Source organism: Streptosporangium canum, from assembly GCF_900113865.1.
Classification (GTDB): domain Bacteria; phylum Actinomycetota; class Actinomycetes; order Streptosporangiales; family Streptosporangiaceae; genus Streptosporangium; species Streptosporangium canum.
In genome coordinates, this window is the sequence record NZ_FOQY01000009.1 from 223721 (window position 1) to 280606 (window position 56886).

Below are 56886 nucleotides of genomic sequence, written 5' to 3' on the forward strand. Positions count from 1 at the left end.
GCACACCGTCGAGGTGTGCGCCGAGGGCCTCGATGGCGGCGCGGGAGCGTACGTTCCGTACGTCAGCCTTGAGTGTGATGCGGTGGACCTGCCAGGTCTCGAAGGCGAGGGAGAGCATCAGATACTTGCTCTCCCGGTTGACACCCGTGCCCTGGGCCGAAGCGCCCAGCCAGGTGTAACCGATGTCCGCCACGGACGGGACCTCGCCCACCGCACCATGTGCACCCGGCGGCCAGGGCATGGGCCCCTGCCAGTACTCCAGGTTCATGAGACGGGTGGCACCGACGACGCGGTCGGTGTGCAGCCACCGGATGGCGAAGGGCATCGTGCGGCCCTCCGCCTGCTCAGCCAGAGTGGCCTCCACGTAGGAGACCATCTCGCCCCGGCTACGGGGAACGCGAGTGAAGGCGTAAGTAGAACGGTCTTCACTCGCCGCGGCGACGAGGTCGTCGACGGCCGCGAGGCTGAGCGGTTCCAGGCGCACGGAGCGCCCGGACAGGGTGACAAAAGCGGGCATGAGCACATGATGAGGGCTCCCCGAGATGCCCAGTGCCAAATGACACGGGACATCTTGGTGAGCATCCAGGAAAATGCCTGTCTCCCTGGTGCGTGGAGCACAAAACCCCAGGTCAGCCACGCCGACGTTGTCTCAGGCGCTCCCGGCGCCCGAGTAAAGTTTCCCCCAAGGGCGGCCCTTTGCGATCACCCCGCCGCCGGGGTCGGGACCAGGGCTGCGCGCACGAGCCGGCCGGATGCCCGCCGGGCCGTGTTCAGGCCGGTCAGAGCCTCGCTCAGGTGGTCCAGCGAGGCCGAGATCCAGGGCAGTCCGAGAGGGTCGGCGGCGCCCAGCGCGGCCAGCCGCCGCTCGGTCGTCTCGCCGTACAGAAGGCTGGTCGCCACCCGCACCCGCAGGGCCCGGGGATCGTCGCCGAAGGCGTGTCCGGGGAGCACCCCGACGCCGTGCCTGTCGAGCAGGTCCGCGGTCAGCTCGGCGGAGGTCGCGTAGGCGAGTCCGGTGAAGTCGGGGTAGAGGTAGAAGCCGCCCTGCGGCGCGTCCACCCGCACGCCCGCCCGGACGAACCTGTCGTACACCGCCCGCGCCACCGTGCCGTGCAGCCGCCGGCTCTCGTCGATCCGCTCGACGAGCTCGGCGGGCTCGGTGTAGGCGTAGGCCGCCGCCTGCTGGACCGGGGCCGCCGGGCTGGACCAGATCTCGCTGGCCACGGCGAGCAGCCGGTCGCGCAGCTCCGCCGACGGGAGCCGGGCGACGCCGATCCGCCAGCCGCCGAGGGCGAGGCTCTTGCTGAGCCCGCTGGTGATCACGGTCCGCTCGGGAGCCAGCTCGGCCGGGCTGAGGAAGCCCGCGGCGGTGTCGTGGACGAGATCGCGGTAGATCTCGTCGGAGATGATCGTGAGGTCGAGGTCGCGGGCGACCTCGGTGATCCGCCTGATCGTGCGGGCGGCGGCCAGCGTGCCGCTGGGGTTGTCGGGCAGCGTGACCAGCAGCGAGCGCACGTCGCGCCCCTGGGACCGCGCGTGCAGGACCGCGGAGACGACACGCTCGGGGTCCGGCACCCCTCCCTCGCCGGGGGGTGCTGGGACGAGCAGGGGCCGCGCCCCGACCAGATCCGCCTGGGCGGCGTAGCTGACCCAGCTCGGCATCGGCAGCACGATGTCGCCGCCGATCGCGAGCAGCAGGCCGTAGAGCAGGGACTTGCTTCCGGGGCCGCAGACCACCAGCTCGGGGTCGGTGGGCAGGCCCCGCCGGTGCCAGTATCCGGCTGCCGCCTCACGCAGCGCGGCCGCTCCGGCGACCGGCCCGTATCCGTTGTGCTCGGACGCGGCGATCAGCCGTTCGCGCAGCGCCGGATGAACGGGCAGACCGGCCTCGCCGAAGGCCAGGTGCAGCACGCGCTCACCGGCGCGCCGTCTTCGTTCGATCTCCTCGTTGGCCGCCAGCGTGGCGGAGAGCGTCACGTTCATGGGGAGTCCTCTCGCTCATTGCGGAACGTTCCCAAGCGTGGTGGGCTACAGGCATCAGGACAAGCTTTGGTTGTTGTGGGTAGGCATAAGGAAGTCTGATGCTTGATTTGCGGCGTTTGGCGTTGATCTGCGAGTTCGCCCGCCGGGGAAGTATCGCGGCCACCGCCGCCGTCCTCGGCTACAGTCCCTCGGCGGTCTCCCAGCAACTGGCGGCGCTGGAGCGGGAGGCCGGGGCGGTGCTGCTCGACCGGACCGCCCGCAGCGCCGAGCTGACCGACGCCGGGCGCCGCCTGGTCGCGCACGCCGAACGCATCCTGTCGATGGTCGAGACCGCCGAGTCCGACCTGTCGGCCCAGGCGGCGACCCCCTCGGGCCGGGTCACCGTCACCGCCTTCCCCACCGCCGCGGTCGCCTTCGCGCCCGCCCTGGCCCGGTCGCTGCGCCGCCACACCGCGCTGACCCTGCGGATGGGCCAGGGGCGCTCCGGGCGCGGGATGCGCGAGGTCCAGTCGGGCGAGGTGGACATCGCCCTGGTGGACGACTGGTACGGCCGGGTGCGTGAGTCCGACACGTTGCGGGTCTTCCCGCTGCTGCACGATCCGCTGGTGCTCGTGGTGCCGCGCAAGCACCGCCTGGCCTCCCTGGACGAGCCCGTGGACCTGCGTGAGCTCCGTGACGAGCCGTGGATGGCCACCCCGGACGGCGAGCCCTCCCGGCTGGCCGTGGACAGCCTGCTGGCCGACGTCGGCGGCGCCCAGCCGGTGCCGTGGGAGTTCGAGGGCCTGGGCACCATCCTCGGCCTGGTCGCCAAGGGCATCGGCATCGCGGCCGTCCCCGCCCTGGCGCTGGCCTCCGGAGTCCGCGGCATCGTCGTGCGCGAGTTCCCCGGCGCCCCGGTCGGCCGCGACGTCCACGCCGTCGCCCGCGCCTCCGGCGTCCACCGCCCCGCCGTCTCCGTCACCCTGCGCGCCGTCCACGTCGCCGCCCGCCTCCTCGCCGCCGATCTCGCGGCGGTGGAGCTCGCGGCCCGGTAACGTCGGGGCGTGCCTCCCTCCTACGCGCTTGAGCGATTGCTGTCGGCCGGCGGGACGAAGCTGGTGGCCGGGGTCGACGAGGTCGGGCGAGGCGCCTGGGCCGGACCGGTGGCGGTCTGCGCGGTCGTCACGGACCTGTCGGAGCCGCCCGCGGGGCTGACCGACTCCAAGATGCTCAGCCCGGCCCGCCGTACCTCCATGGTCGCCGAGATCACCGGCTGGGCGGCCGGGATCGGCTACGGCGAGGCGTCACACGAGGAGATCGACGCGCTCGGCATGACCGAGGCCCTGCGCCGGGCGGCCAGGCGGGCGCTGGCCGAGCTCCCGGTCCGGCCCGACGCGGTCATCCTCGACGGCAAGCACGACTACCTGGGCGCGCCGTGGCCGGTCCGCTGCGAGATCAAGGGTGACCTGTCCTGCGTCTCCGTGGCCGCCGCCTCGGTGATCGCCAAGGTCCGCCGGGACGCCTACATGGCCTCCCTCGGCTTCGAGGAGTACGGCTTCGCCGACAACGCCGGCTACCCGTCGCCGGTCCACCAGGCCGCGCTGGCCTCGCTCGGGCCGACCGCGCACCACCGCCTGTCCTGGTCCTATCTGGACGACCTGCCTGGCTGGCGCCATCTCAAGAAGCACCGCAACCCGCTCGCCGGAGAGGGACAGCTCGGCCTCTTCGGGTAAGGGCCCCGGCGTCCGGCCGGAACGGTGATCTGACCTTTCCTGTCCCCCCGCGCCGTTCGAAAGTACTTACTATGCGCATCGGTGTCTTTCTGGTCGCGGCGGGATTCCCGGGACGGCGGCCGGGGGAGGTGTTGCGGGACACGGTGGAGGCGGTCGCCGCCGCCGAGGACGCCGGATTCGACGACGCGTGGATCGCCGAGCACCACTTCATGTCGTACGGCGTGTGCCCGTCGGCGGTGACGCTGGCCGGTGTGGCGCTGGGCCGCACCTCCAGGATCCGGGTCGGCACGGCGGTGAGCGTGCTGTCGACGCGGCATCCGGTCGACCTGGCCGAGCAGGCGGCCGTCCTCGACCAGGTCTCGGGAGGACGGTTCACGCTCGGCGTCGGCAGGGGCGGGCCCTGGGTGGACCTGGAGGTGTTCGGGACGGGGCCGGCGCGCTTCGAACGTGGTTTCGCCGAGTCGCTGGATCTGCTCTGCGCGGCCCTGAGCCAGGAGACGGTCGCGGCGGACGGGGAGTTCTTCCGGTTCAGGGAGGTGCCCATGGTGCCCGCCGTCCGGCTCCGGCCGGTCGTCGCCTGCACCTCGCCGGAGACCGTGACGCTCGCCGCCGAGCGCGGCCTGCCGATGCTGCTCGGCATGCACATCGGCGACGAGGAGAAGGCCGCCATGCTCCGGAACTACCGGCGGACGGCCGTACGGCCGCCGGCCGCCGGCGGGCCGGGCGGCCGGGAGTTCGGCGGGCGGGAGAGCCGGGGGGCCGGCGGGAGCATGGCCGGACCGGCGGGCCCGCCCCCTCCCGGGCACGTGGCGGCGGTCGTGGGACACGTGGGCGACTCGACGGCGCAGGTCGTCGAGGAGCTGCGGGAGGCCATGCCGCGCTGGCTGGAGCCGGGACTCGCGGGGTACGTGCCGGTGGACGGCCGGGCACGGCCGAGGCGCGATATCCCGGCATATGTGGATTTCCTCTGCGACACGCACCCGGTCGGCTCACCCGGCCACTGCGTCGAGAGGATCACGCGGACAGCGGAGGTCACCGGATTGGGGCACCTGATGCTCATGGTCGAGGGTGCGGGCGAGCAGGCCCGCACCCTCGAGAACATCCGGCGGCTCGGGGCCGAGGTGCTGCCCCGGGTCCGCGGTCGCCTCCCTAGCAGTCGACGAGCTCCGGCGTCTGGTTGAGGATCTGGGACCTGGCGGTGACGAACTCCGCGTGGGCCCTGGTGGCCGACGGGTCGAAGACCGCGACCCGGTGGCAGTTCTGGAAGGCCAGCCGCACCCCGAAGTGACGCTCCAGGGCGCCGCGCATGGCGTCGCTGGCGAGACAGCGCAGGAGCTGGCCCCGGGCGGCCTCGTCCGGCGGGGGAACGGTGTTGTCGGTGAACTCCGCGCCGCTGTGATCGCGCTGCCGGACCAGCTCGCTGATCACCGACCAGGCGTAGGGCAGGGAGTCGCGGACGCAGGCGACGAACGCCGCGTCGTCCACCTCACCGGCTTTCGCCAGGTCGAGAAGATCCTTCGAAACGGTCAGCGACATGCTGCGTTCTCCTCTCAGAAGGGGATCGTTCAGACATTAGGGCGGGCCCGGCGGCCGCTCCATCTAGCGTGGGAGCGACACTCGCGTGGGCCCGAAGACGAAGTCCGGGTCGATCTGGGCGGCGAGATCCTCGCCGGTGGCCCTGTTCGCCCAGGCCTCGGCGTTCTTGAGGTGGAACTGCACGGCCTGGCGGCCGAACCGGGCCCAGTCCTTCTCCTGGGCGTCCAGATGCGTCAGGAGCCCGCCCAGGGCCTCGGCGTTGGCCGGCTCCAGATCCTCCAGGCGGAAGGGGCGGCCCTGCTCCATCGCCCGCACCGCCGCCGAGTGCTCCACGCACACCAGCAGGTCCTGGCCCACATGCTCGCGCAGGAACTCCACATCCCGCGGGCCGTGCACCTTGTTGCCGACCACCGCCACCGGCACGCCGAAGTCGGCCGCGTAGTCGCGGTACTGGCGGTAGACCCCCACCCCCTGCCGGGTCGGCTCGGCCACCAGGAACGTCAGGTCGAAACGGGTGAACAACCCCGAGGCGAAGGAGTCGGCCCCCGCGGTCATGTCCACCACCACATACTCCCCCGCCCCGTCGACGAGGTGGTTGAGATACAGCTCCACCGCGCCGACCTTGGAGTGGTAGCAGGCCACCCCCAGATCGTCTTCGGCGAACGGGCCGGTGACCATCAGCCGCGGCCCGTCCGGCGTGCCCACCGCGTAGCGGGCGTGGACGGGATCGGCGGGCTCCTTCAGGTCCAGCAGCCGCGAGCCGCGCCCCGGCGGCGTGGTCTTGACCATCGCCGCCGCCGAGGAGACACGCGGGTTGTCGCCCCGCAGGTATTCCTTGATCTCGGTCAGGTGCGCGCCCATCGGGCGGGGCAGCGCGCCCTCCTCCACCCCCAGCGCCATGCCCAGGTGCTGGTTGATGTCGGCGTCGATCGCGACGACCGGCCCGCCCCGCACCGCGGTATATCTCGCGAACAGCGCCGACAGAGTCGTCTTGCCGCTGCCGCCCTTGCCGACGAATGCCACCCTCACGACGACGATCCAATCTGATTATGAAAACCATTGCAAGTTCTGAGGGTGATTATCATGCCACGGTCGGTGAGCGCGCGTGGCGGGTATGACGGGCAAGAGGGCGGGGGCGGCCGATGGCATGGCTGATATCGGTGATATCGGGGGCGATGGAGACGGCTTGGGCGATCGCTCTGCGGAAAACCGAAGGATTCTCCAGGCCGATGCCCACCGCGATCTTCGTGACGACGCTGATTCTGAGCATGGCCGGGCTCGGATACGCCCTGAAGTTCATCCTCGTCGGCACCGCCTACGCGGTGTGGGTCGGGATCGGCGCGGCCGGCACGCCGGCCGGCGGCGAGAGGGTATGAGCGGGCAGGGTCTCGTCGACCACGCCGTCCACGACCGCGCCCGGCGGGCCGGCCCGCGATCAAGGGTGTGCGGCCGCTTTGCGGTGGTGAGAGGCGCGGGCTTTGGCGCGGTTCCCGCAGAGGTCCATTGAGCACCAGGTCCGGCGCCGGTTGCGGGAGTGGTCATAGTAGGCCCACCGGCAGCTCGGCTCCCGGCAGGCCTTGAGCCGCGTCCATGTGCCGGCCGCCACGGCATCGGCGACGACGGCGAGCAGCCCGGCCAGTGCCGCGTCGACCGGCACTCGGGTGCGGGCCACCAGCCGGGGTGGAACGGCGGTCACGTCGAGCATCAGCGGGAAGTCGCGAGCGAGTTCGGTGAGTTCGGCGCGGGCGGTGGGGTCGAGGCCGTCCGGGCGCGGGCTGGAGACCGGCTCGGCGTTGTTCTCGGCGATCAGCGCGCGCAGTCCCTCGCGTATCCATTCGGCGCGGTCGCGCTGCTCAGCGCTCACCGCCGCGTCGCCAGGCATCAGGTCGCGGGCGTGCAGCCACTCCGCCAGCTGTCGCGGAGTCTCGATGTCGTCGCCGTCCCGACGGCGGGTGTTGACGAACTCCTCGATCACGCGCAGCGGCATCGGCGCCGTTCCGGCGGCGAGATCGTCCGGCGCGGGCCCGGCGGCGCGCTCGTTCACCATGTCTCACAGTCTAACCATCCATTGGGCATGGTAGGTTACCTAACCGTCATAGCCAGTACGTCAGTTAGATCAGAAGGGCTCACCGTTGAGCGTCAGCATCGGCAACATCTGCATCGACACGAATGACCTGGCAGGCGGCACCGCCTTCTGGCAGGCGGTCACCGGGTACCAGGTGGCTTCCTCGGACGAGGGGACCACCTATCTGGAGGACTCGGGCAAGCGCGGTGTGGGCCTGTCCCTACAGGCCGTGCCTGAAGGCCGGGAGGGCAAGAACCGGCTGCACCTGGACCTGTTCACTGATGACCTGGCGGGCGAGGTCGACCGGATTCGGGCGCTCGGCGCGACCGAAGTGCAACGGTTCGACGCCGACGGCTGGGTCGTGCTGGCCGACCCCGACGGCAACCGGTTCTGCGTCGTCGCCGCGTAGACACGCCCGGAACTCGCGACATCGGTTTCCAACCACTACAGGAGTGACGGCTGTGGCCTCCGTGCAGAAAGAGATCATCATCGATCGAGCCCGGGGGTTTCCATGTCGTCACCGTCGTGAAGCATCACCGCCGGACCGGGCCGGCCCGCTTCACCGCGATCCGCCCCTTTCATCACCTGGTCGTACTGAGCACGGCCGGGGCGGGCGTCGGGAAGCGCGTCCTCGGTGATGTGGGCGAGGGTGATCTCGGTGAGCAGCGTCTCCTCGTGCTCGCGCAGCAGGCTCCACACGTCGGCCAAGGGGCCCGCCACCCCCGGGTAACCGCCGTGCCGGGAATGTTCGGGACTGCCCTCGACCACCATGATCACATCGGCCAGGGTGATCTCCTCGGCGGGCCGGGCCAGCCAGTAGCCCCCGTCGGGGCCGCGCTGGCTGTGGATGAGCCCGGCCCGCCGTAACTGCAACAGGATGTTGTCCAGGAACCTCCGGGGGATGTTCTGCGACACCGCGATCTTCTCGGCGGGCACGGGGCCTGGCGGCGCGGCGGCCAGTTCGGTGGCGGCTCGCAGCGCGTACTGGGTTCTGGCGGAGATCCGCATATCGTCAGTTGCGCACCTGCTGGAGACCCCAGCGGCGGCGCAGCGAGTTGTCGGCCGTCTCGAACAGCAGGTCCACCCCGATGCCGATGACCAGGATCACGATCATGGTGGCGAGCAGGCCGGCCGAGTCGGCGAGCTCGCGGTCGTAGTAGAGCCGCTCGCCCAGCGAGGACTGGTGGGCGATGATGACCACCAGCTCACCGGCCATCAGCGAACGCCAGGCGAAGGCCCAGCCCTGCTTGAGCCCGGCGAGGAACGACGGCAGCGACGCCGGCAGGATCACGTGGCGGTAGAGCTGGAGGCGGCGGAAGCCGAGCACGTGCCCGGCGCGCAGCAGGATCGGCGGCGTGTAGTCCACCCCGCCGATCAGACCGTTCGCGATGGACGGCGCGGCGCCGAGGATGACGACGAAGGTGATCGCGCTCTCGGTCAGCCCGAACAGCAGGATGGCCAGCGGGAACCAGGCGATCGACGGCATGGTCTGCAGGCCGGTGATCAGTGAGCCGAAGGCGGCCCGGAGCACCCGGATCCGGGACACCAGGGCGCCCAGGACCAGCCCGACCAGCACCGACACGGCGAAGCCGGTCACCGCGCGGCGCATCGTCACACCGATGGCCTCCCAGTATTCGCCGCTGGTCAGGCGGTCTCCGAGGACCGGGACCACCTCGGCGGGCCCGGCGAAGACGTAGTCCGGCCAGAAGCCGGCCCACACCACGGCCTGCCAGATCGCCACCACCATGCCGACCGCCAGGACCATCGGCCAGACGCGGCCCCAGATCCGGGGGGCGAGCCCGCCGCGCGTGCCGCCGCCCAGTTCCAGCGCGTCGAGCCCGGCGAGCTGCCGGGCATGGGTGTCGGGGGTTGCCTGGTCAACTGCCATGGCGCATGACCTCCTCGCGCAGGCGGCCGGTTATGGCTCCGGCGATCTCGGCCACCTCGGCCGAGTCGGTGTGGCGGGGACGGTCGAGCGTGACCGGGAAGTCCTCCACGACCCGGCCGGGGCGGCTGCTGAGCAGGACCACCCGGTCGCCGAGCCGTACGGCCTCGCGGACGTTGTGGGTGACGAACAGCACGCTGAGCCCGCGCTCCCGCCAGATCCGCTCCAGCTCGTCGTGGAGCAGGTCGCGGGTCATCGCGTCCAGCGCGCCGAACGGCTCGTCCATCAGCAGCACGTCCGCGTCCTGGGCGAGCGCGCGGGCCAGGGACACCCGCTGGCGCATGCCGCCCGACAGCTCGTGCGGGCGCTTGTCGCCGAAGCCGCCCAGGTGGACGATCTCCAGGAACTCCGCGGCCCTGGACCGGCGCTCGCGCTTGGCCACGCCCTGGACCCGCATCGCCATCTCGACGTTCGCCGAGACGGTGAGCCAGGGGAACAGCGCTGGCTCCTGGAACATCATGGCGATCCTGCGGCCCTCGGTGCCGATCCGGCCGGCCGTGGGGCTGTCGAGTCCGGCGACCAGGGAGAGCAGGGTGCTCTTGCCGCAGCCGGAGGCGCCGAGCATGCAGACGAACTCGCCCTGCCCGACGGAGAGGGAGACGTTGTCGAGGGCCAGGAGGCCGTTCCTGCCCTGGCCGTAGATCTTGGAGACGCCGTCCAGCCGGACCGCGGGCTTGCCACCCTGGGTCCGGCTGTCCGTCCGCTCCCGGAGCGGAGCTGTCACTTGCCCTCCTACTGGATACGGATCGGGCGGTTACCTGTCGGCGACCGCGGTCTCGCCCTTGGCCTTGAGGATCTCGTTGAGGGCGTTCAGGTCGTAGATGCCGTTCAGGTCGACCGGCTGGAGCAGCCCGATCTTGACCGCGTGATCCGCGCTGCCCACCAGCGAGGAGGCGATCGGGTCGTTGGTGAAGGTGATGTTCTTGAACACGCTGTCCAGGACCTCCTGCTTGAGCGGCTTGCCGCTCAGCTTCTCCAGCGCGCTGTTGACGGTCGCGGCGGCGCCGGCCGGGTCGGCGTTGATCGCGGCGTTGGCCTCGACGTGCCCCTCAAGGAGCTGCTTGACCGTCTCGGGGTGTTGGGCGGCGAACTCCTGGCGGACGATCAGGTGGGTGATGACGAACTGCTTGTCCGGCCAGAGGTCGCGCTCGTCGACGAGGATCTTGCCCTTGCTCTCCTGAACCAGGCGGCTGGCGAACGGCTCGGGCACCCAGGCGCCGTCGATGTCGCCGGTGGCGAAGGTCTGCAGGGTCTGGGAGTTCTCCTGCGGGAGGATGCTGACGTCACCGCCGCCCTTGGTGTCGGTCTTCAGCCCCTTCTCCTGCAGCCAGTAGCGCAGCGCCACGTCCTGGGTGTTGCCGAGCTGCGGCGTGGCGATCTTCTTGCCCTTGAGGTCCTCGACCCCGTTGATCTCGGGCTTGACGACGAGGTAGACACCGCCGGAGGCCGAACCGGCGATGATCTTGATCGCCTTGCCCTTGGACTTGGCCCAGGCGTTGATGGCCGGGTTGGGGCCGATGTAGGTGGCGTCGATCGCGCCCGAGAAGACCGCCTCGATCGCGGCCGGACCGGCGTTGAAGGTGCTGGTCTTGAGCTTGGTGGCGCCTAGGTGCTTGGCGAACAGGCCCTTGTCGATGCCGACCAGCGCCGTGGAGTGGGTGATGTTGGGGAAGTATCCGAGCCGGACCTCCGCGAGCTTGTCCCCGCCGCCGGCGGAGGCCGCGGTGCCCGTCGTCTCCGTGCCCCCGCAGGCGGTCGCCAAGGTCGTGAGCGCCAGTGCGGCCAGGGCGGCCACCACCCCGCGAACCCTGCGAGCGTTCATGGCTACTCCCTAATTCCTACTTAATAAGTCGGTTAGGTGTATATAAGAACCTAGCATGCCTACCAGTCAAGTAGGAATCATGGGGAACGGTCCATTGTTACCGCTCCGTGCTCTTTTGGGTGGAGTCCGTGACCCCGCCGACGGCTCATGCGGAAAGCCGGCCGGCCCCCGAGGGGACCGACCGGCTTTCCAGCGCCGTCAGTTGCAGGCGAGGTCGAGGGTGACGGCCTCCTGAGCCGGGTTCTTGCGGGCGTTCTTGGCGCGGCCGGACGGGGCGGAGGACTCGTCGGCCGACTTCGCCAGGATGGTGCTGACCTTGTGCTTGATCAGGCGGTAGTCGGGGTCACCGGTGTTGATCAGCGGAGGGACGAACTGGAAGCTCTTGATCTTGGATTTCTTCACCTTGTCCGACAGGTCGATCAGGTTCGGCAGCAGCCCCTGCGGGATGTCGGTGGAGACGGCGTGCAGCGCGACGTCGGCCAGCTTCTCGAAGCTCCGCAGCACCGTCACCGGATCGGCCTGCTTGGCGACGGCGTTCATCAGGCACTTCTGCCTGCCCATCCGGACGTAGTCGTCGCTGTAGGTGCGGGCCCGGCCGAACCAGAGCGCCTCCTCACCCGACAGCTTGCGGGTGCCCGCCCGGATCAGGCCCTCGTTCTGCCTGCCGTACACGATGGGCTCCTTGACGGTGACCCGCACCCCGCCCATCGCGTCGATGATCTGGGCGAAGCCGCTCATGTCGACCATCGCGTAGTGGGTGATGTCGAGCCCGGTGATGTCGCTGATCGTCCGCTTGAGCAGCGTCGGGCCGCGCTGGCCCTTGGGGGCGCCTGGGACCATGTCGGGGTAGTCCTCGGCGTACTGGAAGACCTCGTTGAGCAGGCCCGGGGTGTAGGGCGGTTCGCCTCCGAAGCCGTAGGGGAAGCGGTCGCGGGCCGGGCCGGCCGGCATCGGGACGTGCTCCAGGTTCCTCGGCAGGCCGAACAGCACGGTGTCGCCGGTCCTGGTGTCGACGCTGGCGACGGTCATGCTGTCGGTGCGCACGCCGGGCCTGCTGGGCGCCGCGTCGGCGCCGATCAGCAGGATGTTGACCCGGTCGTGGCCCCGCCACGGATCCACCGGGATCGGGACGGTGTTCGCGATGAACACCGAGGTGACCACGTGCTGGGAGACGAAGGCCAGGCGGGCCGCGTAGACCATGGGGGCGATCACCAGCGCGCACAGCAGGCCGACCGCGAGAGCCGAGAGGTAGCGTGCGGGGCCGGACAGCGACTCCGGGCGGACCAGTTGGTAGGACCGGATGACCACCGCCACGGTGACGGCGGCGAAGAGCAGGGCGCCCAGCGCGAAGGTCCACAGCCAGCTCGGCTGCACGGCGAGGGAGAGCAGTTCCGGCTTGGTCTTGAACAGGGTGGCCACGATCGCCGCGATGAGGGTCACATAGATCCCCATCAGGAGGGCGCCCGTCACGCGCCGGCCCACCCACAGGTGGGCCAGGCCCCAGAGAACGGCCGAGCCCAGTGTCAGCGCCAGGCTCGATCTGACGCTCAGGCCACCCCGTTTACCTGCCATCTTTCTAACATCTCCCGTTCATCGAATTCACGTGTCACAGGTTAGTAACGGTTTTCGGATGAATGGGCTATGTGGCCGCGCGACGCGCTGAGAAGTCCAGGTCAAGCTTCGGTGAGTGAAGCCTGTCGTTTCGGGCGATCACTGATCGCCAAATCGCGGTCAAAAAGGATATCTGGCGGGTTTTACCAGGTGGAGGTGGGGATTCCCAGATAAGGCCGAGGATTCCCAGAAGGCCGGGGAGGGGGATCCTGTGCGGGCTGCGTTCAGTGCGATCCTGGTCGTGCTCGGCTGCGTCTTCGCCCCGCCCGCCCTCGTCGGATTCTGGGCGGCGGCCGGCATCGCCGACACCGGCCGCTACGTCGAGGCCGTCGCCCCGCTGGCGTACGACCCGGACGTCCAGGACGCCATCGTGGACCGCGTCACCGGCGTGATCACCAGGCCGCTGCGGAAACGGGCGCTGTCGCCGGCCGAAGACCTGGTCCACACGCTGGTGCAGGCGGTCGTCAGAGGCAAGGAGTTCCCCGCCGTCTGGGAGGACATCAACAGGGTGACGCACCGGCGGCTCATCGCGATCCTGTCGGGCGAGGACGGCCGCGTGCCGCCGGTGCGGGACGACACTGTCAGCCTCGACCTCAGCCCGGTGTACCACCCGGTCAAGGATCAGGTGAACAGCCTGCTCCAGCGGGAGTTGGGCGGCCCCCTCCCCGACCTGCACCCCGCTTTCGAACTGTTCTCCTCAGCCGACCTGGTCAAGGCGCAGACCGCCTACACCTGGCTGATCAGGCTGAAATGGGTGCTGCCGATCCTGTCCCTCGCCCTCCTCACGGCGGGGGTGCTGCTGGCCCGCGACCGGCAGCGGGCGTTGCTGGGCGCCGGACTCGGGCTGGCCGCGAGCATGTTCCTGCTGGCCGCCGCCCTGGCGGTGATCCGCGACGTCTATCTGCCCGACTACGTCGAGAACGCGATGCCGGAGGCCGCCGCGACCGCCGTCTTCGACGCGCTGACCGGGTTCCTGAGGGCCGGCCTGCGCGTGATCTTCGCGGCCGGCCTGGTCGTGGCCGGGGCGGCCTTCCTCGCGTGCCGCCGGAAGCGGGCCTCCCGCGATCACCAGCCGGCCGCGCCCGTGAACGACGTCCCCGCGGGCTGAAAGCCCAGCCGGTCGCGGGCGGCGGTGATGTCGAGGGTCCGCTCCACCGCCAGGTGGCCCACGGCGTAGCGGGTGAGCCGGGGCGGGCGCGCGCGCCGGAGCAGCCGGAACGCGGTCTCGGCGGCGACGGCGAGGGGTTCGGCCAGCCCGAGGGGCAGATAGTACGGCTCGGCGTCGATGCCCCGTTCCTCCAGGATCGAGCGGAGGGCGTCGTCGAGGACGACCGGCTCGGCGTCGGTCACGTTGAAGACGCCGTGCCCGACGGGACCGGCGGCGGCGAGCAGGCAGGCCTGGACCAGGTTGTCCACCGAGGTCAGGCTGACCCGCTGGCGGCCGTCGCCCACCGCGAGGAGCCTCCCTCCCCGGACCGCCCCCAGGACCCGGGGGAGCAGGGTCGTGTCCCCCCTGCCGTAGACGGCGTGCGGCCGCAGCACGACCGCCCCCCTCAGGACCCGCTCCGCGGCGGCCTTCGCGGCGCCGTAGGCGTTGACGTACCGGCTCACCGGGGCCATGTCCTCGGTGGCCATCACGGTCGGCCGGAACGGGTCGTAGACGCTGGCCGTACTCACATGCACGAACCTGGCCCCCGGGAAGGCCGCGGCCGCGTTGCGGGTGCCGTCCACGTTGGCCGCCCAGACGTCCTCCGCCGGCCCCCAGTCCGTGACGCTCCCGGCGCAGTGGATCACCACGTCCACCTCGGGCAGCTCCGGCCTGTCCCCCAGGAGATCCCACGGCGTGTACGGCGCGCCGCCCACATGCCCGTCCGCCACCGAGGGCCGCCTGCCGAAGGCGGAGACCCGCCACCCCTCGCGCACGGCCGCGCGGCAGACCGCCCCGCCCACGAACCCCGAAGCCCCGGTCACCCCGACTCTCAGCACGGCCCGTCCCCGTTTCCACGGAGGCTCCCGGGTCCGGGCCGTCCGGGAGGGCGGCCGGATCCCGTCGCTCCCGGCGCGCCGCCGCCCGGCCCTGGCGCGCCTGCCGGGTCGCCCGCCCCGCCTCCGCCCGGCACCGGCCCCGGCGCGCCTGCCGGGTCGCCCGCCCTGCCTCCGCCCGGCACCGGCCCCGGCGCGCCGGCCGGATCTCGCGGCTGCTCAGGCACGGCGGGTGACCAGGTCACGGAGGGCGGCACGGTCGAGTTTGTCGGCGCGGCCGGAACGGGGGAAGGCGTCGAGGGGTTCGATGCGGTCGGGGAGGGCCGCGGCGTCGATGATCGCCGGAAGGGCCTTCCGCAGCAGGCCCTCGTCGTAGCCGCCGGCGGGGACGACGGCCAGCACGACCTCCTCGTCCCCGGTCTCGGGGTCGGTGAGTCCGACGATCGCCGCCTCGGCCACTCCGGGCAGGGCGGCCACCGCCGGTTCGTAGAGACCGGGGTAGATGTTCACCCCGTCGCGGAGGATCATGTCCTTCTTCCGGCCGAGCAGGACGAGCCGGCCCTCCTCGATCCGGACCAGGTCCCCCGTCGCGATCTCCTCCAGCGGGTCCTCGCCCAGATATCGCCGGGCGAGATGGGGCCCGGAGACGAACAGCTCGCCGTCGTCGGCGATCCGGACACCGACCCCCGGCAGGGGCGCGCCGAGCAGGTCCCCCTCTGCCTGGGCCAGCTTCTCCCGCGCCGAGGCGATCGCGATCGGCAGCGCCTCGGTCATCGCGTAGACCGACAGCACCTCGGGCCCGGCCTCGATCGCCCGGCGGAGCACGGCCGGGGGCGCGGGGGCCGCCCCGAGCAGCAGGTAGCGCAGGGTCTCGGGGAGCCTGGGCGTCCGGCGGAGCAACCTGTCCAGGTGCACCGGGACGGCGAAGGTGTGGGTGGCCCCCCTGGCGGCCATCTCCTCGGCGGGGTCCCCGTCTCCGGGCAGCGACCAGGTGGCCCCGGCCAGGAGCGCCGGCAGCCCCAGCATGAGCTGGTCGGTGTGCACGACGTCGCCGGGGCCCAGCGGGAACGCGCTCCGGAAAAGCGCCAGCCCCGCAGCCAGGGACCCCCGGGTGTGCACCACGCCTCGCGGTCGCGCGGTGGTCCCCGAAGTGAAGATCACCGCCGCTGGCTGATCTGCGGCGATGGGGTCCGGGGTGTCCGGGGAGGAGGCGGGGCCCTCCGGGGTGCTGTCACCGGGCGACCGGAGGATCCGTGACAGCCGCAGGGCCGCCCGGGGGACGCCGGGCAGCCAGGGCCCCGTGTAGAGGTGGCGGACCGGCCGGCCGGGAAGGGGGTCGCGGAGGTTCGGCAGGAGCAGGCCGCGGCGGCGGGCCAGGCCCTTGAGCGGGCCGCTCAGGGTGTAGAGCAGGGACTCGGCGACCACCCATCTGGGGCGGGTGGCGGTCATGCGGGCGCCGAGCACCTCGGGGGCCAGCCCGGGGTCGGCGAGCACGAGCGTCCCGCCGGCGGCCACCGCCCCCAGCGCGAGCACCACCGCGTCCACCCCCGGCCGCACCGCGAACAGCACCCCGTCCCCGGGCCGCAGCCCGCCGTCCGTGCCGTCCCGGTCCGCCGTGCCGTCCCGGTCCGCCGTGCCGTCCCGGTCCGCCGTGCCGGTCTGGCCGTCGACGGGGCCCCGGTCCTTCTCGCGGGATCGGGAATCCTCATCCGGAACGGGGCCGTACCGGGGGGCGGGGCCGGAGCGTGGCCGTCCGGACATGGCGGTGCGGACCGCCTCCACCCGGCGGGCCAGCTCGCCGTAGGAGATCTCGCGGCCACGGCCGTCGATGATGGCGGTCCGCCCGGGCTCCCGGCCCGCGGTGGCCATGATGCCGCCGATGATGTCGTCGCTCATGCCGCGGTGATCCACAGGTGTTCGTAGGTGGGGATGAGGACTCCTCTTGCCGCGCGCCGCCGTACGACGCGCACGTGATGGGAGAGCAGGACCGAGGCGACCGCCCGGATCTCGGCCAGGGCCAGCGGGTAGCCGATGCAGAAGTGCGGGCCGGCGCCGAACCAGAGCCGGCGCAGCTCGGGCGGGTGCCGGCGGGAAGGGTCGAACGGGCCGTATGCCCGGGCGCAGTTGTGGGTCACGATCAGCACCCTGTCGCCGGGCCGCACCGCCACCCGGCCGATCCGCGCGGCGGAGCCCACCGAGCGCAGCATCATCGGCGTCGGCGTGGTGATCCGCATGGCCTCCTCGATCACCTGGTCCAGATCGCCGACCCGCGTCCGGTGGTCGTGCAGGAGGGCGATCAGCCGGGGCACGAAGGTGGCGACGGTCTCGGTGCCGGTCAGGAAGAACGCGCCGGCCGCGCCCCTGGCCTCGGCCGCCGACAGCCCCTGCGCCCGCATCCGGCCCATCACGGTGGACTCGTCTCCGGCCTCGTAGGCGGCCTGGGCGATGTCCCCGATCTTGTCCAGCACCTGCCGGGCGATCACCACCTGCCGGTCCCGCAGCCGCCGGGACCTCAGCGAGACCATCGAGACGACCCGCTCCCCGTCCGCGAACAGCTCGCGGGCACGGGCCTCGGAGACCTCGCCCAGCCCGATCACCCGGCAGATCACCGCGCCGGCCATCACCCGCATGGCGTCGACCAGGTCGACCGTCTCGCCGCGCCCCAGCCGTGCGGAGAGGTCGGCCAGCGGCTCCCGCAGCACGTCGGCGACCAGCGCCGAGACATACGCGGAGGTGAACAGCGGCATCAGCTTCCGGCGCAGCGCGAGGTGGCCGGGGCCCTCCATGTTGAGCAGCACCGACGGGCCGAGCACCGGGGTCCACAGGTCACCGGGCGATCCGGGACCGTCCTTGCGGAAGCGCTCGTCGGTCAGTACGGCGCGCGCGGTGACGGCGTCGTTGACCACGACCCCCAGCCCGGGGACGCGGACCACCGGGCCGAGGCGGGCCAGCAGCCGCATGAGCGGGTAGACGAAGGGGTGCGCGGCCAGGTAGAGCCGTGCCTCGTGGTTCACCGGATATCGATCACTTCGGGCTGGTAGCGATGGTCGGCGTACCAGGCCAGGGTGCCCGCCAGGCCGTACGCCCGCAGACGCCGGACCGAGCCGAAGACGACCACGTCGCGGCGCGAGCCGTAGGCGGAGGTGAGCTTGCGGACCCGGTTGACCAGGGCACGGTCCTCGTGGACCTCCTCGATCGCGGTCCTCGGGAAACCCCCCGCCCGCTCGTAGAGCGCGGCGGTGATGGCCAGGGTCGCGCCGGGCATCATCACGTACGGCCCGAGATACTCCGGCGACCGGTTGCCCGGCCGGTAGCGGCCGAACGTCGCGGCCACGTCCACCACGAACGGGATGAACCGCCGCTCCCAGAACTTCAGCGGGAACTCGTCGGTCCGGGGCACGAGCCGGCCGCCGACCATCTCCAGCCCGTCGCCGAACGCGCGCCGGATGTTGCGCACCCAGTCGGGGCGGGGCAGGCAGTCGGCGTCGGTCCTGGCCAGATGGGTCGCGCCGTGCGCGATGGCGTGGCGCATCCCGGTGTCGGAGGCGGCGCCGGTGCCCTTCCGGGTCTCGGTGATCACCGTGACGCCGTGCCGCCGGACGATCTCGGCGGTGTCGTCGGTGCTCGCGTTGTCCACCACGACCAGCGTGAAGTCACGGTCGTCCTGCCCGGCCAGCGCCCGGAGCGTCGCCTCGATGCCCGCGGCCTCGTTGTAGGCCGGAACGATCACCCAGAGGTCCATCACATCTCCGCCAGCATCACGCCCGTGCTGATCCCGCCGCCCAGGCCGAGCAGCGCGACCCGGTCGCCCGGCTCCCACCCGCCCAGCGCGAGCTGGAGCGGCAGCGTGGTCGAGGCGCAGTTGCCGTGCTCGGGCAGGCTGACCACGAGTTTCTCCTCGGGGATGTCCAGCACCCGCGCGAGGAAGCGCAGGTACGGCAGCGCCACCTGGTGCACCGCCACGACGGCGAAGTCGTCCCAGCTCAGGCCGGTGCGCTTGAGCGCGTTGAGGAAGATGTCCGGGCCGATCCGCTCGAACGCCTCCTTCAGCCGCCGCCCGTCGCCCCGGAAGTAGGAGTACTCGGGATCGCGCGGATGCGCCGAGCCGCCTCCCGGCAGGGTGCCGATCGCCCACGCGGTGGAGTCGGCCGAGAAGTCGCGGTAGAAAATGCCACGTTCCAAATCCGCGGTGACCAGCACCGCGGCCCCGGTGTCCGACAGCGTGTATCCGGCGAAGGAGTCCACGAACTGCGCCCGGTCCCTGACCCGCCACCGGATCGCCCGCGAGGGGACCTCACCCGAGCAGACCAGCACCTCGCGGTGCGCGCCGGACAGGATCAGCGCCTCGGCGATCTGGATCCCGTTGAGCATGCTGTTGCAGGCGTTCTTGACGTCGAACACCGGGCAGGACAGGCCGAGCTTGGCCGCCACGATGTGCGCGGTCGCGGGCTCGACCAGGTCCTGCGAGGCGGAGGCGAAGATCAGCAGATCGGCGTCGGCGTGATCGAGTTTGCGTGCGGCCTCCGCCGCCAGGTCGGATGCCTGCTGATCGTCGCGGGCGACGTGCCGTGACCGGATTCCCGTCAGCCGCTCGACGACACCTCGGTAGGGCACGTATCCCTCGATCCGCCGCTCCACCTCCGCGCTGGTCAGCGTCCGTTCCGGCAGATACGTCGCGACGCCCGTGATACGGGCTCTCATCGCTCCCCCTATATATGGTCAATTCTCCCCATGTCCGCGCAATGTATCGAAAAGACCGGAAATTGTCCCGGTCATGACAGCGGGATGAGGCCGATGCGCATCAGGGTGTCGATGTAACGGCGTAGTTCGACGGGATCGTCCAGATCGGCCGTCAGGCTGGGAGTGGTGATGAGGGAGAGGATGAGCCGTACCCCCCACTCGATCACCACGTCGATCCTGATCTCGGCGGCCCCCGCGCGGGCGAAGGCCCGCCGCAGCGCGGGCGCCGTCGCGTCGACGGCCAGGCGCATCAGCGGCCCGGCGTCGACCGTGAACCGGGGGAGCACCACCTCCGGCTGCTCCAGGAGCATCTTGCGCAGCAGGGGATGGCGCCGGGCGTAGGTGACGCTGAACGCCACGATCTCGGCGAGCTGCTCCCTGACCGGGCCGGGCCGTTCGAGCAGGGGGCGCGCGATGTCGAGGAAGCGGCCGACCTCCCGGTGCAGGAGCGCGTCGAGGATGGCCTGCTGGTCCCCGACGTGCTTGTAGACCGTGGGGCGCGAGACCGCGGCCCGTTCGGCGATGAGCCGGTGGATCCGGGCGCTCAACCCGATCTCGAGGAAGCACTCCTCGGCGGCGTCGAGGATCCGTCCCCGGATGTCCTCTTCACTCATCGGGTCCGGCTCCTGTCGCGGTCATGAGGGGTTGGGGGTGATCGTACCCGTGGGTCTGCCTGCGCGATCGGACACTCCTTACGGATGCCGGTGAAATGTAAACGGAAGGTGTTGACCGGCGACCGCCGGAGATTTACGTTTCAGATGGAAATGTAAATAGGCGGTTGGGAGAATCCTCGTGACGATCGCGCCCCCGGACCGTGAGCGGACCGCCGAGCGGCTGCTGCGCACCTCGGCCAAGCACTCCTACGACCCGCTGACCGAGATCGACTGGGAGGCCCCGCTCGTCGAGGGACGCCCCTTCTCCCCACCGCACCGCTCCTCCCTGTACGGCACGGCGCTGTGGGAGGAGCTCGGCGAGGAGCGGCGGATCGAGCTGACCAGGCACGAGACGGCCAGCGTCGCGAGCGTCGGCGTCTGGTTCGAGTGCCTGCTGATCCGGGTGCTCATGCGGCACATCTACGACCAGGACCCCACGACCAAGCACGTCCAGTACGCGCTGACCGAGATCGGCGACGAGACCCGGCACTCCGTGATGTTCGCCCGGATGATCGACAAGTTCGGGTGCCCCGCCTACGGCCCCGACCGCGTCGCCCGCCTGCTCGGACGGTCGGTGGTGCTGGTGCTCCGGCAGATCTCCGGGTTCGCCGGGGCGCTCTTCGTGGAGGAGATCCTCGACGCGCTGCAGCGCGAGGCCATGGCGGACGAGACGTTGCAGCCGCTGTCCCGCCAGGTCGCCCGGATCCACGTGGTCGAGGAGGCCCGGCACATCCGCTACGCCAAGCAGGAGCTCGCCCGCCAGTGGACGGCGGCCGGGCCGTTCGCCCGCGCCTACCACCGGCTGGTCCTCGGCGGCGCCGTCTACCTCGCGACGACCCGCCTGGTCCACCCCGGCGTCTACGCCGCTGTCGGGCTCGACCCGCGGCGGGCCCGCAGGGTGGCCGCCCGCAACCCGCACTACCGGCAGACCCTCGCGTGGGCGGCGGGCAAGGTGGTGGCCGAACTGGGCGGGCTGGGGATGATCAAGGGGCCGGGCAGGCGCCTGTGGCGCCGGGCAGGACTCCTGCCACAGGCCGACCTGCGGGGGCGCGATCCCCTGGCATGAACTGGCGCGGCGCCGCCGGCGGCGCGCTGCTGACAGTCCCGCTGCTGAACGACTTCGCGGCGAACGTGGGCCGGCGCATCGCGTTCGGCCTGGGCGTGGTCCTGGGCCTGGGCATCCTCATCGTCCGGCGGCACGTGCCCGAGAGCCCGCGCCGGCTGTTCATCCACGGCCGGGACCGGGAGGCCGAGGAACTGGTCGACGGCATCGAGGAGGAGGTCGAGCGGGAGAAGGGCGTCCGGCTGGAGGAGCCCCCGCAGTCTGAGGGCTCCGGGAGGGTGCTCGCCCCGGGCGCCGGCCTCACCGCGCTCATGCCGTACGCCGGAGCCCGCCCGCGGTCGATCGCCGTCGCGATGGCGCGTTTCGTGAGATCCGCCACCAGAACAGGTAGCTTGATACGATAGTCATTATCATTTGAGCACCTGTTCAGGAGTTTGTCCCATGGATGTCCTCACCGGGCTGGACGCATGCACGACCATGGAGCCGGATGAGGGAAGGGTGGCGGCGGCGCGGGACCGGCTCGTCACCCCGGAGGAGGCGACCCAGCTCGCCGAGCTGTTCCGCCTGCTGGGAGACCCGACCAGGGCGCAGCTTCTGTATGCCCTGCTCGAAGCCGGTGAGCTGTGTGTCTGCGACCTCACCGAGACGGTGGAGGTCAGCGACACCGCCGTGTCGCACGCGCTCAGGCTGCTGCGGACGGCGGGCATCGTGGCCAGCCGCCGGGCCGGACGGATGATCTACTACCGTCTCGCCGACGTCCACGTGCGGATGCTTCTCGACCTCAGCCGCGAGCACCTCCGTCACGGCTGACCTGTCATGGCCGGCCCGTCATTGCTGATCTGTCACGGCTGATCTGTCACGGTCCGTCGCGGTCGGCCCAGCTCGCCGGGGCGCGCGGACCGGGCTCCGGGCCAGGAGCGGAGGCTCAGGCATCGGAGGCAGCGGCGCGGGCCTCGACCAGGGGCGGGAGCTCAGGCATTGGGCGGGGGCTCAGGCCTCGACCAGGGTCAGATCGGGCTCCGCCGACCGGAACGTGCGACGGTAGGCCATCGGTGAGACGCCGATGGCCGCCTGCATGTGCTGCCGGAGGGAGGCGGCGGTGCCGAAACCGGCCCGCTCGGCGACGCCGTCCACCGGCAGGTCGCTGGCCTCCAACAGGCGGCGGGCCAGCTCCATCCGCTGCAGGGTGAGCCACTGGCCCGGACTGACCCCCATCTCGTCGCGGAAGCGCCGGGTGAAGGTGCGCCGGCTCATTCGGGCGTGGTCGGCCAGCTCGGTGAGGGGGAGCGGCAGGTGCAGGCGCTCCAGCGCCCAGGCCCTGGTCGCCGAGGTGGTGGCGGTGGATCGCTCGGGGATCGGACGCTCGATGAACTGGGCCTGGCCGCCGTCGCGCCACGGCGGGACGACACACCGCCGGGCCACGCGGTTGGCGGCCTCGCTGCCGTGGTCCCGGCGGACGATGTGCAGGCACAGGTCGACCCCGGCGGCCACGCCGGCCGAGGTCAGCACATCCCCGTCGTCCACGAACAGCACGTTGGGGTTGACGTTGACCTGGGGGAACCGCTTCTGGAAGTGCTCGGCGCTGCTCCAGTGGGTGGTCGCCGGGCGGCCGTCGAGCAGCCCGGCCGCCGCGAGGACGTAGGCGGCGGTGCAGATCGAGACCAGGCGGGTGCCCGGCCGGATGCGGGCGATCGCCCGGGCCAGCGGCTCGGGGAGCCGTCCCTCCGTGGAGATCTGGCCGAGCGCGTGGGTGGCCGGGATCACCACGGTGTCCGCGGTGGCCAGCGCCTCGGCTCCGTGCTCCACCACGATCGAGAAGTCGGCGTCGGTGCGGACGGGGCGGCCGTCGACGGTGCAGGTGATCACCTCGTAGAGCGGTTCGCGGTCCGGGCCCCTCGCCACTCCGAAGACCCGCGCCGGGATGCCCAGCTCGAAGGGGATGACACCGTCCAGGGCGAGTACGACGATCCTGTGCATGGCTGGATCCTTCCACACAATGGATTCAGGCCACTTTCACCAGGGGTTAATGTCGGGATTGATTCTTTACGATGTCCGACATGGCTTTCCTGGGGTGCCGGGGTATTCATCGCCATGTGATCAAATATCTGGCGGGAACGGTGGTTGTGGCCGTAGGCCTGCTGGGGCTCCCGGCCCCGGCGTCGGCCAAGGGACGTACCCTGCATCCCGGTGACTACGCGAAGATCGTGGAGCGGTTGCAACGACGGCTGCAGGAACTGAACTTCTCCCCAGGACTGGTGAACGGCTACTACGGCGCGGAGACCCAGGTCGCGGTCTGGGCCTTTCAGAAGTCGCAGGGGCTGATGGCCAAGGACGAGGTCGGACCGGAGACCTGGCGGGCGCTCGCCCATCCGCACTGGGCGCCGCCGCTCGTACCGGCGGGAGGGCCGCGGCGGGTCGAGATCGACCTGCGCCGCCAGCTTCTCACCGTCTACCGCCACAACCGCCCGATGCTCATCTCCCACGTCTCCACCGGCAGCGGGACGTATTTCTGCCAGTACGGCAACAGCTCCAGCACGCTCACCCCGGCGGGTGACTTCCACATCGTCCAGCGTGAGCGGCACCGGGCGGAGGATCCGCTGGCGACGATGTACGAGACGCTCTCCTTCGTGAGGGACCCCGCCGGCTTCACCAGCGCCGTCAGGAGTGGTCTCACCAGTGGCTTCACGGGCGGGCTCAAGCACGGCCCCGGCGGCGGGGTGGTGGGGGCGGGAGCCCGGCGGGGCGGGGATCGGGCGCTCCCGGACCGTCCGGCCGTGAACCCGGTCCGTGCGCCCGGGGCGGAGCGTCCTGACCGGCCGGTGCTCTCGATGAAGTCGGCCCGCCCGGTCCGGTTCGCCCGGCAGGACCACCCGGACCGCCCGCTCCAGCCGGATCATCCTCTCCACCCGCTCTACCGGAGCGCCCCGTTCGATCAGGTCCGGCCGGTCTCCCCGACCTCGCCGGTCCTCCCGACGCCGCTCCCTCCGGCGCCGTCCGTGTCCCCGACGCCGCCGCCGCGCCCCGTCTCCGGGTGCGCCCGGATCCCGGAGCACATCGCCGAGCGGCTCTTCCACATGGTCGGCGTGGGCGACACGGTCCACGTCCGGCGTAAGGGCTAGGACGGCGTGAACCAGAAGCCGGACCGGTGTGAAAGCTAAGTGGGGCCGGTGGCGGACAGCGGCAGCCTGAGGACCAGCCGGGCGCCGCGGCCGCTGGTGTTGTCGGCCGCGTACAGTCTGCCCCGGTGCGCCGCCGCGATGTCCCTGGCGATGGGCAGCCCCAGCCCCGTCCCCCCGGCGTCACGGCCGCGGGCGGAGTCCAGGCGGGTGAACCTCTCGAAGACCCGATCGCGCTGGTCTGGGGGGATGCCGAGCCCGTCGTCGGTGACCTCCAGCACGGCCTCGCCTCCCTCGCTGCCGACGTAGACCTCGACCTCGTCGGCCGCGTGCCGGTCGGCGTTCGCGAGCAGGTTGGTCAGCAGCCGGCCGAGTTGGAGCCTGTTGCCCTGGACCACCACGTCAGGCTTGAGACGCATGAGGATCTCGTGCCGGGTCGGTCGCTGTTTCACCTCGGTGGTGACGAGGTCGGCGAGGTTGATCCGTTCGGGTGAGTCCTGCACCCCGGCGTCGAGGCGGGCGAGCATGAGCAGGTCGTCCACGATGGCCTGGAGCCTCTCGGTGTCGGCCAGCGCGGACCGCATCGTCCGCGACGGATCGTCGCCCTCGGGGTCGGCGAGCGCGAGTTCGAGCTTGGTGCGCAGGCCGGTCAGCGGGGTGCGCAGTTCGTGGGAGGCGTCCGAGGCGAAGCGGCGCTGGTTCTCCAGGGCCTGCTCCAGCCGGTCGAGGGTCGCGTTGACGGTCTGGGTGAGCCCCGTCATCTCATCCTCCCCGTCGGGCACGGTCATCCGGCGGCTGAGATTGGAGGTGCCGGTGATCTCGGCCATCTCGGCGCGGATCCGCTGCACCGGGGCCAGGGTCCGGCCGACGATCCGCCAGGTGCCCCAGCCGAGCAGGGTGAGCAGCGCGAGGCAGAAGAAGGCCAGCGCGATCTCCAGGACGTGGCTGCCGAGCAGCGGGGGCTGCGGCTCCGCCGCGTAGACCATGACGTTGCCGTAGGGGGATCGGCTGTCCTGGAAACCCACGACGATGAAGCACGTCTGCCCGCCCTTGGTGGATGTCGTGCAGGATGTCCCGTCCACCCGGCTGTCGCCGTCGACGGGCCACAGATCGCTGATCGCGGGCTGTCCCTTCGCCTCCGGGCTGGCGGCGACGACGCGGCCTTCGGGGGTGACGACCTGGAGGTAACCGACCCGTTTCGTCGGGAGCGTGCTGGTCGGCGGCCCCTCGTTGACGATCTCGTACGCCTGCCGGGCCGCCACGGCCGCGGTGAGCATGGTCTCGTTCAGCACCTTGGTACGCACACCCAGTGATGTAGCGAGCGCCCCGGCCCCCAGAACCACCGCGAAGATCAGAAGTGCGGTGCACGTCGCCCGTCCCCGGATCGAGCGTGGGCGTCGCGATGAAGTCACATTCCCCCCTAGAAATCCCCTTTCATCCACTTATAAGCGGAGAGTATCTATAGGGAAGCAAAGGGCTTCTATGCTCTTATGTCCGTTTAGTCGGAAAGGGGGAGCGTGCCGAGTTCGCCGCGGGAGGCGACGCCGAGTTTGGGGTAGGCCTTGTAGAGGTGGTGGCCGACCGTGCGCGGGCTCAGGAAGAGCTGGGCCGCGATGTCCCGGTTCGACAGGCCCTGCGCCGCCAGCCGTACGATCTGCAGTTCCTGCGGCGTGAGCCGGGCCAGCGGTCCGGGCGCGGGGGCGGCGGGCGCGGCGGACCCGGTGGCGCTCAGCTCCACGCGTGCCCTGTCCGCCCACGGCGCGGCCTCCAGGCGCTCGAAGGTCTCCAGCGCGGCGCGCAGATGGGCGCGCGCGTCGGCCTTCCTCCGGGTACGGCGGAGCCACTCGCCGTAGAGCAGCTCGGTCCTGGCCCGCTCGAAGGGCCTTCCGTCGATCTTCAAAGCCGCGGCGAAGTGCTCCTCCGAGTCTTCGAGCAGGGCCCGGCAGCGCAGCACCAGGGCCTCGGCCCACGGCTGCCGCGTGTACCCGGCCCACTCCCGGTAGCGCGCGAAGGCCCCGGCCGCGCGCTCCGGGACGCCGAGCCGTACGGCCGCCTCCACCAGATCGGGCACGCACCGTGTCTCGGACACGTGGTGCCCGCCGGCCACGGGTTCGAGCCGGGAGAGCGCGGCCTCGACCCGGCCGTGGCCGAGGTCGAGCAGGCCCAGCGCCCAGACCGCCCACCGGGTCCCCGCCGCGCCGTCCGCGAGGGACTCGTCCACCAGCAGGTGACAGCGCCCGTCGTCGCCCTCGACCGCGGCGAGGTAGGCCAGCAGGCTGTTCATCTGGCCGGCCCACTGCCGCTGCCCGGTGTCGCGCGCGATGCGCAGACTTTCGGTGGCGGCGGCCAGCGCGTCCCGGTGCCGTCCCTGGAAGAGTTCGGATTCGGCGAGGAAGAACAGCAGCGTCGGCAGCGCCCCGATGTTGCCCAGTGACCGGGCCTCGGCGACCAGCGACGCGGCGGTCTCGCGGACCTCTCCGTCCTGCCCGGCCGCCAGCCCGATCCCGCAGGCCTGGACCAGGTCACGGGGGCCGTCCGCTCCCGCACGCCGGGCCTCGGCGACCATCGCCGCCAACGACGGCGGAGTCCCCCGCCGGGACAGGACCGCCGTGACGAACCCGATGACCGGCGCGAGCGGGTCGTCGCCGGGGAGATCCAGGGCGCCCAGCCTGGCCCCGGTGCGGTCGAGCTCGGGCGCGCCGATGTACCAGGCGGCGTGCAGCGCCTGCATCAGCATCCGCGCCGCCCTGGCACCGTCGACCATCGCGGCGCCGTCGAGCAGCGCCTCGTGCGCGGCGTGCAGCGACCCGCGCAGGAAGTCGGCGGTCGCCCGCACGTGCGTGAGCCGTGCCCGGAGCGCCGCTTCCCCGGCCTCGCCGCCCTCCTCCCCGGTCAGCGCGGCGAGCCGGCGGCCGCCCTGGTCGGCGAGCGTCCCGGCCCGGTCCAGCTCGCCGGCCCAGGCCGCCGTCTCCGCGGCCATCGTCAGCCGCCGTGCCTGGGATCCGGGCCGCGTGCTGAGCCGGGCCGCCCGCTCATAGGCGCTGGCCGCGGCGGCGTAACCGCTGCGACCGCTCGCCCGCGTGGCGGTCCGTTCCAGCTCGGCGGCCACCTCCTCGTCCGGGCCGGTCGCGGCCATGGCCAGGTGCCAGGCTCGCCGGTCGGCGTCGTCGGGGCCGTCGAGCGCGGCGGCCAGCGCCTTGTGCACGGCCAGGCGCAGGCTGGGCGGGATCCCCTGGTAGACGGCGGCCCGGACCAGTGGGTGCCGGAACGTCATGGTCCCCTCACCGACCCTGACCAGGCCGGCGCTCTCCGCCGGATGGAGGTCCTCAAGGAAGTCGCCGAACCCGGCCGCGGCCCGCAGCACGACGCCCAGGTCGCCGGTGTCCTCGGCCGCGGCCACCGCCAGCAGGCCCTGTGTCGCCTCGGGCAGCTGCCTGACCTGTCCCAGGAAGGCGTCCTGCACCCGGCTGGTGAGCGGCAGCGCCGTACCGTCGGCGGGCGCCGCGGCGGGCAGCTCGATCAGCGCGAGCGGGTTGCCCTGCGCCTCGGCCAGCACGCGGTAGCGCACGACCGGGCTGATGCCGCCGCCCAGCAACGCCGCGGCGGCCGTGGCGTCGAGTCCCCGCACCGGCAGCTCCGCCATCCCCGGCGCGGTGAAGGGCTCCCGTGCGGCGAGGATCAGCGCGACCCCCTCGGCGTCCAGCCGCCGCGCGGCGAACAGCAGCGCGTCGGTCGAGGCCCGGTCCAGCCACTGCGCGTCGTCCACCAGCACCAGCAGCGGGCCGTCCTCGGCCAGCTCCGACAGCAGGGAGAGCACGGCCAGGCCGACCAGCAACCGGTCCCCGGACGCCACGGAGGCCAGCCCGAAGGCGGCCCGCAGCGCCCGCTCCTGCTGCTCGGGCAGCGCCCCGACCCGGTCGAACACCGGCCGCAGCAGCAGGTGCAGCCCGGCGAACGGCAGCTCGGCCTCCGACTCCACCCCGGTGCCGCGGATCACCCGCAGGTCCTCGGCGGCGGCGGCCGCGTAGTCCAGCAGGGCGGTCTTGCCGATCCCCGGCTCGCCCCGGACGAGCAGGGCGCCGCTCCGGCCCGCACGGGAGTCCGCCAGCAGCCGGTCGATGACGGCCTGCTCGGCGGCCCTTCCATGCAACATGCCTCGAACCCTACTTAAAAGGGTGGATCAGACGCCTGCGCAGGAGTCGTGGGTGGCGTCGAAACCGTTGAGGTCGTCGGCGTCGTCCTGGCGGGGCGGCTTGAGACCCTTCCAGTCGTCGCCGATGGTCAGGACGAGCCGCGCCGTGGTCGCCCGGGGGACGGGCCTGCCGCTGGAGGCGAGCAGGTCGCGGGTGAGGGTCGGCGCCCCGGCCGCGCCGTTGGGCGAGTAGGCGATCGTGGTCTTCGGGTACGGCTTGCGCGGCGCGTCGCCGATCTTGGCGATGTGGTAGCCCCGCTCCTCAAGCCGGACGGCCACCAGGGAGGCCAGGCCGGAACGGCTGGTCCCGTTGCGCACCTCGACCTGGATCTTCGACCGGGGCACCTTGGACTGACCGCCCTTGACCCCGGAGCCGGCGACCGCCCTGTCCCGGGCGACGATCTGGAACAGCTTCCTGCTCTGCGGCTCGACCCACTCCACCCGGCCGGGGTGGGTGACCGAGTAGCGCCAGGGGGTGGTGATGAAGTGGATCTGTCCGGCGGCCAGGCCCTGGGCGCTGGTCGCCAGGTCCTTCATGACGAGCGGGGTGAGCCCGGGGTCGGTCGTGACCGACTTGGTGGCCGCGTCGAGGAAGCCGAACAGCTTCCCGGGGTCGGTGAGCGTCTCGCCGCTCATCACCTTCTTGACCATGGACGCGATGAACATCTGCTGCCGCTGGATGCGCCCGATGTCGGAGCCGTCGCCCAGACTGTAGCGGGCCCGGACGTAGCCCAGGGCCTGCTCGCCCTTGAGCGTCTGCCGGCCCGCGGGGAGGGTCAGCAGGGCCTTCTTGTCGTCGACCGGCTCGGGCAGGCAGACCTCGACGCCGCCGACCGCGTCGACCATGCCCTTGAAACCGGTGAAGTCGACCTTCACGAAGTGGTCGATGTGGATGCCGGTGAGCGACTCGACGGTCTTCCAGGTGCAGGTGATCCCGCCGGAGTTGAACGACTCGTTGATCATGCCCAGGTGCGGCCGCTGGCCGGGGAGCCCCTGCTTGGCCCGGCACTCGGGGAGCTGGACCATCGAGTCCCGGGGGAAGCTGACGACCATCGCGTTGTCCCGCTTCGGCGAGATGTGCGCCAGCATGATCGTGTCGGTCCGCTCGCCGGGGAACCTGCCGTACTTGGCGTTCTTGCCGCTGCGCTGGTCCGATCCGACGACCAGGACGTTCAGCGCCTTGGTGGCGACCTTGGCCGGACGGGGGCCCAGATCCTCCGGCGTGACGTCGACGTGCTTGACGTTGCCGGTCAGCTTGACGTAGACCCCGCCCACCGTCGCCGCCACCGCGACCACGACGACGGTGACGACGGCCACCAGCCACCACAGCCACCTGCGGCGCCGCCAGGGAGAACGCTGCTCCACGGGCCTGGAGGGTGCGTCGGTCAACCCGCTGCTCACGTGACTCCCGGGGGATGGGCCAGGGCATGCGCCCATGGTTGAGGAGCCGGATTCCGGCCGTCGCCGAGTGTACTAATCCTCCATAAAGGGCGGATAAGAACCCGCAAAGGGTGGATAGGAACCCTCGGCACGCTCCCGCTCATCGGACCGTCCCGGAGAGGACGGCCGGCGCGGTCCTCGCCGCCGTGCGCCTGTCCGTTTCCGGGCCCCTGTTACGATCCGCCGATGATTATCAGAGATGGCGGCATCGACGATGCTCCGGCGGTTCTGGGGATGTTCGACAGCGCGGTGGCCTGGCTGTCCGCGCAGGGCCGTACCGGTCAGTGGGGCAGCGAGCCGTTCTCCGCCATTCCCGCCCGCGTCGAGCGGGTGACCTCCTGGGCGACCGCCGGCGGGATGCGCATCGCCGAGATCGACGGTGAGCCCGCCGGATGCCTGGTCCTCGGGCCCGCGATGGAGTACGTCACCCCGGCCCCCGAGCCGGAGCTGTACGTCCGGGTGCTGGTCATCGACCAGCGGTTCCACGGCCGCGGCGTCGGCTCCGCGCTCCTGGAGCGCGCCCGCGCCGAGGCGGTGGAGCAGGGGGTCTCGCTGCTCAGGGTCGACTGCTACGCCGGCGACGACGGCCGGTTGGTGAAGTACTACGAGAGCCAGGGCTTCACCAGGACCGAGACCTTCAAAGTCGAGGAGTGGCCCGGCCAGATCCTGGAGATGCGCCTGCCCGCCGGAGCCGCCTGACCCCGGGCACGCCGCGCCGGGACCGGTTGACCTCAAGCGCGCTGGAGGTTGCACGGTGGTCATCGTGGGTCGTCGATCCGACCGGTCCGCCGAAGGGTGATCGGTCGTGGATCGGTCCGTCGTGGATCGGCCCGCCTGGGACCGATCCGTCAGGGAGGCCGTCGTGCTCGACATCGCAGTGATCATCGCAAGCATCCGGGAGGAGGGGCTCGGGGCGACGGTGGGGCGATGGTTCCTGGAACAGACCGCGCGACGGGCCGACCTGACCGTGGACGTGATCGCCCTGGGCCGGACGGCGTTGCCGCCGCTCCAGCCCGCGCGCTCCGGCGACACCGGGGACGAGGCCCGCGAGCTCGCCGCGAGGATCGGTGCCGCCGACGGCTTCGTCGTGATCACGCCGGAGTACAATCACGCCTACCCCGCCGCGCTGAAGCTGGCCATCGACGCGGTCCGTCACGAGTGGGCGGCCAAGCCGGTCGGTTTCGTCTCCTACGGCGGGCGCTCCGGGGGCCTGCGGGCGGTGGAGCAGCTCCGCCTGGTCTTCGCCGAGCTGCACGTGGTCTCCCTGCGCGACACCGTGAGCTTCCACCAGGCGGACGGGCACTTCGACGCGGCGGGCCGGCCGGTCGAGCCGGACGGCGTCAACGGCGCGGCCAAGGTCATGCTCGACCAGCTCACCTGGTGGGCGACCACCCTGCGGGAGGGGCGGGCGGCCCGGCCGTACGTCCGCTGAGTGCCTTGTGCTGCGTGCCTTGCGTGGGGGCCGTCACGCGGATGAAATCGCGAAAGGAGAAGATTAGATAGTTATTTATCGTGATTTGGGGGATCTGTGGTCGGCGCTCTCGATCATCGCTACCGGGGCGAGCACCCCATCCGTACACTCGCCTACCTCTTCCGGGAAGACCACCTCAAGCTGCTCGCCGGGGTCTTCGCCTTCCTGGTCAAGCACAGTCCCACCTGGCTGCTGCCGCTGATCACCGCCAACGTCGTCGACATCGTGGTCGGCCACCGCCCGATCACCGAGCTGTGGATCAACACGGCCGTACTGCTCGCCCTGCTCCTCCTCAACTACCCCTTCCACCTGCTCTACGTCCGCTGCCTGCACGGCGCCGTCCGGCGGATGGGCATGGGCCTGCGCTCCGCGCTCTGCCGCCGGATGCAGCAGCTCTCCATCGGCTACCACTCCCGGGTCAGCGCCGCCGTACTCCAGACCAAGGTCATCCGGGACGTCGAGAGCGTGGAGCAGACCACCCAGCAGGCCGGCGACATGGGCCTGTCGGCACTCACCATGCTGGCCGGCGGCCTGGTGGTGATCGCCCTGCGGGTGCCCGCCGCGATCCCGGTCTTCCTGGTGGTCGTGCCCGCCGCGGCGTTCCTGGTGATGCGGATGCGGACCCGGCTTCGGGAGGACAACGAGAGCTTCCGCCGAGAGGTCGAGAAGCTCTCCACCCGCGTCAGCGAGATGACCACCCTCATCCCGATCACCCGCGCGCACGGCCTGGAACAGGACGCGCTGCACCGCGTCGACGGCACCCTGACCAGGGTGCTGCGCAAGGGGCTCCGGCTCGACCTGCTCAACGGCAGTTTCGGCGCGCTGGCCTGGATCCTGCTCAACGCGCTCGGCGTCGCCTTCCTGGCCGGCTCCGCGCTCGTCGCCTACTACCAGGTCATCCCCATCACCGCCGGTGACGTGGTCATGCTGACCACCTTCTTCGCCACCCTCACCTCCGCGGTCACCTCCCTGCTCAGCCTGACCCCGGTGATCAGCAGGGGACTGGCGTCGGTACGGTCGATCGGCGAGGTGCTCCAGGCCCCCGACCTGGAGCACAACAGCGGCAAGGACGAGGTCGTGTCCGTCCGCGGCGAGGTGGAGTTCCGCGACGTCGAGTTCGCCTACGGCGAGCACGGTGCGGACGACGCCCCCGCGGTCACCGGCTTCAGCCTCACGGCGGTTCCCGGCGAGACGATCGCCCTGGTCGGCCCCTCGGGCGCGGGCAAGTCGACCGTGCTCAACCTCGTCATCGGCTTCCTGCGGCCCACCTCCGGCCAGATCCTGCTCGACGGCCGTGACATGGAGACCCTGGACATGCGCACCTACCGGAGGTTCCTGTCGGTCGTGCCGCAGGAGTCCATCCTGTTCGAGGGCACCATCAGGGAGAACGTCACCTACGGCATGGCCGACGTCTCCGAGGACCGGGTACGGCGGGCGCTCCGGGACGCCAACGCGCTGGAGTTCATCGACCGGCTGCCCGACGGGCTCGACACGGTCGTGGGAGAGCGGGGAGCCCGCCTCTCCGGCGGGCAGAAGCAGCGCCTGGCCATCGCCCGCGCCCTGATCCGCGACCCCCGCGTGCTGATCCTGGACGAGGCGACCTCCGCCCTGGACAACCGGTCGGAGGCGCTCATCCAGGAGGCGCTGGCCCGCCTGGTCGCCGGGCGCACGGTCCTCGTCGTCGCCCACCGGCTGTCGACCATCCGCGGCGCCGACCGGATCGTGGTCATGCGCGACGGCGGGATCGAGGAAGTGGGCACCCACGAGGAACTGATGCGGATGCGCGGCGTCTACGCCGGGCTGCAGAGCGCCTAGGAAGGCCCGTCAGGGCGTGGGACCGGGATCCCGGTCCCGCCGGGGCGGCCGGGACCGCTCATCCCGTGCCGCCTCCCGTGCCACCGGGGTCCAGCGGATAGACGCGGAGCCAGTCGACCTCCATCCAGGCCTCTCCCGGACCGCCGTGACCGGGGAACCAGTCCAGCTGCAGGCAGGCCGACATCGGACTCCGGGTGGACCTGGACGAACGGAACCACTCCCGGCCGTCGAGATAGCCGACGACCCCGCCGGGGCTGTTCTCCACGGCGTAGGTGTGCCAGGTGGTCATGTCGGCCTCGGAATAGGACTGCTCCTCCCCTTGGGGGGTCTCCAGGTAGAAGTTCGCCCGCCACCTGCCGGGACGGTCCATGACCCCCAGGAAGTCGATCTCCTCGCCGGTGGCGCTGTGCACGCCCCCGCCGCCGCCGTCCGGCCACAGCAGGGCGATGGGGTGGTAGGAGTCCGCACCCTCGTACATGCGGACGCGGGTCTCCCAGCGCCCGTACACCTGGCTGTGCCTGCTGCCCAGCCCGGCCGTGGTGCCGTCGGCGCGGCCGTACAGGTAGAGCGAGCCGTTGCCGATGAAGAGCTGGTCGGGAGAGCGGCGGCCCTGGCCGTCGTGCCCGGCCGAGTCGTAGATCACCCAGTCGGCCGGATCGAGCTGGTCGTCGAACTCCGCACACCAGGCCGGCGTTCCCCAACTGTGGACTTCGGCGGCACTGGCTCCACCGGTGGAGGCGGTGAGGTCGGTGGAGTCGGCGGGGGCGGTCACGTCGGTGGAACCGGTCGAATCGGTTTCATCGGCAGGGTCGGCCGGGGCGGACGAGGAGGGGCAGGCGGCCGCCTCCGCGGTGCCGGACGCCGCCTCGCCCTGGGCGGACGCGGTGCCGGAGCCCACCTCGCCCTGGGCGGCGCCGAGGGTGCTCACCGCCAGCATGGCGACCATGCTCAACACCGCCAGCCGTACATGTGACCGGGAGATCATGACTGTTGCTCCCAGGACTTCGCGCAGAGGGCCGAGGGACTGAAACTCCAGCAGCCGGCGCGGACCGGTGCCGGAGCCCACCAGGCGGACGCGTTCGGCGCGAGATCGGGACGGGTGGGCGGAGGCGCGAAGGCCCACAGGGGCGCGACCTGCTTGGCCGCCGGCGGGACGGCGGCGGACGGCTCCAGGGTACGGCTGCGCCACGGCGCGAGGCTCCAGCACAAGGGGACCTGGGTCCCGCAGGAGTCCATGGAGGAGACGCGCGCCAGCGGCGGCACCGGAAGGACGGCCCGGGCCGGCGGGGAAGATGACGGCGACGCCTCAGACGGCTGGAGCGCCTCGGGCACCTCGGTCGGCTGCTCGGCGGGGGTGTCCGGAACGAGGGTCGCGCTCGGGCTGGCCGCGGGCCGTACCGTCTCCGTCGGCGCGGCCGGTTTCGGAGGAGCGGGCTCCTGGACCGGGAGGGTGGCGCGGGGCGACGAGGTGGCCGTGGTGCCGGTGGTCGGGCTCGGTGCCGGCCTGGCGTTCTCCTTCCCCTTCTCCTCCTTCTCCTTCTCCTTCCGCGGTGCCGGCTTGGACGTGGGGCGCGGAGTGGCCGGCTGGGAGGTCGCGTGTTCCCTGCCGGTGGTCGGCGTCGCGGTGGGGTGGGAAGTCCCCTCCCGCGGGGCGGGGCCCGGTCCGCCCGTATGCGAGGGCTTGGGCCCGGCGTCGGCGGTGGTGCTCTGCGCGGGGGTGGGGCTGGGGTCGGTGGCGGGCGGGTCGCTCTTGGCCGGAGTCGGAGGGTCGCTCCTGTCCGGGGCCGGAGGGTCGCTCTTGGACGGAGCCGGAGCCGGAGTGGGAGCCGCTGTCTCGGCGGGGCCGGAAGATTTCGCTCGGGACTTCTCCGGGGCGGTCTTCTCCGAGCGGGACGCGGGCCTCTCCTCTGTTTCCGGCTGGGGGGCCTTCCCCTTCTCCGCTTCCGGCTGGGGGTCCTTCCCGCCCTCCTGTTCCGGTTGGGGGTCCTTCCCGCCCTCCGCTTCCGGCTCGGGGTCCTCCCCGCCCTCCTGCGGCGGCTGTTCCGCGTCGTCGGGCGGAACCTCCCCGGTCTCGTCCGGCTCGGTGCCGGACCGGTTCCCCGGGCGTTCGGACGGGTGCTCGGACCCCGACGGCGGCGGCTCCCCGGCCGCGATGGGAGGGTCGACCACCGGTGCCGTCGTCGGCGGGGCATCGGCGACCCCGTGGTCCGCCATGGCGGACCACGGCTGGGCGACGATCGCGCCGGTCGTCGCCGACACCCCTGCCAGGAGGAGGCCGGATACCAGGGTGACGCGCCGGGACGGGCTACGTGGGGGCATGGACGGTCTCCTCGGTCTACGGAGTGGGTTCGGGGCCGGAGAGGGGCTTCCAGCCCGCGGCGGTGAACTCGGCGGTGCCGGGAAGGGCCACCTCGGGCAACGCGGCCGGGACGGGATCGGGGATGTTGACCCAGTCACCGCGGCCCCCGCCGCGCATGCCGGAGTGCCACGCCATGAGCAGGCTCATGGCGTACGGGCTGGAGTAGGTCGGATCGGTGTCCTGCACGCCTTTGGTCGCGGTCACCTGGACCAGTACGGACACCTGGACCTGGTCTTTGGCACGGGTCCGCCACTGGACCCCGATCGTTCTGGTCCGCATGGCGGCTCCGTCGGGAAGTTTTCCGGCCCGGGGAAGGCCGAAGGTCTCGCGCCAGCCGGCGACCGCGGTCCGTGCGCCGGCCCGGGCCGCCTCCTGCTGTTCCGGCGGGGCGTACAGAACCGCCGCCTCCTCGGCCTGCTCGGCGTCCAGCGTCCACGCCGCCTCCAGCGTGGCGGCGGCCGCCGAGACCGCCCCCAGCTCGCTGTGGGGGAACCCGACGGGATAGCCGGCCTCACCCTTGTAGTCGGAGGGCGGGGCGAGCGTGACCGTGCCGGCGGTGAGGTCCGTGGTCTGGACGGTCGAAGTGGCGGGTTCGGGCCGCAGGAGATGCCATCCGCCGATCGCCAGGAGGATCGCCCCCACGATGGAGACGACCACGACGAGCATCCGCCGGGAGTTGTGCGGCGGGGGCCCCAGGTCCCAGTCGAGTACGGGATCCTCGGCGGCAGGCCCCATCAGTTGCTCCGGTCGGGGCGCAGACCGAACGCCTGGCCGGCGGCGGCTGCCAGGCGCAGGTACGCGCCTCGGGTGGTGGGCCGGAGGCGGACCAGATCCACCTCCGCGCCCTCCTTGAGGTGCGGGTCGTAGGGGACGCGGATCACGGCGCGGCAGCGGGAGTTGAAATGGCGCTCCAGCAGCGCCACGTCCACGTCCGACTTGGGTTCCACGGCGTTCAGCACGACGATGGCGTTCTTGACCAGGTCCGAGTACCCGTGGGCGGTGAGCCAGTCCAACGTCGCGGCGGCCGAGCTCGCCCCGTCCACCGCCACCAGACTGACCAGCACGATCTGGTCGGCCAGTTCCAGCGTCGCCCCCATGGCCCCGTGGAGCAGCCCGGTCCCGCAGTCGGTGATGCAGATCGAGTAGTAGCGCTCGATGAGCCCGGCGACCGTGCGGTAGTCCTCCGCGTTGAACGCCTCGCTCACGGCCGGGTCGGTGTCGGAGGCGAGGACCTCCAGCCGTGCGGGCGACTGGGAGGTGAAGGCGCGCGCGTCGGCGTAGCGGACGATGTGGGGGGCTTCGGAGAGCAGGGTGCGGATGGTCGCGGCCGTCTCGGACTTGACCTTGAGGCCGAGGGTCCCCCGGTCGGGGTTGGCGTCGATCGCGATGACCCGGTCTCCGCGCAGGGAGGCCAGGGTGTTGCCCAGGGCGACGGTCGTCGTGGTCTTCCCGACCCCGCCCTTGAGGCTCATGACCGCGATCCGGTGATGTCCGCTCGCCACGGCGGTCTGGGCCTGGGCCATCAGTGTGCGGCGTTCCACCTCCGCGGCCGACTCCGACGGGATGATCCTCCCGCCGGAGAGCTGCCAGACGAGGCGTCGCCACCCGCCGGCGGGCTCGGGCCGCCGGTTGATGAGCAGATGTTCGGCGGTGAGCGGGACCGTCTCCTGGAACTGCTCCACCGGGGCGGACGGTGAGCTCTGGATATGGGGGGACGTGTCCGTCATGGCCAAGGTCCTTTCGGAGAACTTTCACAGAGCAGGTAGGACGGGGCTGTCAGCAGGTGCTCCAGCGCACCGTCGTGGTGATCGAGTCGTCGGGTCCGTGGACGGTCAGGGGGGCGGTGACAGAGGACGGGACGCCGCACCAGTGGCGGATCCGATGGGCGCGCAGAACGATCACATCCGTGCGTCCCTGCTTCAGGGTGCCGCTGGACGGGGTCACCGACAGCCCGGGCGCGGTTATCCGCCAGTCCAGGGAGGCTCCGGAGACGGTGAGGATCAGGCTGCCCTGGCCGAACTCGTCCAGCGTGACCACGGGGGGGATCCGCAGCCGTCCGGCGAGCTCGCCCTGGGCGACCTGGGGGGCGTCACCGGTCGCGGTGGCCTGGCTGGCGGAGGACTGCAGGGAACCGGCCGGTCTCTCGGTGCCGATGGCGGGCCCCAGGAGGTTCATCCCCGTCAGGGTGCCCGCCGCGCCCGCGACCACGATGATGACGATTTTTATGGTCGTGCTCCGGACCCGTTCCCCGGCCCACGCGAGTGCCTCCATGAACCGGACTCCAGGGCCGAACCGCACTCCTTCCGGCCCGTCGTCCACCCCGGCGTAGGCCCGGATCACGGGCACCTGAGTGTCATGGGCCCTGCGGGCGGCGGTCTTACCGGTGACCGCGGGGATGGCGGGGTTGGTGGCGGTCCCGTCGTCGGTGGCGAGGACCTCACGTGCCCATGCCTGGGACAGCGCGTCATAAAGAGGGGTGTCCTGCCCGGACACCGGCGGAGCGGACAGCGGGCCGGCCGGGCGGGCGGGTGGGGAGGGGGTGCGGTCCGGCAGCACGGGACGGTACGGGAGCGTGGAGCGGCCCGGACGTTCCGTGCGGTCTGGACGGTCCGGACGTTCCGCGTGGTCTGGACGGGCGGGGCGGCGCGTTGTGGAACGGTCCGGGCGGACGGGGAGATACGGGAGGGTGGAGCGGTCCGAACGGGGAGGCCGGCCGGCCCGTATGGCCCGGCCGGGCTGGGTCTCCTCCTGCGAGGTCGGACGCGGGCCGGGATCCGGCGGCCCGGCGGGCGCGGTGCCGGCTTCGGGGACGGGCGGTTCCACGGCGGGCGGGAGGGAGTCCAGGAGCCGCTTTCTCACCTCGGCGGTGAGAGGCGCGATCCGCGGATTGGAGATCATCTGCGGGACCGTGTAGCGGATGTTGATCGGCCGCGTGCACGCCGAGCACGTGATCATGTGGGACAGCAGGTCCGTGCGGGCGCTGTCGAACTCGGCGGGGGGAAGCGTCCGCTGTTCCTTCGTCTCGCCGTCCTCGCCGTCCTCGCCGGGCCCGCCGAGGCCGCCGGGGAACAGGGCGTCGACCAGTGGGGAGAGCTCCGGGCAGGTGTGCCGGCCGTGTTCGATGGCGTCCAGCCCGCTCACGAGCGTCTCGATCAGGTCCTGGGTGCGCGTCGCGAGCCTGCCGACCTCCTCCACCGGCATCGCCAGTATGTGGGAGAGATCCAGGGTGGCCAGCTCGTGGCGGTACATCAGCCTGAGCGTCTCGGTGCCCAGCGGGTCGACGATCGTCCAGACGCGTTCGATCAGCCGGGCGTCCGGCATGCCCGGCCCGGATTCCGGGACGTACTGCTCCCGGTAGCCGGGGGCGGCGCGACAGTCGCGCCGCAGTACGGCCAGCAACCGCCCCCGGGGCGTGAGGCCCTTGGCCGCCGGCTGGGCCTGGCAGGCCGCCAGCGCGGAGGCGACCGCCGCCGGCACCCGGTCAGGGGCGAGGTGGTAGGCGGCGTAGTCCATCAGGTGCGCGCCGTGCTCGCCCACCCAGGCCGTCCCCTGGCCGGGACCGAGCACGACACGCCCAGCTCCGGAGGAGCTGCTCATTGGTCGTTGTATCCGAACGGGTCGGGCTGGCCCTGGCCGGTGTCCGGCTGGAGCCGGCCGGTGTCAGGTTGGATCTGGCGGGTGTCCGGCTGGACCTGGCCGGTGCCGGGCTGGAGCTGGCGGGTGTCGGGCTGTAGCTGGTCGGTGTCAGGTCGGGTCTGGCGGGTGTCGGGCTGGACCTGGCTGCTGTCAGGCTCGACCTGGCTGGTGTCGGCCGGGGCGGGCGGCATGGCGGAGGGGTCGGTCACCACGAGTTCCAGGTTCCGCTCGGGCAGTCCGGTGAACTTGGTCCAGTTGCTGACCTCCCCGGGCGTCGGCTCCGCGTAGAGCCAGCGGATGAAGGCGGGCCACTGGCACGAGTCGCGGGGGATGGACGGGCTGCCGCTCTGGGGCGGATCCAGATTCTGAAGCTCGTCGGCCGAGTAGTTCCGGCATGGGGGAGTGCCAGGCGGGGCGATGTTGAGGTCCCATACGCCGTTCTCATCCGTGTAGCGCATGTTCTTGTCCAGCCCCAGGGCCTCCTGGGCCCGCCGCAGCAGCTCCGGGTCCTGGAAGATCGGCAGGGAGTCGCCGTTCTCGGTGATCTCCCCGTTCGGGGAGGACGGCTGGGCGGTCCGCAGCACGGTCCCGTCGGGAGTCTGGGGCAGGCTCTGGTCCGGCGGGGGAAGCTGCGTGTCCTGGTCCGGGGTGGGGAGCTGCGTGTCCGGGGAGGGCGGGGCCGGCTGGAGGGGGCCCGAAGGGGTGGGAGTCCCCGGACCGTGGGTGTGCCGGGGGCTCGAGGTCGCCGTCGGCCGGCTCGGCTCCGGGGTGTTCGGAGGCGTGGTGGTCGTGGTGGGCTTCGCCGTGTTCGGCGGGGGTGTGGGCTGGGCGGCGCTGGGGGACGCCTCCGGCCGGGGGGTCGCCGAAGGCGGTGCGGGCTTGGGAGTCGGCTCCTTCGGGCCGGTGTTGACATCATGCTTCTTCTCGGTCTGCTCCGCGGGCTTCTCGACCAGGCTGCCGCTCTCCGAGATGTCGCCGGCGATCTTCTTCGTCTGCGTCGGGGAGGGCACGGATTGGACCGGTCTCGCCGGAGGCGGTTGTGCCGCCGTGCGGCGGGGGGCCGGATCGGGCTGCGCCGCCGTACGGCGGTTGTCCGGGGCGGGTTGCGCCGCCGTCGAGCGGCGGGGCTCCGGGGCCGAGGACGCCTTCTTGGGCGGTGCCGACCCCGTGCTCCTGGGGTTTCCCGGCCGCTGCAGGGGGGCGGCGGCGCCGGCCAGGATCGCGGGGAGGTCGACGCAGCCCGCCGCGCCGCCGCCGACCGCGCGCCCGTCGGCGGTGGCGGTCAGGCAGACCAGGGGATCCTTGGACTTCTTCTTCGCGATCGTGCTGCCCTCGTCCGCGCCGGAGAGAGGGACGCCCTGATCGCTGCCGGAGGCCCCTCGGGACTTCCATGCCCGCTCGCCGTCGGCCAGGTGGTAGGTGCCCGCCGCCAGGCGCAGCACCTGCCCCTCGCCGGGATGGGAACGGGCGGCGATGACGGTTCCCAGCCCGGCGCCGGCCCCGAACACGCCTATTGCGATGCTTACAGTGATCACCGTCGCGCGTGAGGCCTTACGTGAGGGTGTCATCATGGATGTTCCTCTTCTTCCAGGGGGGTGTCAGTCGCCGTGGCTCTCCAGGACATCGCTCCACTCACCCAGCACGCGGACGGGCTCAGCGGAACCGGCGGGGGGGACATGGGCTACGTACATGCGTCCGTAGGTCGCGCTCACCGAATGGGTGAAGGACCTGTTCTCGGTGCGGACGGCGGCCGAACCCTTCAGGGTGACCTTCGCACCCACGCGCTGAGCCTTGCGCGCGTCGGTCGAGCGGGCGGCATACCAGACCAGTGCGCCCCCGTCACTGGTCCTCAGCGCGCGCACCGGGCCCTCCGGTAGATAGGAGAGCCTGAGGGTCCAGCCGGCCTCCTCCAACTGGGCGCGCTCCTGCTGCCAGAACGTCACGGTCTCGCTCGTCCACGGCCCGTCGGCGAACGCCGGGTCCAGCTCGGCGTTCTCCATGCTCGCCAGGTGGGCACGGGCGATCTGGCGCGGGGTCGCGAGCAGTCCGGGGGCGTTCTCGGGCAGGCTCGTGGCATAGCCGTCGGAGTCGGTTGCGATCTTGGGGAACCGGGCGGGAGTGGCTCGCGTGTCGGCCGCGGAGGCCACCAGCCGCCATCCGGCGGGGGTGGAGCTCATCACGTCGGTGATCCGGGCGACCCCCGGATCGTAGGAGACCGCTACGAACCAGTCGGGGCTGCCCTCGACATGGCGGGGAACCCACACCTGCGGGTTGGGCCATATCCCCGACGCCACCGACGTGCCCTCCAGCCGGGCGGTCTTGAAACTCGCCCGTGTCATCTCCAGCGCCAGCCCGTGTTCCAGTTTCCCCATCGCGCCGTGGTTCAGCGCGGCCTGAGCCGCTGACAGGCCTCGCTGGTAGTCGCCGTGGATGCGGTACACCTGCTTGACGGAGAGCTGGGACGCGCGGGCTCTGGCCGAGGGGCCGACGGAGGGAGGGACCGTGACCTTGACCCTCGCCCCGTCCGTGGAGGCCTCCTTCGCCTGGGAGGACGGTCCGGCCGTGCTCCTGCCGTCCGGCACGGAGGGGGCCGGCGTGGCTCCGACTTCGGGGGCCGGCGCGGAGGGGGCGGGTGTGCTCCTGCCCACGGGGGCCGGGACGGAGGGGGCGGGTGTGCTCCTGCCGTCCGGAAGGGAGGGGGTCGGTGTGCTCCTGCTCTCGGGGGCCGGGGCGGAGGGCGTCGGCGGCGGGGGGACCACCGCCTGCCAGCCGGTGTCGGAGGGCTGGGGGGTGGGATTCGCGACCAGGGCCTGAGGTTCGGAGTGGTCTCTCGTGGCGAGCCAGAGCCCGGCTCCGACGAAGATCGATAAAATCGCCCCGGACAGAATAAGCTTCCGCCAATCGAATGCGGCGAGCCGCTCGGGGTGCCAGTCCGGCGACTGATCCGATTCGCGCTCGGGGGAAGCGCCACCGCGGCCAGAGGGCCCAGCCTGCCTATCTGGGAAATCTGATGCACGCCATGACATAGGTCCAAATATTAGACTGACCGTGATCTATTGGGAAGGTAAAGGGGCTGAGTAATTGGCACTTATGGCTATTGGTTTATAAATAATACATAAGCCATGATAGGGCCTGTCCGAAATCAGACCCACGCCGACCTGTGGTTGCGGCGCTAACAGGCCATATCTGGACTTCTGTAGAAATTTCCATGCATCCTCTGCTCTCGACCGGTCTTCCGTCTTTCCTGTTGATCTGTTATTTCCCTGGGGCGGGGTTGATGTTCGCCCCATGTTGAGTTTCCGGTTCCCCGGCCGGGTGTCAAGAGGACAGATCGGGCGGGCGGAATCGTTTTCGCGGAGCGATTGCCGCGGGCGCTTGCCGAGGTCCGATATGAATGGCCTTCATGTATTCCTCCCCCTCGGTAGCGTGCCCGGGGCGGGTAATAGGGACACCGTCTTTCCGGGGGCGTGTGTGCTCGAACCCGGGTTTCGGACACCCCTTCCGCCTGATCCCGCACACGGGGCCGGATGGGCGCGGCGTAGTCTGGAAGACGGTGCCGAGCCACTGCGCGGCGCCCACTCCGCCCGGACGGCAGATCAATGGTGAACAGTGAGCCCACATGCGAGCTCCACCTCCGAATGGCCGGACAGGCCCATGACCTGATGCTGCGCCTGCACGGCGACCCGCCCACCGAAGACGATCTGGCGGGATGGATGCAGAAGGGGTCGGTGGTCCGGCTTGAGGTCTCCGAGCCGGGCAGCCACCAGAAGGCGCACGGCATGCTGGTGAACTTCAGCGGTGTCGTCTTCGCCTGGCTCGTCCCCTTCAGATCCGGCAGGGGCGTGAGTTTCTAACCCCTGGGGGAATCGGCCGGTGGGTGCCCGGGGCGGCTATCGGGCCGCGACGGACCCCTCCTGGGGTCTGCCCTCGTCGTCCAGGTCCACCTCGGCGATCACCTTGGGGACGCCGCGCAGGGCGGCCAGTGCGGCCACCGCGAGGAGGGCCAGCAGGACCGCGCCGGTCATCACGGTCATCTGCATGCTGTCCACGAACGTCTGCCGGGCGGTCTCGGTGACCGTCTCCGCCAGCCGCGCGGGCAGGGCGGCGGCGGTCTCCAGTGCCCCGCCGAGCGACTCCCGGATCTGGTCCGCCGCATCGGCGGGCACCTCGGCAGGGAGCCGCAGGTTGTTGCGGTAGGCGCCGTTCAGCACGCTCCCGAGTACGGCGATGCCCAGCGCTCCGCCCATCTCCTGGGCGGTCTCCGCGATCGCCGACGCCGCGCCCGCGCGCTCTCTGGGGACCGAGGCGAGGATGGTGTCGTTGGTGACGGCGAAGGTGAAGCCGGTGCCGATGGAGGCGACGATCATCGCGGCCACCATGTACCCGTAGCCCGTGGCCATGTCCACCTGGCCGTACATGACGAATCCGGCGGCGCTCAGCCCCAGCCCGAGGGCGACGACCCGCGCCCGGCCGAGGGCGGTGACCAGCGGGGCCGCCAGGGCCCCGCCCGCCGCCGCGCCCAGCCCGCCGGGCAGGCCGGCGAGTCCCGACATGAGAGGCGACCAGCCCAGGACGAGCTGGAAGTACTGGGCGAAGGCGAGTGACGCGGCGAGCATCGAGAAGATGCACACGACGTTGGCCCCGATCGCACCGGAGAAGGCGCGGTGGCCGAAGAGCCGGACGTCGATGAGGGGCTCCGCCAGCCGGGCCTGCCTCCGGGTGAACAGGACGAGCGAGACGAGGCCGGCGGCGGCGGCCACCCAGACGCCGGCCCCGGCGACGCCGTCGTGGGCCGCGGTCTTGAGGGCGTAGACGACGGCGACGACGCCGACGACGGAGAGCGGCACGCTCACCAGGTCGAGCCGCCCCGGCCGCGGGTTGCGCGACTCGGGCAGCACGACGGATCCGACGACGACGATCAGCACGGCGACCGGCACGTTGACGAGGAAGACGGAGCCCCACCAGAAGGAGTTGAGGAGCGCCCCGCCGACCACGGGACCGAGGGCGAAGCCCAGCGCGGAGACGCTGCTCCAGACGCCGACCGCGGTGGTCCGCTCCCTCGGGTCGGTGAAGACGTTTCTGATCATCGACAGGGTCGACGGCATGATGGTGGCGCCGGCGACGCCGAGCAGCGCCCGTGCCGCGATGAGCCACTCCGGAGTCGGCGCGTAGGCCGTCAGGGCGGAGGCGGCCCCGAAGGCCGTCATACCGATGAGCAGCAGCCGCTTGCGCCCGATCCGGTCACCGACATTGCCCATGGTGACCAGGAGCCCGGCCAGCGCGAAGCCGTACACGTCGACGATCCACAGGAACTGGGGGGCCGAGGGACGCATCTCCTCGACCAGTTTGGGCGCGGCCTGGTGCAGCACCGTGAGGTCGATGGCGAGCAGCAGCATGGCGAGGCAGGCGATCACCAGCGTGCCCCACTTGCGTGGTGAGGGAACAGTCATGCACGGAGCTTCGACCACCGCGTTGACGGGGCGCTGACCGAACGCTGACGGTGCGGCCGGTCCTAACCCGGTTGCAGCAGCGGCCGGTACTCGCCGGGGAGCCGGGCGATCGCGTCGTGATACTCCTTCTCCCCGACGGCTTCGCGCAGTACCGCGAACACGGCTCGCACGTCCTTGGTCGCGTCCCCTCGGGTGACCCCGGCGCGCTTGGCGACATCGTGCAGGAAGACGTCGGGCGACAGCGGCACCGCCCCGCCGCGGCTGCGGGCCCCGCCCCGTCGAAGGGCGGGCCGGAACTGCAGGGGCAGCAGCGGCAGCAGGTCGTCGGCCTGGCCCGCGGACAGGCGCAGGCCAAGCATGTCCAGCACCGCCTCTGTGGCGCGGTGCGCGTGGTCGCGATCGGTCGCGGCGAGTACCGCGACGCGGTCGAGGAACTCGTCGTAGAGGAGGCCGCCCGCGAACGGCGGCTCGTCCTCGGCCGGCGGAGGCGCCGCCGCCATCGCGGTGTCCATGAGCGGACAGAAGTCCTTGGGCAGCTCGGCGCGGAGGTCCTCGAACTCGTCGGGACCCACCGCCCTCCACAGCGCGGCGAGCACGCCGCGCGCCTGTTCCGCGGCGGTCCCGGCGTCGATCCCGGTGTGCTCCGCGACCCGCCGGACGAACTCGTCGACGTGGAACCTCTCGGGAGGGCCGTCAGGTTCGAGGCACGGACGCAGTCGCTCCGGAAGGCGTTCACCGAGAACCTCGGCCTCGCCGGGAGTCACGCGCCGTGCGAGCAGGCGGAGGGTCAGGCAGGCGACGCTCTCCGCCTCCTCGCCCGAGATGTCGGCGACCTGCTCGACGATCGTGATGAACTCCTGGTAGTCCATGGTGTCCTGCCTCGGCTGCGGGGCGGCTGTCGGAGAGGGCCGGCCGACGGTGGCGGCCGGTGTCACTGAATCCGGGGATCATGGGGTCCTGCGCCCGTACCGGCGTGGGCGGCGGGCCACCGCGAGGACCACCGTGACGGGATCGTCCACCGGCGCGCACGACCACCTCTCACACCGGGGTCGCGCGGCGCTCCATCCAGTTAACGCCTCCGCCCGAGGCGGGGGCAAGTGCGTCGGCACCGCCGCTGACCTGCCATCCCGCCGTCCTGTCCCCGGCGCCGCGTCCGCCGCGCTCCCGGAGCCGCCCGGTACGGCGGAGGCCCCGGCCCGGTCGCGAGTCGCGTCCGGTCCGGGGCCGCCAGATGCCGCCGATCGATCTCCCGTCCCACGGTCACCCGTGGTGCGGCGGATCCTCTAGCGGACGTGGCGCCTGCCGTACAGGCTCACGGTCAGGATCACGCCGACCGCCGCGAGACCGACCTGGATGAGCAGCTCGATCCAGTCGATGCCGCTGGTCGCGGCCACGCCCAGGGCACCCGCGATGGCGGTGCCGATGAGTGCGGCGACGATGCCGATCACGATGGTCAGCCAGATCGGAATGTTCTGCTTGCCCGGGACCACCAGACGGCCCAGGGCCCCGATGATGACTCCGATGACGATGGCGGTGATGATGCCGGTAACCGTCATGTTCACACTCCCTGTAGGTCGGCTGACGGACGAGTGCCCCGGGAAAGGGAGCTGACACGTAACAGATCGGTTGCGGCTCCGCTCCGGCGTCAGCCGAGCTTGCCGAAGAACTCGCGGATGTCGCCCACCAGCAGCTCAGGCTGCTCCAGGGAGAGGAAGTTGCCGCCGCGCTCGAACTCGGTCCAGTGGACGATGTCGCTGTCGCGCTCGGCGAAGCGGCGGATGGCGACGTCGGTGGAGAGCGCGACGGCCACCCCGGTGGGGACGGTTCCGCGCTCCTTGGGAGCCCACGCGCTCGGGTCGTGGGCCATCTCGTAGTAGAGGTTGGCCGAGGAGCCCGCGGTGCCGGTGAACCAGTAGACGCTGACGTTGGTCAGCAGGTGGTCGCGGCCCACGGCGTCCTCGGGCAGCTCGGCGGCCGCGTCGGTCCACTCCTTGAACTTCTCCGTGATCCAGGCGAGCTGCCCGACCGGTGAGTCGTGCAGGCCGTAGGCGAGGGTCTGCGGGCGGGTGGACTGGAGGACGTTGAAGCCCATCATGTCGTCACGGAAGTTCTGCAGCCGGGCCAGGCGCTCCTGCTCGCCCTCGGTCAGGCCGGCGAAGTCGGCCGGGTCCTCGGAGGGGAAGGTGACCAGGCCGTTGAGGTGGACGCCGATGACGTGGCCGGGTGCCTGGCGGCCCATCTCGATCCCGATCCAGGCGCCTCCGCCGCCGCCCTGCACGCCGTAGCGGTCGTAGCCGAGGCGGGCCATCAGCTCGACGAACGCACCGGCGATCTTGCCGGTGTTCCAGCCGGGGCCGCTGAGCGGGCCGGAGAAGCCGACACCCGGAGTCGAGGTGACGATCACGTGGAAGTCCTGCGACAGCGGTTCGATGACGTCGGCGAACTGCGTGAACGAGCCCGGCCAGTCGTGCATGAGCAGCAGCGGCGTGGCGTCGGGGTTGGCCGAGCGCACGTGCGCGAAGTGGATGTCCTGCCCGTCGATCTCGGTGATGAACTGCGGGAACTCGTTCAGGCGGGCCTCGGCCCCACGCCAGTCGTAGCCGTCGGCCCAGTAGTCGGCGAGTCCCTTCAGGTAGTCCACCGGCACACCCCGGCTCCAGCCGGCACCGGGGATCTCGCCGCTCCAGCGGGTGCGGGCGAGGCGCTCACGAAGGTCGTCGACGTCGGCCTGGGAGATCTCGATGCGGAAGGGGCGGATCTCGGTGCTCATGAATGTTCCCTTCGAAGCGGTCTGTGCTGACTTCAGTCTAGCAGAACGGAACGCTTCATTCCACAAAATTGGGGCTCACCCGAGCGGTGTGGCGTCCATGCACGCCTGCGGAAGGGAGGTCGTGAAGATGAAGCCGGGCGCGTGGGAGCGCACGTAGTCCGGGGCCGCGTCGGGCCCCGCGACGTATCCGCCGACCGTCCCGGGCGAACATTGTCGGAGTCGGGCTCGCCGGCGCCGGCGAACGCATGTGACCGGACAGCGTTGGAACAGGGCCCTGGCCGGGAGGGGCGATGATCTGCGAGACGATGCGGGCGTACGGATCCGCGGCACGGGGCCCGCCGCGCTTGTCCAGCGCGCCGGACGCGACGGTCAGCGCGAGCGCGGCGGCCGCCATGACCACGCCGCTCCCGCAGGGCAGGGCGTTCAGCGTTCCGCGGCGGGGGGCTCGGCCCGCAGGAGCTCGGTGAACAGCCTCTCCCACAGCGGGGTAACGGCCTCGGGGGCGTAGTCCCCCGCGGTCCGTACGGCCGCGGCGCCCATCCGCCGCCGCAGCTCCCGGTCGGCGATGAGGCGGCTGACGGCCGCCGCCAGCGCGTCGACGTCCCGGGGCGGCACGAGCAGCCCGTCGACCTCCTCGGTGATGACGTCGCGCGGACCGGTCGGGCAGTCGAAGGCGACGACCGGCAGCGCGTGGGACATCGCCTCGATCATCACCATCGGCAACCCCTCGAACCGGGAGCTGAGCACGTACAGCGAGGCCTGGGCCAGCTCCTCGTCCAGCCGGTCACTACGCCCCATCAGGGTGACGTTGTCGGCGAGACGGTGCTCCTTGATGAGCGCGCGCAGCTCGGCCTTCTTCGGGCCGGTGCCGTAGACGCGCAGCCGCCAGTCCGGATGGTGGCGCACGACCTGTCCGAACGCCGGGATGAGCAGGTCGAACCCCTTCTGGGCGACCAGGCGCCCGGCGGCGATCACGAGCCGGTTCTCCTGCCGCGACGGCGCGCGGTCGAGGGTGTGGACCGCGTTGGGGATCCGCACGACCGGGGTGCCGGGCAGCAGCGCCTGGTAGTCCTTGCGGTCGGTCGCGGTGAGCACCGCGACCGCGTCCAGGCGGCCGTAGTGGCGGGCGATCTCCCTGCGGACGCTTTCGGGGTGGGTGGTCAGGTTCATGTGCTCCTGCGCGATCCGCACCACGCTCCCGGGAGTACGGCGGGCGGAGATGAGGTTCAGCGCCGGGCGGGTGGTGACGAGGATGCCGTCCTCCAGCGCGGAGACGTAGTCGATGACGGCCCTCTCCACCCGCTCGGTGAAGTAGGACGCCGCGAACTCGCCGTAAGGAACGATCTTCCCGCGGACCCGCCGCCAGACCCTGCGGCCCAGCGAGTCGGCGCGCACGCCGCCGCGCTGGTCCGTCAGCGCGGTGACCTGGACGCGCGGGTCGATGCGGAACCGGGGGGTGTCGCGGCGCCGTACCGCGCTGACGATCTCGACGTCGTGCCCGGCGGCGGCCATCGCGTTGGCCTGGTTGACCACGGTGCGGATCGTGCCGCCCATCCCGTAGGCGTGCAGGAGCATGTAGCGGATCCTCATGATTGCGCCAGGTAACCCCAGGTGGCGGAGATCGGCCGCAGGATCTCGGGGATCTGCTCGGCCGCCGGGAGGTCGCGTCCTCGCTGCACGACCCCCGACTGGATCTTGTCCTTCCAGTCGCCGAGGCCTTTCTGGATCACCGCCTGCTCGCCGTAGGAGAGCATCCCGGGCTCCCAGGGGACGCCGAGGAAGTCGCAGACGCGCCGGGTCTCGGTCTCCGGGTCACCGGTCAGGTCCTCGTAGCGGACCGTCAGGCCGGTGAGGGCGCGGCGGGCCCGCTGCACGGCCTTCATGTAGCGCAGGGCGTCGGCGGCGGCCTCCTCCGCGTTCCGCCGGTCCGGGGCGGCCTCGTGCCAGGACCTCGCGACGGAGGCGGGGTGGCGCAGCAGGAAGACGAAGCGGGCGTCGGGCCAGCAGGTGGCGATGCGCTCGAAGGCGAAGGCGTTGGCCGGGGTCTTGTCCACGACGAACGACTTACCGCTGCGCACCAGCTCCCGGTGGAGCACCCGGTCCCACAGCAGGTGCTCCAGGTCGGCCCGGTTGTGGCCGAGGGCGTCCATCGCCTTCTCGGACAGCGAGGTGCCGAAGCCCACGGTCAACCGGCGCACGTGCAGCTCGTGCGGGGCGTGCAGCATCGAGTGGGCGTTGAGCACCGCCCGCAGCAGTGTGGAGCCGGACCTGACCGGAGAGAGGATGAAGATCGGCGCGGTCAGCAGCCGATCCGTCGCCGGGTCGGCCGGCGGCCGTACCGGATCCCGCTCCGCACCGGCAGGGGCCGCGGCGGGCGTGGACCCTGCTCTCCCTACCCGGTTGAGCTGGAACCCGGTGAACCTGACCAGGGCGTTGTTGACCGTACGCTGCCAGTTCATGCCGAGGGAGGTTACTCATCTTTCCTGGCAGTTCACTGTGTGTTCAAGTCAACACCCCTGCGAGGAGGCGGCTGGCACGCCCGCCCGCCGGCCACGACCCGCCCGCCGGCCGGCCACGACCCGCCCGCCCGCCAGCCACGGCCCGGCCGGCTGCCGGCGGCGGTTCCCGCGTGGTCCGGCTGCCATTCTCGTGTGGTCCGGCTACCAGCGGTTGCGGGCCTCCTCCGCCCAGCCGACCAGGCCGTCGAGGTCGACCCACGTGCCGTCGTCGGTCCGGGCCCGCCCGGAGAAATATCCGAAGCACTGGTGCGTCTCACTGCCCACCACACCGAGGTTGGTGCGCGCCACCTTCTCGTGGAAGGGGTGGAACTCCACCTCGACCCGTGAGCCGGTGATCCGCCACGGACGCAGCCAGTCCGTCCGGTCGTAGCTCCAGGCCAGCTCATCGCCGATCTTGTGCAGCCGCCCGTCCACGAACAGCGCGTTCTCCGTCATGCCGGTGCCGTCGGTCCACTTCCCGCCGAGCTGGATCGCCCTGCCGTGGCCGCTGCCCGCGGCCCAGTTCCAGGTGATCGAGTACGGCCACTTGCCGCGGCCGTGGTCGAGCACCGCGAACGAGTCCGTCTCGCTCACCGCGTACTCGCCGGACTCCAGCCGGATCCGCCCGCGCACCGGGCGTCCGACGTCCTTGACCGTGTACTGGAACCGGCGGGGCCCCCAGGGGACCACCACGCCGAGCGACTCGTGCCCCTCCGGCAGCGGCACGTCGAGATCCACCTCGACGCCGGGCGCGACGGCACGCAGCGAGGTGCCGTCGGGACGCTGGTCGATGTCGATCGTCACGCCGCCGCCGCGGACGGACGCCCTTCCGGCGCCGCTGCGCTCCGGCAGCACGGCACCGCGTGCCAGCGGCACCACGACGTCCTTGACGGTCTCCACGCCGGTGGCGCGGTCCAGCACGTAGACGCCGTGCAGCCCCGCGTAGTCCAGCGACGACGCCACGAGCCCGACCACGTGGCCCGGGGTGACGATCCCCCAGTATTCCCAGCGCTTGTCCCGCCCCCAGCCGCGCAGGTTCGCCCGGTGCAGCGGACGCCGCGTCCAGCCCACCGCCCCAGGATTGAGCCGCCCGTCCGGAAGGCAAAGGTCAACAGGGACGGTGATCTCCCCTTCGTGGGTCAACATAGCCAGAGGGTAGCGGCCCGAGATCGTCATGTCGTGGCGGGGCGTCCCCTCCGCCCGTACCGAGGCCGCCCCCATGTTGATCACGCCCAGATGGCGGCAGCTCCCGTCGGCGGCCGTCGAGGTGACCTGGACGCTGCCGGACGACCGGCCGGTGGAGATCGCGTAGCAGGAGACGCCGATCTCCGGGGTGTCCCCGACCGCCGCACCCGGCGAGGCCGTTTCGGCGCTTACCTAATACGCCATAAATCCCAATGCGCCATAAATCCTCCCATATATGATCATGGAGCCCTTCGTCCCCACGAGGCCCACGGGTCTCGTGAGGCGACAGTGATCGACAGAAGGAACGAACCCCATGAGAACTCGGAGCAAGATCGCAACTCTGGCGAGTGCGGCGCTGGTCTCCACCTGGCTGGTGGCCGGTGCTGCTCCGGCCAGTGCGGCCGGTCCCTGCGGCGGCGGCTACAGCCGCGTCGGCGTCTACGCCATCCCCGCCAGCGGTGCCAGGACGGGCACCCTGGAGGTCTACTACAACTCCCGTTCGGGCAAGAACTGCGCCCTCACCTACGGCTACGGTTCCTACGCCGGCCGGGTGAACCGCAAGGCGGTCGGGATCAGCCTCAGCGGAAGGTCGAAGTGGGCGGGTGCCGACAACGGAATGTTCGCGCACTACGCGGGTCCGGTGTACGTCTCGGCCCGGGGCAAGTGCATCGACCTCCGGGGGCAGGTCGCGACCGGGGTGCGGCATCTGAACGGGGTGCACTGCGGCTGAGTGAGCGGGCAGTCGCACGACGCCCGCGTTCGCCGGTGTGATGCGCCGGGAGATCGGCGCGTCGGCGGGTGAGGTGTCCGGTCGGCATGGAGTCGGCCACGGTCTTTCCGCAGTCAGTTGATCATGGTTTGGCCGCTTGTCCGCTGTCGGCCCCGCGCCCGTGGGATGGTCCGGCCCCGAGGCGGGCCATGGCCTCCTCGTCCTCGTCGGGCCCGCGCCCGCGGGATGGTTCCTGGACACCCCCGTCGTCGCCGAGCAGGTCGATCCTCCGGAGGCCGAGGCGCCTGCCGTCGCCTGGCGGCAGGTCGCCGCGTCCGGCCGGAGGTCGGCCCGGCATCGGGTGGCTCTGGAGGCCGGGGCCGATCGGCGGTGGTCGCGGGCTGGGCCCGGGAGGAGCAGGCCGGGAAGCGGGGGTGGAGCGGCGGCTCCGGCGTTCTCGGCTGCGCTCACGCCGGTTCGACCGGGACGGGGCCGGCCGAGATCCAGCATGCGCTGAACGGCATGGTGGAGATCCTGGGCGAAGCGGAGCCGGTCCACAAGACGAAGATCTACGCGGGATCGGGTCTCCCGCTCAGCTGTCACCCTGAAACCAGAAAGGTGCCAGCCAGCTCAAGAGCCGACCGGCACCTCATAGGTGAACCAAGTGTGTCCGAGGGGGGACTCGAACCGTTCGCCCATCTCCTGAGTAGCTTCGACGCTCCGTGGCTGGACCTCTCATGTCCGGAATAGGCGTGCAGGGAGGCGGTGCCCGCAGCCACCTCAACGAGATTGGGGCCTACTTCGCGGCACACGCCCATGCCGGGGAAGCCCAGCAACCGCCAGTTCAGGAGCTTCAGCAGACGCTCTCAACTGCGCCCAGGACTGCGGTGGTAAGGGGGCAGGAACTCGATGATCGCAACACCGAACCCCTTCCCGCATCCCAGCAACCTGATCAACCCGGAAGCCAGGCCGTGCGCAGCCCCTCGACACCAGAAATTGCCGGGGAGGTGGTTCCGGTCGAAGGGGCTTGGGTCGAGCGTACTCAGCGAGATCGGGCTGGGGACCGGGTCATCCTGGGTTTTGCGGTGGCTGTCCTGCTGGCGGTTGCCGGCGCGGCCGCCTACGTCTCGTACCACCACTTCTACGGTCTGGCGATCGCTCTGGGTGAGCGGCACGACATGGCCATTCTGTATCCGGCGATGTCCGACGGTGTGATCGTCATGGCGTCGCTGGTGATGGTCTACTGCTCGCGTCGTCGGCTACGTGTGCCGGTGCTGGCGTGGGTGGCGCTCGCCTTGGGCGGGGCGGTGACGCTGGCGGCGAACGTGGCGCACGGCTGGTCCGGCGGACTCGGGTCGCGCCTGGTCAGCGCTCTGGCACCGCTGGCCTTCGCGGGCGCGTACGAACTGCTCATGTGGATTGTCCGGAACACCCGGCAACCGTTCACCGAGACGCTGGCCAAGGACCACGTGTGCCAGCCCGTTGAGACTCTCGTCGAGGTGGAACGCGTCATGCCGGTGCTGCCCACCGACCGGTACGAGGCGGCGCGGCTCACCTATATCGAGAGCCTCAGTGAGGGCAATCAGCGGGTCGGCCGACGCCCGCTGATGAGCCGGTGGGGACTGGAACAGCGTGAGGCCGAGGAGATCATCGCCGAGGTGGAGAAGGAGCGGGCCCACGCCATCGTCGAGGTGGCCGATTCAGAGAGTGTCGTGTCGCCGCTGGGCGGCCCTCGTTCAACCGGCACGAGCGAGGCCTGAGGCGGCGTAATGAAGGACATCGGTAACGGGGTGGTCAGGCCGTCCTCCAGTCGTCCAGCTCGGTCATCGGGCGGCCTCTCATCTTGAAACGATCAAGGTTCTGGGTCGCGATAAGGCATTTATCGCGACCCAGGATTGACGCCAAGATCAGTTTGGATTCCGCGGAGCATGGGCGCGTGCCGCTGAACTCCGCTTGCGACTAGAGGATTCGTACGTCCGAAGCAACGGCAATCATTCGTGTGGATACGTCACCGACAAGCTAGAGATCCTCCTCCTCAATGGAGGAGGTGACGCCAGGTAGCAGTTCCGCTTTAGACAAAAGCGATCTGGTATGTGAGGTGGTGGGGCGCCAGGGATCGAATCCTGAACCTACGGATTAAAAGTTAGTTCGATTGATATCGCTCAGTGTCGCGGGATGACGTTTTCTATCGCTGTGTCCGAGATCATCCCTGTCATTGTGCCAGGAAGTGACGATGGATGCTGCCCCATATCGCGTACACGCGAGCAACCACCGAGCAACCAGGCGTTCTTGACCATCGATATTATGTGCCATTCATCCCTTCTTAGCGCGGCCGTAAAGAGTGGCTGTTTGGTGACGATCAACGTGTGCGAGCAGCCGTGGAGCAGCTTAGCGACCCGCGCAGTCGTGGAACGTTTTCATCGGCACATTTGTGGCGCTTCTCGACTGTAGTTCGGCGTCAGATTTAAGTGGCGTGAGCCCCGGCTACGAGTGTTTGCTCACCTACGCCGGTTCAAGCGGTATGTCGCTAGGCAGGTTCCAGGTAGTTTCGTTTGATCTGTCTCCGCCAACGTGCAGGGTGCGCACGTTGGCGTCAAGCAGTCGAATACTGGTTCCGTCAAAGAGATATGACGCCGAGTAGCTGCGAGAGAATGGCTCCCCATCGGGGGGCCGTTGATATTCGGACGCGGTAGTTTCCTTCTCCGCCAGAACTGTCCACAGCAGGCACTGCCCGCTTGCGGTGAGCGCCGCGCTAAGTGCTTCGGTGGTGACATGGACGGTGTCGGGGCCCACTTCGCGGGCCGCGAAGCTCTCCACCACCAACGTGCCTGCTCTTCCCCACTGGAAGTCGCCGATACGCTCTAGGCCCAATACTGAGCAGAACGCCGTCGAGGGCAGAAATGTGTAGAGGTGTTTGCTTGCCGACTGGTCCCAGTCGTTGACGCCGCCGTATCGGGTAGTCGCGACAATGAGGGCCCCCGGCAAGGATGTTTCCCCGTAGCGGGTACCATTTCGATTATCCAGGTCAGGCCAGCCCGGCTTGTACGGGTGATCGGCGAGTAGCAGACCGGACGGGCTCCCTGACTCGGGCATCCATCGGCCATAGAAGTCTTTGCCTTCGGCCCATTGTGCCCATGCGTCGGTGTCCGCCGCGTCGATGAGGTACGAGCGGATTTGGGCCCAAATGGTGTGGTGAGGTGTGCCCGCAGCTGCATCGTCTGGGTTCTGTGGCTGCGACCACTGATAATGGCCCTCCAGCACCTGCCAGGTTATGCCTGCCGCGTTCGTGGAGATAAGGAGACGGTCGACCGGCGGGCTGTGCTCGTCGTTGCTCGCCCACTCGGGATCGAGGTGGTCAGGGAAGGTTGCGTTGACGGGTGCGTACCAGGTGGCGGGTGTGTCCGCATAGACCCGATTTTCGGTTCGGCGTTGCAGCATCGTCGGATCGATGTCGTGACCGTAGATGTCGAGGGGCGTCTCGTAGCGGCTTCGCTGGTCGTCGCGACGGCTCGGATTGAGTTCATAGCGGTCGGTCATTCGTCCGACGAGTTGGTTGAAGGCTATCCAGAGGTACTTCTGTGCGTATCCATCATGCTTCTTGCCATCCGGCGAGGAGGCTCGCGGAAGGTTCCGGTCGATGATGCCGAAGCGCTCCGGTGTCCATCCGAGTTGAAGAGCCTGCTCGAACAGGATGGTGCCGAGGTAATCGGCATCGATCTCGTGATCGAGCTTGAAGCTATGGACCATGGAATCGACAACGTATTTGCGGAAATCGCTGAGGTCGGACATCACGGGATGGCGGATAGGGCTATACCTGTAGTTCGGTGGCCCGGCCAGTTCTTCGATCTCGGCCTGCGACCGTTGCGGCGCGATCCAGTCCGAGGCGTACGGCGGGTGGAAGCGCGTGGCGAGGTCCTCAATACCAGGCTGCCAGCCGTGTTCCAATGCAGCGTCGATCGCGCGACGTGCATAGTCTCGGCTGAGGTAGTTCTGTGGCCAGTATCGGCGGTCAAGGGTGAAATTGAGTACCGCTTCGGCGATGCCGATGGCGATGCCTGGGCTCAAGGTACGTTGGGCGATGCCGCAGCCGGCCGCCAGCAATCGCTCCTCGATGTAGTCGTCGCTGCCGTTGCTAAAGCCTTGCAGAATCGAGTTGTAGACATGCGGCGCAGGCTCCAGCAGCGCGATGATTGCTTTTGTGGCGTCGTCTCGCGTAGGGCGGTGAGAGGATGACAACGTCCAGCAGAGAGCGAGTGCTGCGAGATAGCGGGTCTCGTCGTTGGCATCGGAGCTGGCCTCCGACCAAGCCCAATCAATCAAACTGGGGAGATGACCAGCGAACTCGTCCTGGCAGTCACAAAAGTATGACCAGGTTGTGTCCCGTTCAGGCAGGCTAAGCTCGGCAAGTTGACGATGCAGCCACTCGGCATTAAGCGGATGGCCCGGCACGGTGGCGACCTGCAGCATGGCGGTGTTGGCGTCATCGGTGAAGCCCGGGTTGCGTTGTAGCTCCACGACGATCTCCGCAGTGCGATCATTGACCGCTTCGAGCTTCCGCCAACCAAGGCTGAACAGAAAGTCGGTATGAGCATACGGATGGTACTCAGCGGTTGAGATCTGCAGTATGTCGACTAACTCGACGCCGAATACCTCGGGGAGGATCGCGGCTAGGGCCTGCATCACTCCCGCATTGGTGAACCATCGCTCGGCCAGCCGGCTCACTTCAGCCTTCGCCCCATCAAGACCTTCCGCCGTGATCAGCTTCGCCAAAGCAATGTCACCGAGCCGCTCGTATCCGAATCTGATGTACTCGGTGCCGTCGATTGAAAGGTTCGCTAGAACGGCCTCCTTCAGCAGGCCGTTGAGTAGACTCTGGCTCCATTTACGGTCCGGAAGTAGCGCTGACGTGATGCGGTCGACGTCCGCCCTGAGCAGCCTGCGTCCCTGAGCGTGCATGGCAGCGGTGATTTGCTCGACGGCGCGGCGGACGAGTGCGCTGGTGCGGTCATAGTCGCAGCGTTCTCCGGCAGAGAGCCGAATGTCCATCGCGTCGAGAAAGCTGTCGTAGATCCACGATGTTCCGATTCCTGTACGAGGGAAGCGGCGCTTTCCGCTGGTTATCAGCGCCGTGC

The 56886-nt window shown here is 70.8% G+C and carries 52 protein-coding genes (2 of these 52 only partly in view); 17 read left to right on the forward strand and 35 right to left on the reverse strand.

Going from position 1 to position 56886, the window contains the following annotated elements; translation table 11 throughout:
- Window positions 1–517: the 5' portion of a GNAT family N-acetyltransferase gene (locus BM085_RS16340; protein ID WP_093887877.1), read on the reverse strand. Its footprint begins 128 nt before the window's first position; the window shows 517 of its 645 coding nt (coding positions 1–517); its start codon is at window positions 515–517; its stop codon lies beyond the left edge, outside the window.
- Between the two features lie 185 nt (window positions 518–702).
- A complete protein-coding gene (locus BM085_RS16345; RefSeq protein ID WP_093887818.1) occupies window positions 703–1983 on the reverse strand; it encodes a pyridoxal phosphate-dependent aminotransferase in 1281 nt (426 codons plus the stop codon).
- 98 nt (window positions 1984–2081) lie between these two features.
- Between BM085_RS16345 and BM085_RS16350 the strand changes: the two genes are divergently transcribed.
- The 3 genes from BM085_RS16350 (at window position 2082) to BM085_RS16360 (ending at window position 4876) form a co-directional block, all read left to right on the forward strand.
- Window positions 2082–3017, forward strand: coding sequence for a LysR family transcriptional regulator (locus tag BM085_RS16350; RefSeq protein ID WP_093887819.1), 936 nt, complete (start codon window positions 2082–2084; stop codon window positions 3015–3017).
- Window positions 3018–3026: 9 nt separating this feature from the next.
- Window positions 3027–3695, forward strand: coding sequence for a ribonuclease HII (locus BM085_RS16355; RefSeq protein ID WP_093887820.1), 669 nt, complete (start codon window positions 3027–3029; stop codon window positions 3693–3695).
- Between the two features lie 71 nt (window positions 3696–3766).
- Complete coding sequence (locus BM085_RS16360) at window positions 3767–4876, forward strand: LLM class flavin-dependent oxidoreductase (RefSeq protein ID WP_093887821.1); 1110 nt, start codon at window positions 3767–3769, stop codon at window positions 4874–4876.
- On the opposite strand, the gene BM085_RS16365 is transcribed toward BM085_RS16360, so the two are convergent.
- Together BM085_RS16365 and BM085_RS16370 are read right to left on the reverse strand one after the other, a co-directional pair.
- On the reverse strand, window positions 4845–5231 hold the full coding sequence (locus tag BM085_RS16365; RefSeq protein WP_093887822.1) for an SCO5389 family protein: 387 nt from the start codon (window positions 5229–5231) through the stop codon (window positions 4845–4847). The two genes, BM085_RS16360 and BM085_RS16365, sit on opposite strands and share 32 nt — an antisense overlap.
- A 63-nt stretch (window positions 5232–5294) precedes the next feature.
- On the reverse strand, window positions 5295–6260 hold the full coding sequence (locus BM085_RS16370) for an ATP-binding protein (RefSeq protein WP_093887823.1): 966 nt from the start codon (window positions 6258–6260) through the stop codon (window positions 5295–5297).
- Window positions 6261–6373: 113 nt separating this feature from the next.
- Here BM085_RS16370 and BM085_RS16375 point away from each other — a divergent pair, with 113 nt between their 5' ends.
- Window positions 6374–6607 (forward strand): DMT family transporter, encoded by a 234-nt coding sequence (locus BM085_RS16375; RefSeq protein ID WP_093887824.1) that lies wholly within the window; start codon window positions 6374–6376, stop codon window positions 6605–6607.
- Window positions 6608–6666: 59 nt separating this feature from the next.
- Here the strand turns inward: BM085_RS16375 and BM085_RS16380 are convergent, their stop codons facing one another.
- Entirely contained in the window at window positions 6667–7278 is a 612-nt protein-coding gene (locus tag BM085_RS16380) for a CGNR zinc finger domain-containing protein (RefSeq protein ID WP_245789350.1), read from the reverse strand.
- Window positions 7279–7363: 85 nt separating this feature from the next.
- Here BM085_RS16380 and BM085_RS16385 point away from each other — a divergent pair, with 85 nt between their 5' ends.
- A complete protein-coding gene (locus tag BM085_RS16385) occupies window positions 7364–7705 on the forward strand; it encodes a VOC family protein (protein ID WP_093887825.1) in 342 nt (113 codons plus the stop codon).
- A gap of 77 nt (window positions 7706–7782) precedes the next feature.
- On the opposite strand, the gene BM085_RS16390 is transcribed toward BM085_RS16385, so the two are convergent.
- From BM085_RS16390 to BM085_RS16410, 5 genes are all read right to left on the reverse strand, one after another.
- Window positions 7783–8304, reverse strand: a complete 522-nt coding sequence (locus tag BM085_RS16390; protein WP_093887826.1) for an RrF2 family transcriptional regulator — start codon at window positions 8302–8304, stop codon at window positions 7783–7785.
- Window positions 8305–8308: 4 nt separating this feature from the next.
- The gene (locus BM085_RS16395; RefSeq protein WP_093887827.1) at window positions 8309–9184 is read right to left on the reverse strand and encodes an ABC transporter permease; all 876 of its coding nucleotides are present in this window, start codon (window positions 9182–9184) and stop codon (window positions 8309–8311) included.
- Complete coding sequence (locus tag BM085_RS16400; RefSeq protein WP_093887828.1) at window positions 9174–9965, reverse strand: ABC transporter ATP-binding protein; 792 nt, start codon at window positions 9963–9965, stop codon at window positions 9174–9176. Before BM085_RS16400 ends, BM085_RS16395 begins: the two co-directional genes overlap by 11 nt.
- A gap of 30 nt (window positions 9966–9995) precedes the next feature.
- Window positions 9996–11063, reverse strand: coding sequence for an ABC transporter substrate-binding protein (locus BM085_RS16405; RefSeq protein WP_093887829.1), 1068 nt, complete (start codon window positions 11061–11063; stop codon window positions 9996–9998).
- Between the two features lie 198 nt (window positions 11064–11261).
- Window positions 11262–12635 carry an LCP family protein gene (locus BM085_RS16410; RefSeq protein WP_093887830.1) on the reverse strand — a complete coding sequence of 458 codons (1374 nt, stop codon included), beginning with the start codon at window positions 12633–12635 and terminating at the stop codon, window positions 11262–11264.
- A 250-nt stretch (window positions 12636–12885) separates the two neighbouring features.
- Here BM085_RS16410 and BM085_RS16415 point away from each other — a divergent pair, with 250 nt between their 5' ends.
- A complete protein-coding gene (locus tag BM085_RS16415) occupies window positions 12886–13782 on the forward strand; it encodes a hypothetical protein (protein ID WP_093887831.1) in 897 nt (298 codons plus the stop codon).
- Here the strand turns inward: BM085_RS16415 and BM085_RS16420 are convergent.
- From BM085_RS16420 to BM085_RS16445, 6 genes are all read right to left on the reverse strand, one after another.
- Window positions 13740–14660: an NAD-dependent epimerase/dehydratase family protein gene (locus BM085_RS16420; RefSeq protein WP_093887832.1), complete on the reverse strand. Its 921-nt coding sequence runs from the start codon at window positions 14658–14660 to the stop codon at window positions 13740–13742. The genes BM085_RS16415 and BM085_RS16420 overlap by 43 nt on opposite strands.
- 216 nt (window positions 14661–14876) lie before the next feature.
- The gene (locus tag BM085_RS16425; RefSeq protein ID WP_245789351.1) at window positions 14877–16553 is read right to left on the reverse strand and encodes an AMP-binding protein; all 1677 of its coding nucleotides are present in this window, start codon (window positions 16551–16553) and stop codon (window positions 14877–14879) included.
- Window positions 16550–17671: a cytochrome P450 gene (locus BM085_RS16430; protein WP_031158221.1), complete on the reverse strand. Its 1122-nt coding sequence runs from the start codon at window positions 17669–17671 to the stop codon at window positions 16550–16552. The genes BM085_RS16425 and BM085_RS16430 overlap by 4 nt, the downstream gene beginning before the upstream one ends.
- Window positions 17668–18399: a glycosyltransferase family 2 protein gene (locus BM085_RS16435; RefSeq protein WP_093887833.1), complete on the reverse strand. Its 732-nt coding sequence runs from the start codon at window positions 18397–18399 to the stop codon at window positions 17668–17670. The genes BM085_RS16430 and BM085_RS16435 overlap by 4 nt, the downstream gene beginning before the upstream one ends.
- A complete protein-coding gene (locus BM085_RS16440; RefSeq protein WP_093887834.1) occupies window positions 18399–19358 on the reverse strand; it encodes a 3-oxoacyl-ACP synthase III family protein in 960 nt (319 codons plus the stop codon). The genes BM085_RS16435 and BM085_RS16440 overlap by 1 nt, the downstream gene beginning before the upstream one ends.
- Before the next feature lie 71 nt (window positions 19359–19429).
- Window positions 19430–20011, reverse strand: a complete 582-nt coding sequence (locus BM085_RS16445) for a TetR/AcrR family transcriptional regulator (protein WP_093887835.1) — start codon at window positions 20009–20011, stop codon at window positions 19430–19432.
- Window positions 20012–20189: 178 nt separating this feature from the next.
- On the opposite strand from BM085_RS16445, the gene BM085_RS16450 reads away from it, so the two are divergent.
- Genes BM085_RS16450 through BM085_RS16460 form a run of 3 tightly spaced genes read left to right on the forward strand, consistent with a single transcriptional unit; the run spans window position 20190 to window position 21923 of the window.
- On the forward strand, window positions 20190–21116 hold the full coding sequence (locus BM085_RS16450) for an AurF N-oxygenase family protein (protein ID WP_177245125.1): 927 nt from the start codon (window positions 20190–20192) through the stop codon (window positions 21114–21116).
- On the forward strand, window positions 21113–21517 hold the full coding sequence (locus tag BM085_RS45250; RefSeq protein ID WP_218158726.1) for a sugar porter family MFS transporter: 405 nt from the start codon (window positions 21113–21115) through the stop codon (window positions 21515–21517). Before BM085_RS16450 ends, BM085_RS45250 begins: the two co-directional genes overlap by 4 nt.
- Before the next feature lie 37 nt (window positions 21518–21554).
- Entirely contained in the window at window positions 21555–21923 is a 369-nt protein-coding gene (locus BM085_RS16460) for an ArsR/SmtB family transcription factor (RefSeq protein ID WP_093887836.1), read from the forward strand.
- A gap of 180 nt (window positions 21924–22103) precedes the next feature.
- Here the strand turns inward: BM085_RS16460 and BM085_RS16465 are convergent, their stop codons facing one another.
- The gene (locus BM085_RS16465) at window positions 22104–23090 is read right to left on the reverse strand and encodes a GlxA family transcriptional regulator (protein ID WP_093887837.1); all 987 of its coding nucleotides are present in this window, start codon (window positions 23088–23090) and stop codon (window positions 22104–22106) included.
- An 80-nt stretch (window positions 23091–23170) separates the two neighbouring features.
- Here BM085_RS16465 and BM085_RS16470 point away from each other — a divergent pair, with 80 nt between their 5' ends.
- Complete coding sequence (locus BM085_RS16470; RefSeq protein WP_177245126.1) at window positions 23171–24232, forward strand: L,D-transpeptidase family protein; 1062 nt, start codon at window positions 23171–23173, stop codon at window positions 24230–24232.
- A gap of 35 nt (window positions 24233–24267) precedes the next feature.
- On the opposite strand, the gene BM085_RS16475 is transcribed toward BM085_RS16470, so the two are convergent.
- From BM085_RS16475 to BM085_RS16485, 3 genes are all read right to left on the reverse strand, one after another.
- Window positions 24268–25533 (reverse strand): sensor histidine kinase, encoded by a 1266-nt coding sequence (locus BM085_RS16475; protein WP_093887839.1) that lies wholly within the window; start codon window positions 25531–25533, stop codon window positions 24268–24270.
- Window positions 25534–25727: 194 nt separating this feature from the next.
- Window positions 25728–28382, reverse strand: coding sequence for a helix-turn-helix transcriptional regulator (locus BM085_RS16480; RefSeq protein WP_093887840.1), 2655 nt, complete (start codon window positions 28380–28382; stop codon window positions 25728–25730).
- A 27-nt stretch (window positions 28383–28409) separates the two neighbouring features.
- Window positions 28410–29786, reverse strand: a complete 1377-nt coding sequence (locus tag BM085_RS16485) for an LCP family protein (protein WP_245789352.1) — start codon at window positions 29784–29786, stop codon at window positions 28410–28412.
- Between the two features lie 261 nt (window positions 29787–30047).
- On the opposite strand from BM085_RS16485, the gene BM085_RS16490 reads away from it, so the two are divergent.
- The 3 genes from BM085_RS16490 to BM085_RS16500 all read left to right on the forward strand — a co-directional run bounded on the left by BM085_RS16490 (window position 30048) and on the right by BM085_RS16500 (window position 33147).
- The gene (locus BM085_RS16490) at window positions 30048–30560 is read left to right on the forward strand and encodes a GNAT family N-acetyltransferase (RefSeq protein WP_093887842.1); all 513 of its coding nucleotides are present in this window, start codon (window positions 30048–30050) and stop codon (window positions 30558–30560) included.
- Window positions 30561–30723: 163 nt separating this feature from the next.
- Complete coding sequence (locus tag BM085_RS16495) at window positions 30724–31293, forward strand: NADPH-dependent FMN reductase (protein ID WP_093887880.1); 570 nt, start codon at window positions 30724–30726, stop codon at window positions 31291–31293.
- A gap of 96 nt (window positions 31294–31389) precedes the next feature.
- A complete protein-coding gene (locus tag BM085_RS16500) occupies window positions 31390–33147 on the forward strand; it encodes an ABC transporter ATP-binding protein (RefSeq protein WP_093887843.1) in 1758 nt (585 codons plus the stop codon).
- A gap of 58 nt (window positions 33148–33205) precedes the next feature.
- On the opposite strand, the gene BM085_RS16505 is transcribed toward BM085_RS16500, so the two are convergent.
- Genes BM085_RS16505 through BM085_RS16535 form a run of 7 tightly spaced genes read right to left on the reverse strand, consistent with a single transcriptional unit; the run spans window position 33206 to window position 41583 of the window.
- Window positions 33206–34132, reverse strand: a complete 927-nt coding sequence (locus tag BM085_RS16505) for a glycoside hydrolase family 16 protein (RefSeq protein WP_177245127.1) — start codon at window positions 34130–34132, stop codon at window positions 33206–33208.
- Window positions 34129–35466: a hypothetical protein gene (locus BM085_RS16510; RefSeq protein ID WP_093887845.1), complete on the reverse strand. Its 1338-nt coding sequence runs from the start codon at window positions 35464–35466 to the stop codon at window positions 34129–34131. The genes BM085_RS16505 and BM085_RS16510 overlap by 4 nt, the downstream gene beginning before the upstream one ends.
- A gap of 16 nt (window positions 35467–35482) precedes the next feature.
- Entirely contained in the window at window positions 35483–36241 is a 759-nt protein-coding gene (locus BM085_RS16515; RefSeq protein WP_093887846.1) for a hypothetical protein, read from the reverse strand.
- Window positions 36241–37233: a MinD/ParA family ATP-binding protein gene (locus BM085_RS16520; protein WP_093887847.1), complete on the reverse strand. Its 993-nt coding sequence runs from the start codon at window positions 37231–37233 to the stop codon at window positions 36241–36243. Before BM085_RS16520 ends, BM085_RS16515 begins: the two co-directional genes overlap by 1 nt.
- Window positions 37234–37282: 49 nt before the next feature.
- Window positions 37283–39103, reverse strand: a complete 1821-nt coding sequence (locus BM085_RS16525; protein ID WP_143120951.1) for a hypothetical protein — start codon at window positions 39101–39103, stop codon at window positions 37283–37285.
- Complete coding sequence (locus BM085_RS16530) at window positions 39100–40713, reverse strand: hypothetical protein (RefSeq protein WP_143120952.1); 1614 nt, start codon at window positions 40711–40713, stop codon at window positions 39100–39102. The genes BM085_RS16525 and BM085_RS16530 overlap by 4 nt, the downstream gene beginning before the upstream one ends.
- A 27-nt stretch (window positions 40714–40740) precedes the next feature.
- Window positions 40741–41583 carry a DUF8094 domain-containing protein gene (locus BM085_RS16535; protein WP_143120953.1) on the reverse strand — a complete coding sequence of 281 codons (843 nt, stop codon included), beginning with the start codon at window positions 41581–41583 and terminating at the stop codon, window positions 40741–40743.
- Between the two features lie 61 nt (window positions 41584–41644).
- Here BM085_RS16535 and BM085_RS16540 point away from each other — a divergent pair, with 61 nt between their 5' ends.
- Both BM085_RS16540 and BM085_RS16545 read left to right on the forward strand, forming a co-directional pair.
- A complete protein-coding gene (locus tag BM085_RS16540) occupies window positions 41645–41956 on the forward strand; it encodes a hypothetical protein (RefSeq protein ID WP_143120954.1) in 312 nt (103 codons plus the stop codon).
- A 785-nt stretch (window positions 41957–42741) separates the two neighbouring features.
- A complete protein-coding gene (locus tag BM085_RS16545) occupies window positions 42742–42996 on the forward strand; it encodes a hypothetical protein (RefSeq protein WP_143120955.1) in 255 nt (84 codons plus the stop codon).
- A gap of 36 nt (window positions 42997–43032) precedes the next feature.
- Here BM085_RS16545 and BM085_RS16550 read toward each other — a convergent pair whose 3' ends face one another.
- The 7 genes from BM085_RS16550 to BM085_RS16585 form a co-directional block, all read right to left on the reverse strand.
- The gene (locus BM085_RS16550) at window positions 43033–44592 is read right to left on the reverse strand and encodes an MFS transporter (RefSeq protein WP_093887853.1); all 1560 of its coding nucleotides are present in this window, start codon (window positions 44590–44592) and stop codon (window positions 43033–43035) included.
- A 62-nt stretch (window positions 44593–44654) separates the two neighbouring features.
- A complete protein-coding gene (locus BM085_RS16555; protein ID WP_143120956.1) occupies window positions 44655–45461 on the reverse strand; it encodes a DUF2267 domain-containing protein in 807 nt (268 codons plus the stop codon).
- A 414-nt stretch (window positions 45462–45875) separates the two neighbouring features.
- Entirely contained in the window at window positions 45876–46148 is a 273-nt protein-coding gene (locus tag BM085_RS16560) for a GlsB/YeaQ/YmgE family stress response membrane protein (protein WP_093887855.1), read from the reverse strand.
- An 89-nt stretch (window positions 46149–46237) separates the two neighbouring features.
- The gene (locus BM085_RS16565; protein ID WP_093887856.1) at window positions 46238–47362 is read right to left on the reverse strand and encodes an epoxide hydrolase family protein; all 1125 of its coding nucleotides are present in this window, start codon (window positions 47360–47362) and stop codon (window positions 46238–46240) included.
- A 423-nt stretch (window positions 47363–47785) separates the two neighbouring features.
- Window positions 47786–48952 carry a glycosyltransferase family 4 protein gene (locus tag BM085_RS16575; protein WP_093887858.1) on the reverse strand — a complete coding sequence of 389 codons (1167 nt, stop codon included), beginning with the start codon at window positions 48950–48952 and terminating at the stop codon, window positions 47786–47788.
- A complete protein-coding gene (locus tag BM085_RS16580) occupies window positions 48949–49821 on the reverse strand; it encodes a sulfotransferase family protein (protein WP_093887859.1) in 873 nt (290 codons plus the stop codon). Before BM085_RS16580 ends, BM085_RS16575 begins: the two co-directional genes overlap by 4 nt.
- Window positions 49822–50022: 201 nt before the next feature.
- Window positions 50023–51006, reverse strand: a complete 984-nt coding sequence (locus BM085_RS16585) for a DUF2804 domain-containing protein (protein ID WP_245789353.1) — start codon at window positions 51004–51006, stop codon at window positions 50023–50025.
- 352 nt (window positions 51007–51358) lie between these two features.
- Between BM085_RS16585 and BM085_RS16590 the strand changes: the two genes are divergently transcribed.
- Together BM085_RS16590 and BM085_RS16595 are read left to right on the forward strand one after the other, a co-directional pair.
- Complete coding sequence (locus BM085_RS16590) at window positions 51359–51775, forward strand: hypothetical protein (RefSeq protein WP_093887860.1); 417 nt, start codon at window positions 51359–51361, stop codon at window positions 51773–51775.
- Window positions 51776–52839: 1064 nt separating this feature from the next.
- On the forward strand, window positions 52840–53514 hold the full coding sequence (locus BM085_RS16595; protein WP_177245128.1) for a DUF2637 domain-containing protein: 675 nt from the start codon (window positions 52840–52842) through the stop codon (window positions 53512–53514).
- A gap of 742 nt (window positions 53515–54256) precedes the next feature.
- Here BM085_RS16595 and BM085_RS16600 read toward each other — a convergent pair.
- Window positions 54257–56886 carry the 3' portion of an NACHT domain-containing protein gene (locus BM085_RS16600; RefSeq protein ID WP_143120957.1) on the reverse strand. The gene runs 1618 nt beyond the window's last position, so only the last 2630 of its 4248 coding nucleotides appear in the window; its start codon lies beyond the right edge, outside the window — the gene reads right to left on this strand; it ends in the stop codon at window positions 54257–54259.

Bases quoted from the DNA above. Each gene is read 5' to 3' on its own strand.
- BM085_RS16360 (WP_093887821.1), top strand. From the start codon at position 3,767: ATGCGCATCGGTGTCTTTCTGGTCGCGGCGGGATTCCCGGGACGGCGG.
- BM085_RS16530 (WP_143120952.1), bottom strand. From the start codon at position 40,713: ATGATGACACCCTCACGTAAGGCCTCACGCGCGACGGTGATCACTGTA.
- BM085_RS16365 (WP_093887822.1), bottom strand. From the start codon at position 5,231: ATGTCGCTGACCGTTTCGAAGGATCTTCTCGACCTGGCGAAAGCCGGT.
- BM085_RS16480 (WP_093887840.1), bottom strand. From the start codon at position 28,382: ATGTTGCATGGAAGGGCCGCCGAGCAGGCCGTCATCGACCGGCTGCTG.
- BM085_RS16395 (WP_093887827.1), bottom strand. From the start codon at position 9,184: ATGGCAGTTGACCAGGCAACCCCCGACACCCATGCCCGGCAGCTCGCC.
- BM085_RS16440 (WP_093887834.1), bottom strand. From the start codon at position 19,358: ATGAGAGCCCGTATCACGGGCGTCGCGACGTATCTGCCGGAACGGACG.
- BM085_RS16405 (WP_093887829.1), bottom strand. From the start codon at position 11,063: ATGAACGCTCGCAGGGTTCGCGGGGTGGTGGCCGCCCTGGCCGCACTG.
- BM085_RS16490 (WP_093887842.1), top strand. From the start codon at position 30,048: ATGATTATCAGAGATGGCGGCATCGACGATGCTCCGGCGGTTCTGGGG.
- BM085_RS16470 (WP_177245126.1), top strand. From the start codon at position 23,171: ATGGCTTTCCTGGGGTGCCGGGGTATTCATCGCCATGTGATCAAATAT.
- BM085_RS16550 (WP_093887853.1), bottom strand. From the start codon at position 44,592: ATGACTGTTCCCTCACCACGCAAGTGGGGCACGCTGGTGATCGCCTGC.
- BM085_RS16555 (WP_143120956.1), bottom strand. From the start codon at position 45,461: ATGGACTACCAGGAGTTCATCACGATCGTCGAGCAGGTCGCCGACATC.
- BM085_RS16460 (WP_093887836.1), top strand. From the start codon at position 21,555: ATGGATGTCCTCACCGGGCTGGACGCATGCACGACCATGGAGCCGGAT.
- BM085_RS16525 (WP_143120951.1), bottom strand. From the start codon at position 39,103: ATGAGCAGCTCCTCCGGAGCTGGGCGTGTCGTGCTCGGTCCCGGCCAG.
- BM085_RS16565 (WP_093887856.1), bottom strand. From the start codon at position 47,362: ATGAGCACCGAGATCCGCCCCTTCCGCATCGAGATCTCCCAGGCCGAC.
- BM085_RS16520 (WP_093887847.1), bottom strand. From the start codon at position 37,233: ATGACGGACACGTCCCCCCATATCCAGAGCTCACCGTCCGCCCCGGTG.
- BM085_RS16345 (WP_093887818.1), bottom strand. From the start codon at position 1,983: ATGAACGTGACGCTCTCCGCCACGCTGGCGGCCAACGAGGAGATCGAA.
- BM085_RS16375 (WP_093887824.1), top strand. From the start codon at position 6,374: ATGGCATGGCTGATATCGGTGATATCGGGGGCGATGGAGACGGCTTGG.
- BM085_RS16575 (WP_093887858.1), bottom strand. From the start codon at position 48,952: ATGAGGATCCGCTACATGCTCCTGCACGCCTACGGGATGGGCGGCACG.
- BM085_RS16510 (WP_093887845.1), bottom strand. From the start codon at position 35,466: ATGCCCCCACGTAGCCCGTCCCGGCGCGTCACCCTGGTATCCGGCCTC.
- BM085_RS16515 (WP_093887846.1), bottom strand. From the start codon at position 36,241: ATGGGGCCTGCCGCCGAGGATCCCGTACTCGACTGGGACCTGGGGCCC.
- BM085_RS16350 (WP_093887819.1), top strand. From the start codon at position 2,082: ATGCTTGATTTGCGGCGTTTGGCGTTGATCTGCGAGTTCGCCCGCCGG.
- BM085_RS16580 (WP_093887859.1), bottom strand. From the start codon at position 49,821: ATGAACTGGCAGCGTACGGTCAACAACGCCCTGGTCAGGTTCACCGGG.
- BM085_RS16545 (WP_143120955.1), top strand. From the start codon at position 42,742: ATGGTGAACAGTGAGCCCACATGCGAGCTCCACCTCCGAATGGCCGGA.
- BM085_RS16380 (WP_245789350.1), bottom strand. From the start codon at position 7,278: ATGGTGAACGAGCGCGCCGCCGGGCCCGCGCCGGACGATCTCGCCGCC.
- BM085_RS16560 (WP_093887855.1), bottom strand. From the start codon at position 46,148: ATGACGGTTACCGGCATCATCACCGCCATCGTCATCGGAGTCATCATC.
- BM085_RS16445 (WP_093887835.1), bottom strand. From the start codon at position 20,011: ATGAGTGAAGAGGACATCCGGGGACGGATCCTCGACGCCGCCGAGGAG.
- BM085_RS16425 (WP_245789351.1), bottom strand. From the start codon at position 16,553: ATGAGCGACGACATCATCGGCGGCATCATGGCCACCGCGGGCCGGGAG.
- BM085_RS16505 (WP_177245127.1), bottom strand. From the start codon at position 34,132: ATGATCTCCCGGTCACATGTACGGCTGGCGGTGTTGAGCATGGTCGCC.
- BM085_RS16435 (WP_093887833.1), bottom strand. From the start codon at position 18,399: ATGGACCTCTGGGTGATCGTTCCGGCCTACAACGAGGCCGCGGGCATC.
- BM085_RS16585 (WP_245789353.1), bottom strand. From the start codon at position 51,006: ATGTTGACCCACGAAGGGGAGATCACCGTCCCTGTTGACCTTTGCCTT.
- BM085_RS16590 (WP_093887860.1), top strand. From the start codon at position 51,359: ATGAGAACTCGGAGCAAGATCGCAACTCTGGCGAGTGCGGCGCTGGTC.
- BM085_RS45250 (WP_218158726.1), top strand. From the start codon at position 21,113: ATGAACTGGCGCGGCGCCGCCGGCGGCGCGCTGCTGACAGTCCCGCTG.
- BM085_RS16465 (WP_093887837.1), bottom strand. From the start codon at position 23,090: ATGCACAGGATCGTCGTACTCGCCCTGGACGGTGTCATCCCCTTCGAG.
- BM085_RS16390 (WP_093887826.1), bottom strand. From the start codon at position 8,304: ATGCGGATCTCCGCCAGAACCCAGTACGCGCTGCGAGCCGCCACCGAA.
- BM085_RS16410 (WP_093887830.1), bottom strand. From the start codon at position 12,635: ATGGCAGGTAAACGGGGTGGCCTGAGCGTCAGATCGAGCCTGGCGCTG.